This is a genomic window from Lactobacillus sp. Sy-1 (assembly GCF_019303535.1).
In the GTDB taxonomy this organism is placed as follows: domain Bacteria; phylum Bacillota; class Bacilli; order Lactobacillales; family Lactobacillaceae; genus Nicoliella.
In genome coordinates this window covers 346029-402870 of the sequence record NZ_JACCIU010000002.1, presented here as the reverse complement: position 1 = coordinate 402870, position 56842 = coordinate 346029, and the positions used below count along the sequence as shown (strand labels likewise).

63 protein-coding genes, 2 pseudogenes and 1 other annotated feature (2 of these 66 only partly in view) are annotated in these 56842 nt (G+C 40.5%); of the genes and pseudogenes, 43 read left to right on the top strand and 22 right to left on the bottom strand.

Features of this window, described 5'->3' with window-relative positions; translation table 11 throughout:
• The 6 genes from HZL42_RS08745 to HZL42_RS08720 all read left to right on the top strand — a co-directional run.
• On the top strand, window positions 1-1022 hold the 3' portion of the coding sequence (locus HZL42_RS08745) for an aminotransferase class I/II-fold pyridoxal phosphate-dependent enzyme (RefSeq protein ID WP_219283288.1). Its footprint begins 127 nt before the window's first position; the window shows 1022 of its 1149 coding nt (coding positions 128-1149); the start codon falls outside the window, past its left edge; it ends in the stop codon at window positions 1020-1022.
• Window positions 1012-2169, top strand: a complete 1158-nt coding sequence (locus HZL42_RS08740; RefSeq protein ID WP_219283287.1) for an aminotransferase class V-fold PLP-dependent enzyme — start codon at window positions 1012-1014, stop codon at window positions 2167-2169. Before HZL42_RS08745 ends, HZL42_RS08740 begins: the two co-directional genes overlap by 11 nt.
• 133 nt (window positions 2170-2302) lie before the next feature.
• Window positions 2303-2674 carry a cupredoxin domain-containing protein gene (locus HZL42_RS08735; RefSeq protein ID WP_219283286.1) on the top strand — a complete coding sequence of 124 codons (372 nt, stop codon included), beginning with the start codon at window positions 2303-2305 and terminating at the stop codon, window positions 2672-2674.
• 19 nt (window positions 2675-2693) lie between these two features.
• A complete protein-coding gene (locus tag HZL42_RS08730) occupies window positions 2694-2966 on the top strand; it encodes a cupredoxin domain-containing protein (protein ID WP_219283285.1) in 273 nt (90 codons plus the stop codon).
• Entirely contained in the window at window positions 2966-4879 is a 1914-nt protein-coding gene (locus HZL42_RS08725; RefSeq protein ID WP_219283284.1) for a copper-translocating P-type ATPase, read from the top strand. Before HZL42_RS08730 ends, HZL42_RS08725 begins: the two co-directional genes overlap by 1 nt.
• A gap of 133 nt (window positions 4880-5012) precedes the next feature.
• Window positions 5013-5780, top strand: a complete 768-nt coding sequence (locus HZL42_RS08720; protein WP_219283283.1) for a hypothetical protein — start codon at window positions 5013-5015, stop codon at window positions 5778-5780.
• A gap of 40 nt (window positions 5781-5820) precedes the next feature.
• Here HZL42_RS08720 and budA read toward each other — a convergent pair whose 3' ends face one another.
• Window positions 5821-6540 carry an acetolactate decarboxylase gene (gene budA, locus HZL42_RS08715; RefSeq protein WP_219283282.1) on the bottom strand — a complete coding sequence of 240 codons (720 nt, stop codon included), beginning with the start codon at window positions 6538-6540 and terminating at the stop codon, window positions 5821-5823.
• A 104-nt stretch (window positions 6541-6644) separates the two neighbouring features.
• Here budA and HZL42_RS08710 point away from each other — a divergent pair, with 104 nt between their 5' ends.
• Window positions 6645-7220, top strand: a complete 576-nt coding sequence (locus HZL42_RS08710) for a TetR/AcrR family transcriptional regulator (RefSeq protein ID WP_219283281.1) — start codon at window positions 6645-6647, stop codon at window positions 7218-7220.
• Window positions 7221-7258: 38 nt separating this feature from the next.
• On the opposite strand, the gene HZL42_RS08705 is transcribed toward HZL42_RS08710, so the two are convergent.
• A complete protein-coding gene (locus HZL42_RS08705) occupies window positions 7259-8209 on the bottom strand; it encodes an alpha/beta hydrolase (protein WP_219283280.1) in 951 nt (316 codons plus the stop codon).
• Between the two features lie 83 nt (window positions 8210-8292).
• Between HZL42_RS08705 and HZL42_RS08700 the strand changes: the two genes are divergently transcribed.
• Window positions 8293-8868, top strand: coding sequence for a TetR/AcrR family transcriptional regulator (locus HZL42_RS08700; RefSeq protein ID WP_219283279.1), 576 nt, complete (start codon window positions 8293-8295; stop codon window positions 8866-8868).
• A 42-nt stretch (window positions 8869-8910) separates the two neighbouring features.
• Here HZL42_RS08700 and HZL42_RS08695 read toward each other — a convergent pair whose 3' ends face one another.
• A complete protein-coding gene (locus tag HZL42_RS08695) occupies window positions 8911-10275 on the bottom strand; it encodes a glutamate--cysteine ligase (protein WP_219283278.1) in 1365 nt (454 codons plus the stop codon).
• Window positions 10276-10522: 247 nt separating this feature from the next.
• Between HZL42_RS08695 and hisJ the strand changes: the two genes are divergently transcribed.
• The 14 genes and pseudogenes from hisJ to HZL42_RS08625 all read left to right on the top strand — a co-directional run bounded on the left by hisJ (window position 10523) and on the right by HZL42_RS08625 (window position 22439).
• Entirely contained in the window at window positions 10523-11374 is an 852-nt protein-coding gene (gene hisJ / locus HZL42_RS08690; RefSeq protein WP_255552625.1) for a histidinol-phosphatase HisJ, read from the top strand.
• Window positions 11375-11419: 45 nt separating this feature from the next.
• Window positions 11420-11652: a binding site (T-box leader), on the top strand.
• Window positions 11653-11717: 65 nt separating this feature from the next.
• Window positions 11718-12869: an ATP phosphoribosyltransferase regulatory subunit gene (locus tag HZL42_RS08685; protein ID WP_219283277.1), complete on the top strand. Its 1152-nt coding sequence runs from the start codon at window positions 11718-11720 to the stop codon at window positions 12867-12869.
• The gene (gene hisG, locus HZL42_RS08680; RefSeq protein WP_219283276.1) at window positions 12863-13507 is read left to right on the top strand and encodes an ATP phosphoribosyltransferase; all 645 of its coding nucleotides are present in this window, start codon (window positions 12863-12865) and stop codon (window positions 13505-13507) included. The genes HZL42_RS08685 and hisG overlap by 7 nt, the downstream gene beginning before the upstream one ends.
• Entirely contained in the window at window positions 13494-14780 is a 1287-nt protein-coding gene (gene hisD, locus HZL42_RS08675) for a histidinol dehydrogenase (protein WP_219283275.1), read from the top strand. Before hisG ends, hisD begins: the two co-directional genes overlap by 14 nt.
• A gap of 2 nt (window positions 14781-14782) precedes the next feature.
• A pseudogene (hisB, locus tag HZL42_RS08670) lies at window positions 14783-15366 on the top strand (imidazoleglycerol-phosphate dehydratase HisB).
• Window positions 15366-15980: an imidazole glycerol phosphate synthase subunit HisH gene (gene hisH, locus HZL42_RS08665; protein WP_219283274.1), complete on the top strand. Its 615-nt coding sequence runs from the start codon at window positions 15366-15368 to the stop codon at window positions 15978-15980. The pseudogene hisB and the gene hisH overlap by 1 nt, the downstream one beginning before the upstream one ends.
• Window positions 15977-16696 carry a 1-(5-phosphoribosyl)-5-[(5-phosphoribosylamino)methylideneamino]imidazole-4-carboxamide isomerase gene (hisA, locus tag HZL42_RS08660; RefSeq protein ID WP_219283273.1) on the top strand — a complete coding sequence of 240 codons (720 nt, stop codon included), beginning with the start codon at window positions 15977-15979 and terminating at the stop codon, window positions 16694-16696. Before hisH ends, hisA begins: the two co-directional genes overlap by 4 nt.
• On the top strand, window positions 16690-17451 hold the full coding sequence (gene hisF, locus HZL42_RS08655; RefSeq protein ID WP_219283272.1) for an imidazole glycerol phosphate synthase subunit HisF: 762 nt from the start codon (window positions 16690-16692) through the stop codon (window positions 17449-17451). Before hisA ends, hisF begins: the two co-directional genes overlap by 7 nt.
• The gene (gene hisI, locus HZL42_RS08650) at window positions 17448-17777 is read left to right on the top strand and encodes a phosphoribosyl-AMP cyclohydrolase (protein ID WP_219283271.1); all 330 of its coding nucleotides are present in this window, start codon (window positions 17448-17450) and stop codon (window positions 17775-17777) included. The genes hisF and hisI overlap by 4 nt, the downstream gene beginning before the upstream one ends.
• Window positions 17778-17782: 5 nt before the next feature.
• Window positions 17783-18109 carry a phosphoribosyl-ATP diphosphatase gene (gene hisE / locus HZL42_RS08645; RefSeq protein ID WP_219283270.1) on the top strand — a complete coding sequence of 109 codons (327 nt, stop codon included), beginning with the start codon at window positions 17783-17785 and terminating at the stop codon, window positions 18107-18109.
• Window positions 18110-18124: 15 nt separating this feature from the next.
• Window positions 18125-19198, top strand: a complete 1074-nt coding sequence (gene hisC / locus HZL42_RS08640) for a histidinol-phosphate transaminase (protein WP_219283269.1) — start codon at window positions 18125-18127, stop codon at window positions 19196-19198.
• A 244-nt stretch (window positions 19199-19442) separates the two neighbouring features.
• Window positions 19443-20831: an amino acid permease gene (locus HZL42_RS08635; RefSeq protein WP_255552624.1), complete on the top strand. Its 1389-nt coding sequence runs from the start codon at window positions 19443-19445 to the stop codon at window positions 20829-20831.
• Between the two features lie 199 nt (window positions 20832-21030).
• Complete coding sequence (locus tag HZL42_RS08630) at window positions 21031-21510, top strand: TetR/AcrR family transcriptional regulator (protein WP_219283268.1); 480 nt, start codon at window positions 21031-21033, stop codon at window positions 21508-21510.
• A gap of 56 nt (window positions 21511-21566) precedes the next feature.
• Window positions 21567-22439, top strand: coding sequence for an SDR family NAD(P)-dependent oxidoreductase (locus HZL42_RS08625; RefSeq protein WP_219283267.1), 873 nt, complete (start codon window positions 21567-21569; stop codon window positions 22437-22439).
• 52 nt (window positions 22440-22491) lie between these two features.
• Here the strand turns inward: HZL42_RS08625 and HZL42_RS08620 are convergent, their stop codons facing one another.
• From HZL42_RS08620 to HZL42_RS08610, 3 genes are all read right to left on the bottom strand, one after another.
• Window positions 22492-22926 (bottom strand): GNAT family N-acetyltransferase, encoded by a 435-nt coding sequence (locus HZL42_RS08620; protein WP_219283266.1) that lies wholly within the window; start codon window positions 22924-22926, stop codon window positions 22492-22494.
• On the bottom strand, window positions 22923-23096 hold the full coding sequence (locus HZL42_RS08615; RefSeq protein WP_219283265.1) for a hypothetical protein: 174 nt from the start codon (window positions 23094-23096) through the stop codon (window positions 22923-22925). Before HZL42_RS08615 ends, HZL42_RS08620 begins: the two co-directional genes overlap by 4 nt.
• A gap of 162 nt (window positions 23097-23258) precedes the next feature.
• Window positions 23259-23897 carry a VTT domain-containing protein gene (locus HZL42_RS08610; protein WP_219283263.1) on the bottom strand — a complete coding sequence of 213 codons (639 nt, stop codon included), beginning with the start codon at window positions 23895-23897 and terminating at the stop codon, window positions 23259-23261.
• A gap of 352 nt (window positions 23898-24249) precedes the next feature.
• Here HZL42_RS08610 and HZL42_RS08605 point away from each other — a divergent pair, with 352 nt between their 5' ends.
• Window positions 24250-25932, top strand: a complete 1683-nt coding sequence (locus HZL42_RS08605) for an IS1182 family transposase (protein WP_219283261.1) — start codon at window positions 24250-24252, stop codon at window positions 25930-25932.
• 26 nt (window positions 25933-25958) lie between these two features.
• On the opposite strand, the gene HZL42_RS08600 is transcribed toward HZL42_RS08605, so the two are convergent.
• From HZL42_RS08600 to HZL42_RS08590, 3 genes are read right to left on the bottom strand one after another with little or no spacing between them, the layout of a single operon-like run.
• Window positions 25959-26825: a PhzF family phenazine biosynthesis protein gene (locus HZL42_RS08600; RefSeq protein ID WP_219283259.1), complete on the bottom strand. Its 867-nt coding sequence runs from the start codon at window positions 26823-26825 to the stop codon at window positions 25959-25961.
• Between the two features lie 22 nt (window positions 26826-26847).
• Window positions 26848-27177 carry a branched-chain amino acid transporter permease gene (locus HZL42_RS08595; protein WP_219283257.1) on the bottom strand — a complete coding sequence of 110 codons (330 nt, stop codon included), beginning with the start codon at window positions 27175-27177 and terminating at the stop codon, window positions 26848-26850.
• A complete protein-coding gene (locus HZL42_RS08590) occupies window positions 27174-27857 on the bottom strand; it encodes an AzlC family ABC transporter permease (RefSeq protein ID WP_255552623.1) in 684 nt (227 codons plus the stop codon). The genes HZL42_RS08595 and HZL42_RS08590 overlap by 4 nt, the downstream gene beginning before the upstream one ends.
• Before the next feature lie 108 nt (window positions 27858-27965).
• On the opposite strand from HZL42_RS08590, the gene HZL42_RS08585 reads away from it, so the two are divergent.
• From HZL42_RS08585 to HZL42_RS08550, 8 genes are all read left to right on the top strand, one after another.
• Window positions 27966-29366 (top strand): PLP-dependent aminotransferase family protein, encoded by a 1401-nt coding sequence (locus HZL42_RS08585; RefSeq protein WP_219283255.1) that lies wholly within the window; start codon window positions 27966-27968, stop codon window positions 29364-29366.
• An 84-nt stretch (window positions 29367-29450) separates the two neighbouring features.
• The gene (locus tag HZL42_RS08580) at window positions 29451-29654 is read left to right on the top strand and encodes a helix-turn-helix transcriptional regulator (RefSeq protein WP_255552622.1); all 204 of its coding nucleotides are present in this window, start codon (window positions 29451-29453) and stop codon (window positions 29652-29654) included.
• Window positions 29644-30207 carry a DUF3278 domain-containing protein gene (locus tag HZL42_RS08575; RefSeq protein WP_219283253.1) on the top strand — a complete coding sequence of 188 codons (564 nt, stop codon included), beginning with the start codon at window positions 29644-29646 and terminating at the stop codon, window positions 30205-30207. Before HZL42_RS08580 ends, HZL42_RS08575 begins: the two co-directional genes overlap by 11 nt.
• Before the next feature lie 71 nt (window positions 30208-30278).
• On the top strand, window positions 30279-31175 hold the full coding sequence (locus tag HZL42_RS08570) for an ABC transporter ATP-binding protein (RefSeq protein WP_219283319.1): 897 nt from the start codon (window positions 30279-30281) through the stop codon (window positions 31173-31175).
• Window positions 31168-32394 (top strand): ABC transporter permease, encoded by a 1227-nt coding sequence (locus HZL42_RS08565; protein ID WP_219283252.1) that lies wholly within the window; start codon window positions 31168-31170, stop codon window positions 32392-32394. Before HZL42_RS08570 ends, HZL42_RS08565 begins: the two co-directional genes overlap by 8 nt.
• A gap of 56 nt (window positions 32395-32450) precedes the next feature.
• On the top strand, window positions 32451-33416 hold the full coding sequence (locus tag HZL42_RS08560) for an alpha/beta hydrolase fold domain-containing protein (RefSeq protein ID WP_219283250.1): 966 nt from the start codon (window positions 32451-32453) through the stop codon (window positions 33414-33416).
• Window positions 33417-33448: 32 nt separating this feature from the next.
• A complete protein-coding gene (locus tag HZL42_RS08555; protein ID WP_219283249.1) occupies window positions 33449-35410 on the top strand; it encodes a protease pro-enzyme activation domain-containing protein in 1962 nt (653 codons plus the stop codon).
• A gap of 142 nt (window positions 35411-35552) precedes the next feature.
• Entirely contained in the window at window positions 35553-36707 is a 1155-nt protein-coding gene (locus tag HZL42_RS08550; RefSeq protein WP_219283248.1) for a YdcF family protein, read from the top strand.
• Window positions 36708-36778: 71 nt separating this feature from the next.
• Here the strand turns inward: HZL42_RS08550 and HZL42_RS08545 are convergent, their stop codons facing one another.
• Complete coding sequence (locus tag HZL42_RS08545) at window positions 36779-37654, bottom strand: DMT family transporter (protein ID WP_219283247.1); 876 nt, start codon at window positions 37652-37654, stop codon at window positions 36779-36781.
• 120 nt (window positions 37655-37774) lie between these two features.
• On the opposite strand from HZL42_RS08545, the gene HZL42_RS08540 reads away from it, so the two are divergent.
• Entirely contained in the window at window positions 37775-38323 is a 549-nt protein-coding gene (locus tag HZL42_RS08540) for a TetR/AcrR family transcriptional regulator (protein ID WP_219283245.1), read from the top strand.
• A gap of 49 nt (window positions 38324-38372) precedes the next feature.
• On the opposite strand, the gene HZL42_RS08535 is transcribed toward HZL42_RS08540, so the two are convergent.
• Together HZL42_RS08535 and HZL42_RS08530 are read right to left on the bottom strand one after the other, a co-directional pair.
• On the bottom strand, window positions 38373-38573 hold the full coding sequence (locus HZL42_RS08535) for a hypothetical protein (RefSeq protein ID WP_219283244.1): 201 nt from the start codon (window positions 38571-38573) through the stop codon (window positions 38373-38375).
• Window positions 38574-38683: 110 nt separating this feature from the next.
• The gene (locus HZL42_RS08530; protein ID WP_219283243.1) at window positions 38684-39007 is read right to left on the bottom strand and encodes a hypothetical protein; all 324 of its coding nucleotides are present in this window, start codon (window positions 39005-39007) and stop codon (window positions 38684-38686) included.
• Between the two features lie 88 nt (window positions 39008-39095).
• On the opposite strand from HZL42_RS08530, the gene HZL42_RS08525 reads away from it, so the two are divergent.
• Together HZL42_RS08525 and HZL42_RS08520 are read left to right on the top strand one after the other, a co-directional pair.
• Entirely contained in the window at window positions 39096-39554 is a 459-nt protein-coding gene (locus HZL42_RS08525; RefSeq protein ID WP_219283241.1) for a hypothetical protein, read from the top strand.
• Window positions 39555-39624: 70 nt separating this feature from the next.
• Window positions 39625-40467 (top strand): hypothetical protein, encoded by an 843-nt coding sequence (locus tag HZL42_RS08520; protein ID WP_219283240.1) that lies wholly within the window; start codon window positions 39625-39627, stop codon window positions 40465-40467.
• Between the two features lie 202 nt (window positions 40468-40669).
• Here the strand turns inward: HZL42_RS08520 and HZL42_RS08515 are convergent, their stop codons facing one another.
• From HZL42_RS08515 to HZL42_RS08490, 6 genes are all read right to left on the bottom strand, one after another.
• Window positions 40670-40822, bottom strand: a complete 153-nt coding sequence (locus HZL42_RS08515) for a DUF2798 domain-containing protein (RefSeq protein ID WP_219283239.1) — start codon at window positions 40820-40822, stop codon at window positions 40670-40672.
• Between the two features lie 189 nt (window positions 40823-41011).
• Window positions 41012-41254 carry a hypothetical protein gene (locus HZL42_RS08510; RefSeq protein WP_219283238.1) on the bottom strand — a complete coding sequence of 81 codons (243 nt, stop codon included), beginning with the start codon at window positions 41252-41254 and terminating at the stop codon, window positions 41012-41014.
• Window positions 41255-41257: 3 nt separating this feature from the next.
• Entirely contained in the window at window positions 41258-41476 is a 219-nt protein-coding gene (locus HZL42_RS08505; RefSeq protein ID WP_219283237.1) for a hypothetical protein, read from the bottom strand.
• Window positions 41477-41487: 11 nt separating this feature from the next.
• Complete coding sequence (locus tag HZL42_RS08500) at window positions 41488-41730, bottom strand: hypothetical protein (RefSeq protein WP_219283235.1); 243 nt, start codon at window positions 41728-41730, stop codon at window positions 41488-41490.
• A 9-nt stretch (window positions 41731-41739) separates the two neighbouring features.
• A complete protein-coding gene (locus HZL42_RS08495; protein WP_219283234.1) occupies window positions 41740-41997 on the bottom strand; it encodes a hypothetical protein in 258 nt (85 codons plus the stop codon).
• Window positions 41998-42011: 14 nt separating this feature from the next.
• The gene (locus HZL42_RS08490; RefSeq protein ID WP_219283233.1) at window positions 42012-42953 is read right to left on the bottom strand and encodes an NAD(P)-dependent oxidoreductase; all 942 of its coding nucleotides are present in this window, start codon (window positions 42951-42953) and stop codon (window positions 42012-42014) included.
• Window positions 42954-43098: 145 nt separating this feature from the next.
• On the opposite strand from HZL42_RS08490, the gene HZL42_RS08485 reads away from it, so the two are divergent.
• The 5 genes and pseudogenes from HZL42_RS08485 to HZL42_RS09035 form a co-directional block, all read left to right on the top strand.
• The gene (locus HZL42_RS08485; protein WP_219283232.1) at window positions 43099-43779 is read left to right on the top strand and encodes a hypothetical protein; all 681 of its coding nucleotides are present in this window, start codon (window positions 43099-43101) and stop codon (window positions 43777-43779) included.
• A 359-nt stretch (window positions 43780-44138) separates the two neighbouring features.
• Window positions 44139-44843: an ABC transporter ATP-binding protein gene (locus HZL42_RS08480; protein ID WP_219283230.1), complete on the top strand. Its 705-nt coding sequence runs from the start codon at window positions 44139-44141 to the stop codon at window positions 44841-44843.
• Window positions 44844-44846: 3 nt separating this feature from the next.
• On the top strand, window positions 44847-47513 hold the full coding sequence (locus HZL42_RS08475; RefSeq protein ID WP_255552620.1) for an FtsX-like permease family protein: 2667 nt from the start codon (window positions 44847-44849) through the stop codon (window positions 47511-47513).
• Between the two features lie 96 nt (window positions 47514-47609).
• On the top strand, window positions 47610-47810 hold the full coding sequence (locus HZL42_RS08470; protein ID WP_219283229.1) for a CsbD family protein: 201 nt from the start codon (window positions 47610-47612) through the stop codon (window positions 47808-47810).
• Window positions 47811-47885: 75 nt separating this feature from the next.
• Window positions 47886-48251 (top strand): annotated as a pseudogene (locus HZL42_RS09035) (DUF488 domain-containing protein); the annotation flags it as partial.
• A gap of 265 nt (window positions 48252-48516) precedes the next feature.
• Here the strand turns inward: HZL42_RS09035 and HZL42_RS08460 are convergent.
• The 3 genes from HZL42_RS08460 to HZL42_RS08450 form a co-directional block, all read right to left on the bottom strand.
• The gene (locus HZL42_RS08460; protein WP_219283227.1) at window positions 48517-49131 is read right to left on the bottom strand and encodes a cadmium resistance transporter; all 615 of its coding nucleotides are present in this window, start codon (window positions 49129-49131) and stop codon (window positions 48517-48519) included.
• A gap of 154 nt (window positions 49132-49285) precedes the next feature.
• Window positions 49286-50602: a cell wall metabolism sensor histidine kinase WalK gene (locus tag HZL42_RS08455; RefSeq protein ID WP_219283226.1), complete on the bottom strand. Its 1317-nt coding sequence runs from the start codon at window positions 50600-50602 to the stop codon at window positions 49286-49288.
• 3 nt (window positions 50603-50605) lie between these two features.
• Window positions 50606-51292, bottom strand: coding sequence for a response regulator transcription factor (locus HZL42_RS08450; protein WP_219283225.1), 687 nt, complete (start codon window positions 51290-51292; stop codon window positions 50606-50608).
• Window positions 51293-51424: 132 nt separating this feature from the next.
• Here HZL42_RS08450 and HZL42_RS08445 point away from each other — a divergent pair, with 132 nt between their 5' ends.
• From HZL42_RS08445 to HZL42_RS08435, 3 genes are all read left to right on the top strand, one after another.
• Complete coding sequence (locus HZL42_RS08445) at window positions 51425-53713, top strand: glycosyltransferase family 39 protein (RefSeq protein WP_219283224.1); 2289 nt, start codon at window positions 51425-51427, stop codon at window positions 53711-53713.
• 19 nt (window positions 53714-53732) lie between these two features.
• Entirely contained in the window at window positions 53733-54704 is a 972-nt protein-coding gene (locus tag HZL42_RS08440) for a glycosyltransferase family 2 protein (protein ID WP_219283223.1), read from the top strand.
• A 139-nt stretch (window positions 54705-54843) separates the two neighbouring features.
• A complete protein-coding gene (locus HZL42_RS08435; RefSeq protein ID WP_255552619.1) occupies window positions 54844-55830 on the top strand; it encodes a YdcF family protein in 987 nt (328 codons plus the stop codon).
• 61 nt (window positions 55831-55891) lie between these two features.
• Here HZL42_RS08435 and HZL42_RS08430 read toward each other — a convergent pair whose 3' ends face one another.
• Complete coding sequence (locus HZL42_RS08430; protein WP_219283221.1) at window positions 55892-56200, bottom strand: hypothetical protein; 309 nt, start codon at window positions 56198-56200, stop codon at window positions 55892-55894.
• A gap of 139 nt (window positions 56201-56339) precedes the next feature.
• On the opposite strand from HZL42_RS08430, the gene HZL42_RS08425 reads away from it, so the two are divergent.
• Window positions 56340-56842 carry the 5' end (the start) of a CAP domain-containing protein gene (locus HZL42_RS08425; RefSeq protein ID WP_219283220.1) on the top strand. Its footprint extends 1237 nt past the window's final position, so only the first 503 of its 1740 coding nucleotides appear in the window; the start codon lies at window positions 56340-56342; the stop codon falls past the right edge of the window.

The window sequence follows — 56842 nt, the reverse complement described above, 5'->3', positions numbered from 1 at the left end:
GATTAGGAAAATCCACTGGGTATGACTATTCTAGAATGACCGAACCAACGCGTGACGTGTTGGAAGACGTGTTAGCAAAGCTAGAAAATGGTTGTAAGGCCTACGCGGTTTCATCAGGCATGGCCGCAATTCAACTGGTTTTTACCCAGTTCAATACTGGTGATCACATTGTGGTTTCTGACGATCTATATGGTGGTTCATTTAGATTTTTTGACCTGCTGACTAAGCATTACCACCTCCGGTTTAGTAAGTGGAATGGGAATGACTACCAAGAATTAGACCAGCTCTTAAAGGACGATGCAAAGGCGGTTTGGATTGAAACGCCTTCAAATCCTACCATGAAGGTAATCGACATTGCGGCCGTTGCCACCCACGCCCACGAAGTAAACGCACAGTTAATCGTTGATAATACATTCTACACTCCATTGATTCAGCAACCATTGAACCTTGGAGCTGACATTGTCGTTCACAGTGCTACTAAATACCTATCTGGACATAATGATTTACTTGCCGGAGTAGTAATTTGTAAGTCAGAAGCAACTGCAGAAGAAATTGGGAACAACCTAATTACGATTGGATCGAACCTCAGTCCGTTCGATTCCTGGTTATTGATTCGAAGCTTAAAGACATTGCCATTACGTCTACACAAGCAGGAAGAAAACGCTCAGGCAATTGTTAAGGATTTAAAGAATTCCGACCTAGTCGAATCAGTGTTATACCCTGGACGGGGTGGGATGATTAGTATCTACGTTAAGCCCGCCGTGAATGTTGACCGCTTTTTACAACACCTTCAAGTTCTCTCATTTGCAGAAAGCCTGGGTGGCACCGAAAGCTTGGTCACCGTTCCAGCAATCCAAACCCACGCTAATTTAAGTAGGGAAGTTCGTGAAGCGGCTGGAATTACTGACAACCTTTTGCGGATTTCCTGCGGAATTGAAGCCAGTGAAGATTTAATTCATGACTTAAATCAATCGTTAACGATTGCTAGTGATAAGGTGGAGGTGAATGAAAATGGCAAGTAACCAATTTTCCGATTGGACCAAGGTGATTAAAAGCACTACGAAGCCCGATAAAGAAACTGGCGCAATTAATCCCCCAATTCAACTTTCATCCACCTTTGAACAACGTGATTTTGATCACTTTGGGAAGTGGGATTATTCTAGAAGCGGCAATCCTACCCGCGACGTGCTTGAAGATAGCATTGCTAGCCTTGAGCATGGAACCCGTGGTTTTGCATTTGCCACTGGGATGGCTGCGATTTCAACAGCCCTTTTAACCCTGACCCAGGGTGATCACATTATTTTAACCAAAAACGTTTATGGTGGGACCTTTCGACTGGTAACCCAAGTGTTAGTAAAGTATGGAATTGAGTATACATTTGTAGACCTTGGCGATGAAGACGCCCTTAGAAACGCCTTTCAAAAAAATACGAAGGTCGTCTACATTGAAACCCCGTCTAACCCCACCTTACAAGTCACAAACATTGCCGATGTTGCAAAAATTGCTCACGAACACGATGCATTGGCATTTGTTGACAACACATTCATGACCCCGATTTTACAAAAACCATTAGACTTAGGTGCTGACTTGGTTTTGCATAGTGGAACCAAGTTCTTAGCCGGGCATAGTGATATCCTAGCCGGCTTAATCGTTACCAAGGATCCATCCCTTGGCGATCAGGTGTACTTCTTGCAAAATGCAATGGGGGCTACCCTGGGCGTCTCTGACTGTTGGCTGTTATTACGTGGAATCAAGACACTCGCAGTAAGAATGGAAAAGGAATCAGCAAACGCATTGGAATTGGCAACCTGGTTGGAACAACAACCACTAGTAACTAAGGTGAACTATCCGGGCCTCCCTTCATCCCCTGAACACCAAGTTCAAGCCTCCCAAGCAGCATCTGGTGGTGCCGTACTTTCCTTTGATATTGGTAGCGAAGATAATGTCCGCAAGCTAGTCGAGTTGGTTAAGATTCCGGTCTTCTCAGTTTCATTAGGTGCGGTAGAATCCATCATTTCATACCCACCTAAGATGTCCCATGCCGAAATGAGTCCGGCTGAACGGCATGTCCGGGGCATCACGGATGGTTTGCTAAGATATTCAGTTGGACTGGAATCGGTTGAAGACCTCAAGGCAGACCTGAAGCAAGCTTTTGATCAAATTAAATAGGAGCATCAAACTGTTAAAACGATTTGTTTTAGCAGTTTTTTTAGTTTTGATGTTGACAAATGTAGACAACCGGAATAGGATTAAATTATAAAGTTTACATATGTAAACACAACTGGAAAGGAGCAGTTCGATAATGATAAAAATAATGGTGCTGATCGTGGGATTAGCATTGATTACCTTCATCGCGTGGTGGTTCTTTGGGAAGCATGCGACAGCTAGTGAGGCATCTGAAGTCGTCGGCAACCACCAAACGGTAGCTGTTGAAGTTAACGGTGGCTACGCTCCAGAAACGGTCGAGTTGACTGCGGGCGTCCCAGCAACGCTTAATTTTACTAGGCGGGATGCGTCGGGCTGTTTGGATCACGTGGTTTTTAATGATTTTGGTATTAATCAAGCGTTGCCAAAGGATCAAACGGAAGCGATTGATATTGATACCAGTAAACCGGGCACATATCAATGGGCTTGTGGGATGGATATGTTTCATGGAAAACTAATTATTAAATAGGAATATGGAGGAATTTGATATGAGTGAAAAAGAACAAGTTGTAACCGTTACTGTTGATGGTGGATATGAACCCAACGTGGTTAATTTTAAACAGGGGGTTCCCGCTAAAATTAACTTTGTTAGACGCAGTGACCAGGGTTGTTTGGGAACGGTCCAATCCGCTGACTTAGGATTCAAGAGTGAGCTACCATTGGGAGAAGTAAAAACGTTCGATGTTAATACTAGCCAATCCGGTGAATTTGACTTTAGCTGTGGAATGGACATGGTTCATGGAAAGGTAGTGGTTCAGTAATGACAATTACACGGCGCTTTTGGATTTCATTGGCGTTGTCGTTTCCAATGCTATTACAAATGGGATTGATGCCACTGACTGGGTGGATGTTGCCGGGGGGCGATTGGACGGCCCTTACGTTGACGACGATTATAATGGTTATTTCAGCACGCCCCTTTTTACAGAGTGCAATTGCATCCTTTAAAAAGCACCACTCCAATATGGATACCCTGGTGGCAATTGGAACCACCACTGCCTATGGGTTTAGCATTTATGCAATGGCTAACCAGCAACCAGTGTTTTTTGAAACGGCGGCTTTTGTTACCACCTTCATTCTTTTGGGCCAGGTGTTAGAAACTAAAATGCGCCGGGGGGCTTCCAGTGCAATTGAGAAATTACTGGGATTGCAAGCGAAACAAGCGAACGTTTTGCGAAATGGGCACTTTCAATTATTGCCGGTTGCAGATATTGTAGTTGGTGACACGATTAAAGTGAAACCCGGTGCTAAGATTGCGGTGGACGGAATCGTGGTGAAGGGAAGTTCTTCAATTGATGAATCCATGGTAACTGGCGAAAGCATTCCCGTTGAAAAGCACGCGGGGGATTACGTGATTGGAGCAACGATTAATGGCTCCTCCACACTAGAGTACCAGGCGCACCGGGTTGGCAATGACACCATGTTAGCTCAAATTGTAGAATTGGTTAAGCGGGCTCAGAATAGTCATGCTCCAATTCAAAACCTGACCGATCGGGTAGCTGATATTTTCGTCCCAGTCGTTTTGATCTTAGCCATTTTAACCTTCTTGATTTGGTACGTTTTCCTAGGAGTTTCCGTTGCGCATGCACTGGTGTTTGCGGTTTCAGTGGTGGTAATTGCCTGTCCATGTGCCCTCGGGTTAGCGACGCCAACTGCGTTAATGGTTGGCACTGGTCGTGGGGCTAAAATGGGGATTCTAATCAAAAATGGTGAAGTGTTAGAGGCTGTTGATGGAATCGAAACGGTGGTATTTGATAAAACCGGCACGATTACGGAAGGAACGCCCCGTGTCGTCCAAGTTGTAGGCAATAAGTCGAAGGTAATTCAAATTGCCGCTAGTCTGGAAGCTGATTCTGAACATCCGCTAGCTAGTGCAATTGGTAAGGAAGCTGCCGACCGGTCAATTGCACTGCTGCCGGTGCAAAACTTTCGCACCCAAAGTGGGGTCGGAGTGACCGGACAAGTAAGTGGCGCAGCATTTAGCGTTGGTAAAATTGGCGATTTAAAGATTAGTTCAGCCTTTCAGGTAAATGCCAAGGCGATGCAAGCTGATGCACAGACCGTTGTTTACGTTGGGAATCAGGAACGAGTAATCGGATTGATCGGGATTCAAGACGCTCCCAAGCCAACTTCGCAAGCAGCAATCGCTGATTTAAGGGCGCAGGGACTGAAAACGGTGATGCTAACCGGTGATAATCAACAGGTGGCGGATGCAATTGCTAGTCAGGTGGGCATCGATACCGTAATCGCAAACGTTCTACCAGACCAAAAAGCTGATTACGTAAGTCGGATTCAACGCTCCCAGCGGGTTGTTTTCGTCGGGGATGGGATCAACGATGCGCCGGCACTGTCAACTGCTACCGTAGGGATTGCGATGGGATCTGGAACCGACATTGCAATTGAAGCTGGTGGGATTGTGTTAATGCGTAATGACCTTAGGGATGTTAGTCGGGCGCTAACGCTAAGTCGGAAGACGTTTCGGCGAATCAAACTGAACCTCTTTTGGGCGTTTGTTTATAACGTGGTTGGCATTCCAGTTGCAGCCGGATTGTTTTACTTTATCGGCCTAACGTTAAGTCCAGAAATTGCCGGCTTGGCGATGGCATTGAGTTCGGTTTCAGTTGTTGCTAGTTCATTATTACTTAATTCCACTAAAATTACGCCAGCGCTAGGTTAATAACTAAATTAACAAAAGACCTCTACATTGATCAGAATGATAAATGCGGGGGTCTTTTTGATGTTATAAATTGTTTAATGGCTCAAATTCGGTTAGAATAATGGCACATTCTAATAAAGGTGGTAGTAAGATTATGACTAGTGTGACTAACCGGGTGAAAAGCGTTCCCCAACCACGGGGCGGCTACTTAAGTTCTAAATTGTTTGTGAAACAACAATTAGATTCCAAACGGGAGTTGGTTGACGAACCCAACATGAGAGGGGGCAGTGCCCTGGGCATTACCGTGGACTACTTTTCACGGTTTATGTTGGGGGAAAATCCCCGCCAGGCCTGGCAAATTTCGCTTGCCGGAGCAGAAATGATTGACCAATCTGAAACTGCGGATAAGCTATTGGCTCAAATTACCGGGTTGAACGACCAGTCACTGCAAGCAGCGTACCGCCTAGCTGGTTTTGACGTGGTTAGACGGAGCGGTCTAGCACATTTTCAAAATGTAATGGGGCCTGATTTTGAGTTATCAACGGCTGATTTGACCAACCTAACGATTTTAGTGGAACGGGTAATGGCCTTTTTTGACCAGTTTGGAAAGCCAATTCATTCGGGAATGGTGTTTGCGGGTGGTTATACCAACGTAATTAGCACTGGGGACGCTGATTTTATGGCTAGTGAAACCCTATGGGATTTAAAAGTGGTGAAGAGTAACGTCTTGAATAAAAACAATAAGTTACAAATTCTAGTTTATTATTTAATGGGGTTACACTCAATTGACGAAGCTGATTACCTTCAATTAGATTCGATTGGCTTTTTTAACCCACGTGAAAACGCCGTCTATCGTTGTAAAATTAGCACCATTCCAGATGAAGTAATTGATGAGGTAACCACCAAGGTAATTGGATACTAAAAAAAACGAGCACCCAGGCTCGTTTTAATCGTGCTTAATTTTATGACTCCCGTTCGGCTTGGTTAATTGCGGATTCAATGTCATCCTTTGAAAAATCATGGTTAAGGTATTCATCATTATCATTTGGCAATTCTAGGGTTAAGCTTTGGAATGATTGGATTCCGAGGTCACCCTTGAATCCGGTAAAGTTCATCAGGTGTCCACCAATTCTTTGATTGTCAGAGATAAAGTGTGAATGAAAGCCACCTACCGCAATTTTACTGAATATATCTGGATAGTAATATGAAATTAGGGTTCCAGAAATATGGTTGGCTTCAAATCGCTTTTCGGATTTAGCCGTTTCCACTAGTGATGGATAGGGTTTACTTTGTTTAAAAACAGATCTAACTTTTACTGATTCGAACTGGCCATGCAGTTTAACCGAGAATAAGATATTTTTGAACCTGTGGGTTGTAAAAACAGCATTACCTAATGATTGATAGTTATTAATATTAGTATTATGGGTAATGGAGTAATCGGCAAAGTGGGCATTGGCGAATGGGACCGTGAAATTATTATCGAGGGTCTTAACCATTCCATCACCCTGAATTAAAAAGGGAGTCCCGTTGTTAATGATTAATTCGCCATCTAGACCCTCACCACTTCCAATGCCGGTGTCACCATGCGCTAGTAAATCATTAATTTTTAGTGTGCCGTTGAATATCCCGGGAACGATTAATGCTCCGGTTCCATGTTGAAAAAGTGTATTTTGATTTCCCATGTTAAAAACCTCCTAAGTTATTGTCATCTAATATATTAGTCCTCAGAAACTAATATAAAATAAACAATATTAGGAAAGTGTTCAATTTTAAGGGGGGTGGTTAGATGGCTACTAAGCGAACTCAGACAATTAATAAAATTATTGATGCGACCATTAAACTATCTCAAGCGAACGGCTTTAATCGAATCACCGTTAGCCAAATTATAAGGGAAGTCGGCATTAACCGTGGAACTTTCTATCGGTATTTTAGGGATAAGAATGATATTTTTGATACGATTGAAAACCAAATTCTGGATCAAATTACTGAATATCAAGAACAACTAATTAATCTGGATATTCATTCCATTCGGAATCAACTAATTTCGGGGGCCTTTATTAACCAAATTGTGAACCTTTTTGACACGCACCGAGCAGTTTTGATTTTACTACTTAGTGATAATGGTGATATTAATTTTAGCAATAAACTAGAGCGATTTTTTACTAAGATGAACCAAAAAACAATTGCGAAGTTAAATTTTACCGTTAGTGATAAACAAAAACACATTATTACGGTGTTCTTGACTGGGGCCGTGCTAAGTTTACTGAAGTTACACCTTTTATCTCCAGCAAAATATACCGAAGCCGATATTTCAAAAGCTAGTTATGAGTTAATCCGGGATAACTTAATCCATAAACTATAAGAAATGGGGGTGGTTTTTAGACCATCCCCATTCTCTAATTATTTAACATATCGATTTAAAAATTGCTTTACGGTTTTTTCATAGAGCTGCTTACGATGCTGATATGAATCCGCATGGGTGGCGCCCTTCACAATGAGTAGTTGCTTGGGTCCCTTACTGGCATCATAGAGTGGCTTTACCATTTTAGTGGGCACGAAATGATCATCGCTACCGTGAATGAAGAGCGTCGGCCGGTGATTTTTTGCAACTTGCTTGAGTGCATTCCCATCTCCATAGAAAAACCCGTTTTTAACTTTATTGATCAAACTGACCATTGGCTCGATTGGATAAAATGGAATGGTTGGCATGTGGTAGAGCTGTTTTGCTTCATACCTTAACTCGTTAGTAATACTATCATACCCACAATCCTCAATAAACGCCTTAACTTGATGGGGGACGTCCTGTTCACCACTGGTCATTATCGTGGTGGCACCACCCATGCTCACCCCGAACATGATGAGCTTAGTGTTGGTTCCATTGTGGGCAATTACCTTATGCATCCACTTAATGTAGTCCCTTCGATCCGGCCATCCGTAACCAACGTAGTCCCCCTGACTATCACCTTGCCCCCGGTCATCTGGGATTAAAACGTTGTAACCTAGGCGGTGGAAGAGGGCGGCATACACCCCCATTTGATCTTTATTACCCATGTAACCATGGGCGATAATCGCTGTCCGGTTGGTTTTCTGGGCTGCTTGAATGTAGTATGCATCCAGCTTTAAATTTCCGGAGGCGGAAGTTTCGTACCACCGTTGTTTTTTGGCCTTTAGGAACCACTGTTGGTTACTATATAGAGGGTTATTACGGGTAATCTTATCATTGGATAAAAACGACTTATGATTTGGGACCGATACCACGGTGTACAAATAGGCACTAGCTGCGCACAGGGCCACCAGAATAACGCCGACAATACTGGCAATGGTAATCATAATTTTTCTTTTTGCAGACATTAAATAACAGCTTTCTTTAATTTTTAATTTTAATTTTAGCACACATCAAATATCGTTACATAAATTTAAAGGAGATTGACCCAATGAAAATTACGGGACATGAGGATTTACGGGTTCAAAGAACAATAAAGAATATTCAAACTGCGTTTAAACAACTAATTTGTGAAAAACGGTTTGAGCAAATCACCGTTAAAGAGTTATCCGAACGCGCCCAAATTAACAAAAAGACGTTTTATCGTTACTACCAGACGCTTTCTGACCTGCTGGCAGAAATTCAGGTTCAGTATTCAAGTGGGTATCTATCGATCACAAAGGGGCTACGCTACCCGCGGGACTTGGCTAAGAGTATTCAAACCTTCTTTGAATATTCAACAAGTCAGGATCGAGCTTACGAGCTGATTACAGTTAGCGCTAGTCAATCATACATGAACATCCGCCAGTCAATGATTGATGATGTAATGAATCAGACGTGGGGAAGTGATCCTGAATTTAAATTGCTTTCGAAATGGCAACAACAAATGGTCATTTCATTTGTTCAGCAGACGGGGTTAAACGTTTATTGCCAGTGGGTGTTGGACGGAAAACCAGTCCCAATTAGTGCGGCGATTGATACGGCAATCGACTTAGTTCACGGCGGGGTAAATCAATTTTTAAAATAACCAAAAAGCGTAAGTTGGGCAATCCAACTTACGCTTCTATGATTAAGATTTAAACGAGTCCCTAAAGAGATACTTTTTAAGATCGTCTGCGGAAGGTTGCTTAGTAGTGTCAAAACCATCAAATGGTCTTAGTGCTACCAACGCACTTTCCTGATATTTTTTACCAACTTCAACAGCATAGTCGACTAATGAACCATTTTTCATCTTACCTAGTAGTTGGGCACTCGGGGTTAGTTCAGGATAACGGATTCTCATTTCCATTTCTTGAATTACTTCCGTATATTCAGGACCAGCTTGGAGTTGATCTACAAAGAGTTTCAAACGGTTAATGAATGAGATCGCTTGGACTTGGTGTGCAAAGTGGGTTGGTTCCTCACTCGCAACTTCGTCGTTTAACTGATTAGCATGATCCAATGCTTCGTTAACTGAAGACTGTTTCAACGGTGGATTCATGATAAAGTAACTAGCTAACAGTCGCATAAATCGAATGGTGTTAGTCTTGATTCCGATGGCACTGGTTGGATCAAGATCCAACATTCGTAACTCTAGATATTGAATTCCGGTATTCTTCAAGTCATCTAAGTCTTTACCACCGCGGAAACGGATTGGCCCTTGACCTTCTGAAGCGCGAATCAATAGCTTCTTCTTAACAGCATCATGAATTGATTTGATATATTTATCAATACTAGTGTAGTCCACCAGGAACTTAGCACCGTATCCATACCGATGACTTTGTCTAAGACTTCTAATTGGGTGGTTAGGACCCTTATCTTCATCGTAATAGTTTTTTTCAGCAATGGGACTAGCGCCGAATAAGTATGTAATTAACCATCTGTATCTTACAAAACCTTGCCCTAAACGCATATATAGGTAATCCTTGACCTCTTGATCTGTTTTGAACGTATCGCTCATTTGAGATTGAATCAATTTGATAACGTGGTCATGGATACTTAAATTAATGTGAGCGCCACATGGGAGGGCTTCTGCCATCCCGTGGTGCAACTTAACCCAATTCACTAGAAAATCACGTTTTTCAGTGGTGGAATCGTTTAATAAATCAAAGTCGCTGCTCTTATCCTTTGGCATGATCGGTGGCATGGATAGTGGCCATAAGATTTCACCCGGGGCTAACGCATTCCGCAAGGCATTGTTGATGCGATATAAATAGTGCATTGCATCTAATGGACTGTTTGCTGGTGGGGTAACCACCTCAGACATTGCGACTAGAAAGTCCTCTGTAATCCATGGATTACTATGGGCATCTCCAATTGTATCTGGATAGGGCTCGGTACTTAAATGACCGGTTTCATCGGCACGGTCCATTTCAATTTCTAATCCCATTCGGAAATCAGAAGTTCTGGCAACCGCTTCATTTTCAAAAATAACATTACCAATTTTACTAAACATAGGCATTCCTCCTCGTTAGATTGCACAAAATGCTTTGATTAAAATTCAGTTAGATTATTATAATATTTTTATTTTAATATGTAAAGATAAATTTAGATATCAAATTATAATTTATAGTCTTATAATTACTAATTAAATTTATTTGATTATAAGTCTTTTATAAATATATGTAAAGTTCAGTTTAAAATAAGTTAATTTACTTTAATTCAATTAACTAGTATTATTAAATCAAATTGGAGGGATGCTAATGATAAAAGTTGATGGACACACTCACACCGAACTATGCCCTCACGGAAGCGGTGACGACACCCGTAAGATGATTGAACGGTCAATTGAGCTTGGCTTTGATGAGTATCACATTACGGAGCACGCACCAATGCCTGATGATTTTGCCAATGCGTTTGCGGGTTTTGAAGAAAACATCGATACTGAAGGTATAAAAAAATCGCAGATTGATGAGTACTTAAAGTTAGCTACGAGTCTCCAAACTGAATATCAAAATCAAATTAAAATTAGTGTCGGTTTTGAAATTGAATACCTCAGTGGGTTTGAGGATGAGACCCAAAAATTCCTTGAGGAATATGAACCGGCAACTCAAAATAATATTTTATCAGTTCACTACTTAAGGGATCGTGATGGTAAATATTGGGGAATTGATTACTCACCAGCTGAATTAGCTAACGGCTTTCGCTTTGACATTAAGGACCCTCAAAAGCTATACCAAAGATATTTACAGACCGTTTTAGCCAGTGCTAGTTTTAACTGGGAACACCAAAAGCCACTTGAACTAGGGCATATTAGTTTGATCAAAAAATATCAGGATTATTTTCACTTGCCAGAGTTATTTGATGCCGATAATTTAAAAATAATTGATCAAATTATTAATAAAATGAAGCGCAATCACCTTAGCTTAGATTTCAATTCAGCCGGGCTGTATAAAAAATTTTGCAATGATTTTTACCCCGGTGATCAAATCATCAAGCGGGCTGTAAAAAACGGGATTCCAGTGGTTTTTGGCTCTGACGCTCATAGTATTGATGAAGTTGGGCATGGCTGGCACCTGATGAATAATTTATTAAAAGGGTTGACATGTGATTAAGATTAGAATATGATTGCATCAACATCATTGAAATATAATTTAAATCTAATGGTAATGAATCGGAGAGTAATGTTTGAGCACTTTTGAGAGAGTCCCGCTGAAGTTGTGAAGGGATGGGTAATCATTCATGAACCACACCGAAGAACCGATTAACTGAAAAATAAGTAGGCTAGTCCGGGACCACTCGTTAACAGGGTTGAAGAACTATTCTTCAACATGAGGGATACTTCGTGAGAAGTACCTAAAATGAGGTGGAACCACGCGCAGGCGTCCTCTTTGTCCTTTTTGGACAGGGAGGACGCCTTTTTTGTTTAATTCAATGATGTGAGAGGAGGAACCCCAGATGGACCAGATTAAATTACCCACTGGATTAAGGGATGAATTTGGTGAAGTTGCTGAACGAAAGGATATTGTTAGTGCTTGGATTTTAGAATTATTTAGAAACCAGGGCTACACCAGAATTAACACCCCAATCGTAGAGCAACGCGACCTATTCAATGATTTTACAAGTGCCAATCCGCCGTACAGGGTGTTTGACCCTGCCGGAGACGACTTAGTCTTACGACCGGATCTAACGCTACCAATTGCTAGGTTCTTATCGAACACGAACCTATCGTTACCACGGAAACTATATTACTTAGGAACTAAATTTGAAATCTCTCCGGAACTATCCGGAGGTCAAAATCAACAAACCCAGTTAGGAATCGAATTAATTGGTTATTCAACTATTAAAGCAGAAATGGAGGAGGTGATCATTATGCATCAATTAAACAAGCATTTTCTACAAAATAAACTAACAATTGAAATTGGGCATGCTAAGTTGGTGGACCAAATCTTGGATTCACTCCATATTAGTCCCCAACTACATGAACAATTGGCAGAAGCACTATACCATAAGAATTTTCCAGCTTACAAAGCACTATTGGAAAAAGTTGGTGCATGTGATGAACTTCCGTTTCTTAAAAAGTGGCCCCGGTTATTTGGAACCATTGCTGAAATCAATCAAATATTGAAATCAGTCCAGGTTCCCAAATCCGCACAGCCGTTGATTAAAGAACTAATTACAATTTCTAGTTTTGCAAGTAGTTTTACTGATCAGCAGGTAATTATTGATTTAAGCAGTGCGGTCCCCCAAAAATACTATACTGGGATTATTTTTAAAGGATATACAGCTCGTTCAAGTACTTATGTTATTAGTGGCGGTCGTTACGACAAGCTACTGGCTAACTTAAATGCAAAAACCGAACCGGCCGTTGGATTAGGAATTAACATCGATGCATTAGCAGCAATCACAGATGTTGAACCACTAACTCAGCGACCGGTTTTTGTGTACGCAAAATTAGCAGAAATGAGTGAAATTGCACCAATTATTGAAGCTAATTCGAACTATTCATTGGCGCTTGCGGATAGCCAATCCGAAGCGAAAGCACAGGCAGATGCAGCAGGAGCAACGTTAAAGGTTTGGAAACCAGGAGAGGGGTTAATTGAATGCTGAAGATTGCATTAACTAAGGGCCGAGTAGAAGAGAAGTTGATTCCACTACTAGAGGCGTGTGGGATTGATTGTACTCCGTTAGTGAACAAGGAGCGCAAGCTAATCATCACGCTAGCTGACCAGTACCAATTCATATTGGTAAAGGGCGACGACGTCTGTACCTACCTGAGAACGGGGACGGCTGATTTAGGAGTGGTTGGCAGCGACGTTTTAGCTGAACAATCCAACCTGAGTCAAGTTGATGAATTATTGGATTTAGGCACCGGTCGTTGTCAATTCATCGTAGCCGCAAAGCGGGATTTTGATTGGAATCAATCCCACCGCAAGGTAATTGGGACCAAGTATCCTGAGGTGGCCCGCCGTTACTTTGACGGTAAGGGCGAAGACGTTGAAATTATTAAAATTGCTGGTTCGGTTGAATTAGCACCATTAACCGGGCTAGCGGATGCAATTGTTGATCTAACGGAAACTGGCACCACCCTACGAGTTAACCACCTGGTGGTCCATGATTGGTTAGACGTAATTACCAGCCGCTTGGTTGCCAACCCGGTAGCCTTAAAGCAAAAACGAAATGAAATTTTTAAACTAGTTGATAAATTGAGTGCAGTAATAGGAGCGAATGAATATGAAAATATATAGAGAATCACTACCAGCCATGAAAAAAATTGTTGAAAACTATACCAGCCAAACGGTCGATTTAAAGATTGAACAGACGGTGAACGAAATTATTCAAAACGTTGCCCAAAACGGTGACGACGCCTTACGGGACTACGAACGCAAGTTTGATAACGTGAACCTAGCGGACTTTTCGATTCCAGATTTTCAATTAGAACAAGCGTTATCTAACATTGATGACGATCTAAGGGCCGCTTTGGAGCTGGCTAAACGTAACATCACCAGCTTTCACAAACAGGAAATTGAAAATAGTTTTGTTGACGTTAGCACTCCCGGAATCATGAGGGGGGAAAAGATTACCCCGATCGAAAGTGTTGGATTATACGTTCCAGGTGGGACCGCTGCTTATCCCTCAACCATTATGATGTGTGGAATTCCCGCTAAACTAGCGGGGGTTAAAAGAGTGGTAATGGTTACCCCACCACAACCCAACGGGGTTAACCCAGCGGTGTTAGCTGCAGCCAAGCTTGCAGGGGTGGATGAAGTCTACCAAGTTGGTGGCGCCCAAGCAATTGCTGCCTTGGCGTATGGGACCGAAAGCATCCAACCAGTTGATAAGATTATGGGACCCGGAAACATCTTTGTTGCAACCGCTAAGAAACAGGTCTTTGGGAAGGTGGCAATCGACATGGTTGCCGGACCCTCAGAAATTGGAATCTTAGCTGATGACACCGCCGATGCTGCAGAAGTGGCAGCTGATTTATTATCCCAAGCGGAACACGATAAGCGGGCACGACCAATGTTAATTACCGATAGTGAACAGTTAGCGGAGGCGGTATCAAAAGCCGTTGATCAACAATTAGGAACCCTTCCCCGGAGGGAAATTGCTTCTGCATCGGTTGAAGAACGGGGATTCATTGCGGTGATGAAGGACGTTAGCGACATGTTTGAATTAATGAACACGGTGGCGCCAGAACACTTGGAAGTGCAACTTAAGAACCCCACTCAATACCTCGGGTTGATTAAAAATGCTGGCTCAGTATTCTTAGGCCGCTATGCTAGTGAACCCCTTGGTGATTACGTTGCCGGACCTAATCACGTATTACCAACCGGTGGGACGGCGCGGTTTGCGTCTCCACTAGGTGTGTATGACTTTGTTAAGCGAACGCAATTTATTCAATTTGATAAGCCTAGTTTGCAAGCCGACGTAGCAGCGATTACTAAGTTAGCCCGGACGGAAGGGTTGGAAGCCCACGCCAGAGCCGTTGAAGCTAGATTTAATGGAAAGGATGAATAAAGATGCGAAGTGCGAAAGTTGCTAGAAAAACCAATGAGACCGATATTTTAGTGGAATTGAATCTGGATGAACAAACTGGCATTGATATTAATACGGGGGTCGGCTTCTTTGACCACATGTTAGAACTATTTGCTAAACACGGCCGGTTTGGGTTAACAGTGAAGGTGAATGGTGATCTCAACGTTGATTCCCACCACTCCGTTGAAGACGCTGGGATTGCAATCGGCGAGTGCCTAAAAGAAGCATTAGGGGATAAGATGCAAATCGAGCGGTATGGAGATGCCTTCGTACCAATGGATGAGACGTTGGCACAGGTGGTGGTCGACTTAAGCGGCCGCGCCTACCTAGTCTTCGATGCCGAATTAGATAATCCACGGCTGGGGACCTTTGAGACGGAAGTGACTGAGGACTTCTTTCAAGCGTTGGCGTTCAACGGTTTAATGAACCTCCATGCGCGGGTTCTCTATGGAAGAAATACCACCACAAGATTGAAGCGTTGTTTAAGGCAACGGGGCGGGCATTACGCAAGGCGGTTACGATTAATCCTGAAATTAAGGGAGTTAACTCTACGAAGGGGGTCATTTAATGATTTCGATTATTGATTACAATGCTGGGAACGTTTACAACGTTTTGAAGGCCTGTCAACGAGTGGGGGTCGACGCTCAGTTAACTGCTGATCCTGAGCAAATCAAGAACTCATCTGCGGTCCTATTTCCCGGCGTGGGGGCGTTCAAGGATGCAATGGATACGCTAGCAGACCGCGGATTAGTATCGGTAATTCAAGAAACCGTTAATCAGGGGACGCCCTTCTTGGGAATCTGTTTGGGAATGCAGATGCTATTTGATTCCTCAACTGAATTTGGCAACACCAAGGGATTAGGGTTAATTCCCGGACGCATTGAAAAGATTCCGGATGATAACGGGCAGCGAATCGTTCCCCAAGCAGGTTGGAACGAAAATCAACTAATGAATCAGCAGACGGTGTTTAAGGGCATTCAAAATCAATATACTTATTTCACCCACTCATACTACGCAGTATGCAATCCGCAATACATTGTTTCTAGTGTTGACTATGGATTACAAATTCCAGCGATTGTAAATCGGGATAATATCTACGGATTCCAATTCCATCCTGAAAAAAGTGGTCAAGTCGGCTTATATTTATTGAAAACGTTTTTTGAACAGGTGGTGGCGAAATGATTTATCCAGCGATTGATTTAAAATCAGGCAATAGTATTCGCCTCTATCAGGGCGATTATGACCAGTCAACGTTAATAAATGCGGATCCACTTGATCAAGCGCGCTCAATATCTGCTTCTGGAATTAACGCCCTTCACGTTGTTGATCTAGACGGTGCCAAGGATGGCCAACCGGTTAATGCTGAGTTAGTAACCAAAATTGCGGAAATTATTAACGGAACCACCGAAATTGGGGGTGGCATTAGGACCGAAGCAACGATCGAATCGTACCTAACCGGTGGGGTGCAAAGGGTGATTCTGGGTTCGGTGGCGCTTAAAGATCCAGAATTCACCACTGCCATGCTAACCAAATATGGCAGTGACCGCATCACGATTGGGATTGATGGTTTGAACGGGCTGGTTGCAACTGATGGTTGGTTGAACCAGTCTTCAGTCAAAATGGCTGAATTGATTAATGCAATGGCTGCTGCCGGAGCGAATCGCTTTATCGTCACGGATACCGCGACCGATGGCACCCTTGCTGGTCCTAATTTTAAGTTGTTAGGCGGCTTGCACCAGCAATTTCCAGATTTAACAATCGTTGCGTCAGGCGGCGTACGAGACGTGGCAGACGTGTTAAAACTGCAATCGCTTGGGTTGAATGATGTAATTGTCGGGAAGGCACTAGCAGCAAAGCAGCTGACCTTAAAACAGGTGGCGGAGGTGAACCAATGTTAGCAAAACGAATTATTCCATGTCTAGATATTGCCAACGGACGGGTCAAAAAGGGAGTTAATTTTGTTAACCTTCAAGACGTCGGTGATCCAGTTGAAATTGCGGCGGTCTACGAGCAACAAGGAGCGGATGAACTGGTGTTCTTGGACATTACCGCAACGAATGAGCACCGCAAAACGATGGCCGACGTAGTTGAACAGGTTTCCCAACAGGTCTTTATGCCACTAACCGTTGGTGGGGGCATTAGTTCATTGGCTGATATGGACCGCCTTTTACATGCCGGAGCGGACAAGGTTGCAATCAATTCAGCAGCAATTGCTAACCCCGCTTTGATTACCGCTGGTGCCAAGCGGTTTGGCAGTCAAGCAATTGTGGTCGCAATTGACGTTAAATGGGATGCGCCTAGCAAACAGTTTTTGGTTTATACCCATGGTGGAACCAAGAATACGGGAATTAACGCGCTTAAATGGGCGCAACAAGCGGTTGCAAATGGCGCTGGGGAACTATTAGTAACCAGCATGGATCGTGATGGAACTAAGCAGGGATTTGATACCCAACTATACACTGAATTAGGTAAGTTAGTGACGGTGCCAATCATTGCTTCAGGCGGGGCTGGCAAAACCGCGGACTTTATCACCCTGTTTCAAAATCCATCCGTTACCGGAGCGTTGGCCGCCTCTATTTTTCACTACCGAGAACTATCGATTCCAGATGTTAAACGTTCGTTACAGGCAAATGGAGTGGTGGTGAGACGATGAAACCTAATTTTGATAAGCAAACCGGGTTGTTAACCACCGTGGTGGTGGATGCTAATACCGGCCAAGTATTGATGGTGGCTTGGATGAATGCTGATAGTTACCAACGCACGCTTGCAAGTGGTGAAACTTGGTTTTGGTCGCGATCTAGAAAAGAATTGTGGCATAAGGGTGCCACCAGTGGCAATACACAACGGGTGGTTAACATGACCCTAGATTGTGATGCAGATACATTATTAGTGACGGTGGTGCCCAACGGACCAGCATGCCACACCGGAAAACAAAGTTGCTTTTTTAATCCAGTTAAAATGAATCCAAAAAAGGGGTAATTAATATGGCTAAACAAACACTAGAAGAACTATATGAAATGGTTAAACAACGGAAAGCAGAACCAGTGAAGGGGTCTTATACCGACTATTTATTCACCAAGGGAATGGACAAGATTTTGAAAAAGGTGGGTGAAGAGACCACCGAAGTAATTGTAGCTGCTAAAAATAATGATCCAAAGGAACTGCAATATGAAACTGCCGACATGCTATACCACTTAATGGTATTACTAGTGGAATCAGGCGTCTCCTTTAATCAAATCAAATCTGAATTGGGTTCACGAGTTGGCAAAATGAGCCAATACAAGGACCGGGCGCCAATCGAAAAGCTATAGAAGGGGTTGTTGATAATGAAAAATACGGTCAAAGAATTAGCGAGCTACGTTCCCCCGGTTCCAGAAAGTCAACTTAAGGCAAAGTACGGGTTAAAACAGGTCGTTCGACTTTCGGCTAATGAAAATCCATACGGGACTTCTCCGGCGGTCGCAAAAGCGGTGATCGAAGCGGTTCCAAAGGTCCAAAATTACTATCCTGATAGCAACTGTACGGCACTCCGCAATTTAATTGCAAAGCGGCTCTCAGTGCCCGCTGCAAACATTGTTTTTGGGTGTGGGCTAGACGAAATCATTGCCATGGTTTCACGGGTGTTTTTAACCCCTGGGGATGAAGTGCTAGTTTCTGAACCAACATTCTCAGAATACCAGTTAAACGCCGAATTAGAAGGTGCCAATGTCAAAATGATTCCCGTTAATGACCAGGGGCAAAATGATCTGCCCGCATTCTTGGAACAGATTAATGAAAACGTGAACTTAATTTGGCTCTGTAACCCCAATAACCCCACCGGTGGGCTAAATTCGCTAGCTGCAATTCAGGACTTTTTAGATCAAGTCCCTGAGGATATTTTGGTTATTATTGACGAAGCATACATTGAATACGCAGAAGCGAACGAGGCGGTTTCTGCAGTGCCGTTGCTAAGCAAATACGATAACGTTGCCATTATGCGGACTTTTTCAAAGGCCTATGGATTGGCTAGTTATCGGGTTGGATACATTATAATGGATTCGAACCGGGCGAAATATATGCAGTCAGTCAGACTGCCATATAACTTAAATACGCTCTCACAAGTAGCAGCGATTGCTGCATTGAATGATTCTAAATTTGTAGAGCAGACTGTTGAACGGAATCAAGTTGAGCGGGAAAAGTGGGTGCAATTTTTAAGTCAAATTAATTTTAAATTTTATCCCAGCGCGGCTAATTTTATCTACTTTAAAGTTCCTGATGCTGAATTAATTACCAGTGTTTTAATGCAAAATGGTTACCAAGTTCGTTCAGGCCAACAGCCGAATTGGATTCGGGTCACAATTGGCAAACCAGTTGATAATCAGGTGATTCAAAATCTAATTAAATCCACATTTAAGTGTTAACACTTATAACATGAATAAATACGTTCTTTTAATGCATAAATAACCTTTTTAATCGTACAATTCCGAATAAAAAATGTTTTTTTGGAAAAAAAGTTTTGCATTTGCAAAAAAGTATGCTAAAATAAATTAAAATTAAATGAGAAACAACTAATTTATTTTTAATTAATTACAATGTGATTAGAACCATGTAAATTCTTATTACATTAAGCTGCTAACGCAAGATTAAAAAAGGGAAGTGTTAATTATGGCGAACTCAAATATTAAGGAAAATCCAGATGGAACCTACCGTTCATTAAGCAACCGTCATGTTCAAATGATCGCGATTGGTGGAACGATCGGGACTGGTTTGTTTTTAGGGTCAGGGAGTACGATTTCTAAAACGGGACCATCCATCCTGATTGTATATTTAATTCTAGGGCTGTTCTTCTTCTTGATGATGCGGGCCATTGGTGAAATGTTTTACTCGGATCCATCCCACCACACGTTTGTTTCATTTATTTCTAAGTACCTGGGCCCAGCGGCGGGGCGGTTTACAGGATGGACCTATTGGATTGGCCTGGTCTTTGTTTGTATGGCTGAAGTAACCGCCGTTGCAACCTATGTCCAGTTCTGGTTCCCTAATATTCCAGCCTGGATTATTGAAATCGTCTTCTTAGTAGTCCTTTGTGGCTTGAACTTAGTTGCAGCTCGGCTGTTCGGTGAAACTGAATTCTGGTTTGCAATGATTAAGATTATCGCAATCTTAGCATTGATCGCTACGGGGGTCTTCATGATCTTTAAACAAAGTCCCACTCCATTAGGACACGCATCAGTAGCTAATATTACTAAGGACTACACATTATTCCCACACGGTTCATTTAACTTCATTTCTGCCTTCCCGATGGTATTCTTCGCATTCCAAGGAATTGAATTCGTAAGTATTACAATTGGTGAATCTAAGAACCCGCGTCACGTTATTAAGAAGGCCGTTAACGAAACACTACTTAGAATCTTACTATTCTACATTGGAGCATTGGTTGTAATCATGGGAATCATTCCATGGACTTCACTTTCACCAGATAAGAGTCCATTTGTTCAAGTGTTTGAACTAGCTGGCATCCCAGCTGCCGCAGCAGTAATCAACTTTGTTGTTTTAACTTCTGCCGCTTCAGCATTAAATAGTTGTATCTTCTCCGCTGGTCGTCACTTCTATCAATTAGCTACCGAAGCTAAGGAAGGCGGCTTCATGAAAGAAAAGTTTGGTAAAATTTCTAAATCTGGAGTTCCAGCTGCGTCAATCGTTCTATCAGCAGGATTAGCATTGATTACTCCGTTAATGAGTTTGAGTGCTGCGACTGGATCAGTGTTTACCATCGTAACTGGGGCTTCCAGTGATATGTACATTCTAGTATACGCATTAACGATGCTTGCTCACCGTAAGTACCGTCAATCAAGCGACTACCTTGAAAATGGATTTAAGATGCCACTATACAACATCACTAGTCCACTAACGATTTTATTCTTCCTGGTTATCTTCATTAGCCTATTCTTCATTCCTGATGATATTGTCGGAGCCGTTGCCGCAATTGTATGGGCAGTTGGTTTTGGAGGATACGTATTGATTAGTCAAAGAAGATTAGAAGCAAGGTCATAATTAATCTATTGAATAACTTAAAAACTTTATTCCTTTTTATTGATGGGAATAAAGTTTTTTTATTGAAATTTTTAATTAGTTATTGATAATAAGTGACTAATCAGTTATTATTGAATTCATGAGAAAACCAGATAATGAAAAAATTAATGCAATTAAGCGGTCTGTTATTGATTCATGTAAATATTATGGATTGATGGATATGACGACTGCAAAAATCGCTAAAAACGCTAATGTAAGTCCTGCTACGATTTATATTCACTATAGGGATAAAACCGATTTAATTAGCCGTGTATATGAGGAGGTTAAGGCTAGTATTCAAAGCGGGTTATCAGAAGTGATTAACGATCAAGATTCAATTGATGAACAGGTAGAGGCACTTTTAAAGTTTATTGTTCGGGGATTTTATAAGCATCCTGATGAATATAATTTTATTAAGGTGGTTTGGAACAACCAAGAACTACTTGATGACCATGCAATTAAGTTTGAAACGGAGTTAAATAAGACCCTTAGTAAGCTATTTAAACGAATTAACGATGATGATGAATATGTGACGGTTTCACAGCCAGTTTTTGATATTTTTTTCTCAGTTCCAACTTTAATTTTAGATCGAGACGCTAAGATTGAACAGAATCAAATTGATACCATTATTGGCATGGTAAAAAAAGCGATTAAAAAGTAATTGGATTTATTTTTTAATCATAAAAAACTAACTAGTCACTTATTAAAGGAGAAATAATGAACAAAATAATTTTAATTACAGGTGCTACTGATGGAATCGGTAAAGAAACAGCCTTAGAGTTAGCTAGAATGGGCAATCAAATTATTATCCATGGTCGAAATGAGCAAAAAGCTAGAAATACCGTTGCTGAATTAAAAAAGCGTACAAATAATCCGCAAATTAGTTATTTAATTGCTGACCTATTCTCATTGCAATCAGTAATGAAATTAGCAGATCTGTTTAAAGCTAGCTTTGATCATTTGGACGTTCTAATTAATAATGCAGGGGCGGTTTTAGATGATAATAGGAGCCAAACAGAAAATGGGATTGAAGCCACAATGCAATTAAATGTAATATCACCCTTATTATTAAGTGAATTACTAATGCCAAGGCTAAGGAGTAGTAATGATGGGCGGATTATTAACATGTCTTCTGGAACTGCTATAATTGCTAAGCCTAGAATGAATGATCTGAATATGGACAGGATTAATTCAGGACAGACACGCTATGGAATTAGCAAGTTATTTGTGATTTGGAACACTCAACACATGGCAAAACGCTTAAAAGATGAAGGGATTAATAACGTTTCGGTAAATGTTTCTCATCCTGGTTCAGTTGCAACTAATTTTGGTCAGGATAGTAATAATGGTTTTATTAATAACTTAATTTATAAGGTTGCTTTAAAATCACATTTAATGGCAGCCCCTAGCAGTGGTGCTGCTACCAATGTATATTTAGCTACATCAAATGATGTTAAGGGATTTTCAGGTAAATTTTTTAACAATAAATGCAAGATGATTAAAGCGCCAACTCGTTATTATAATATAGAGAACGAAGAAAAATTATGGAATTACTGTTTTAATAAGATTAAACCATTTTTAAACCGTTAGAATCAAAAACTATCCGAACCGACTAGTGTAAATGCATTTTTTAATTTTGTAATTAATGATTTAGCCAACTCATTTGACACTTAGACTCATTAGTATTTTCATCAACGGTTTGCTGTTTAATTACAAATCCATTTTGCTCAGAGAATAAAATGGCGCTGGGGTTCTTTAGGTATACTGACAAAATCAGCATCGCGTGATTATCCTTAGCGGCGTTGACAAGTTGAGTCCCAATTCCTTGATGTCTGAATGGACTGGTAACGAAGATTCCCCAAATGGAATGATCAACTAAGCCTAAAAAGGCGCTGATTTGTTGATCATTTATAGCTACATAAATTTCGGCTGTTGATAATAATTTTTTGACGGCGGAGTAGTTATTCATCCAGTAGTAATTCGGGATAAATTGATGGGCTTCTAGATTACCAGTTAACCAGATTGCCATGATTCGTTTTAGTTGTTGGTCTGATGGATGCGTTAACTTAGTAATCATTTTTCCCGCTGCTTTCGCTTCCAGCCGTTAGTGATGTTTATCAATGCTAATAATAATAGTGCCACTAAAATCAACCAGTTGGGGGCTAGTGCAAAACTGAACAGGCTGCATAATAAAAGACTGATTCCAAAGATGATTTGGCCATTTGCAGAAAACATTCGATTATTCATTGTTAATATCACTCCATTTTTGAGATTAAACTTATTTTAATTGATGGGGATTAGAATCGCAAAGGGTCGTTAATAAATTAAATTAACGTATATGATAGCGTTTCAGCACAAAAAAACGGTAATCAAATTGTCCATCCAATTGATTACCGTTTTAAATTAATTCTATTTACTTACTTTACTGCGGACCAGTCCGATTACCGCTGGTAATAGAGAAACCACAATGATTCCTAGCACGACTGCTGAGAAGTGTTCTTGAATGAATGGGATATTACCAAAGAAGTAGCCAGCTCCACAACACAGGAGCACCCATGCGAATCCAGAGGTAACGTTATAGAAGATAAACTTCTTATAGTTCATCTTTCCAGTAGCTGCAATAAACGGAACCAGCGTTCTTAAGATTGGAATGAACCGGGCTAAGAAGACGGCTGCTGCACCATGCTTATCAAAAAATTCACGGGTGCTCTTGAGGTGGGCGGGTTTAATTACTTTTTGCACCAAACGATGTTCCAGTAATTTTAAGCCTACCTTTTCACCGACCCAGAAATTAATCGAGTCACCGACAATTGCGGCAATTAAGAATAGGGCAATGAATATCCAGATGTTAAGTGAATAACTAGCGTTAGCGGATAACGCCGCTGCAGCAAATAGCAGGGAGTCACCCGGTAGAAATGGCATGATGACGGCACCAGTTTCTAGCAAAATAATGATAAACAGGATTAGGTAAGTCCAGTTACCGAATGTATTAACAATATTGATGATATGTTGATCAATATTTAATATAAAGTCGATTAAATTTCCCAAATTAATTCTCCTCGCAAAATTAGTAATTTTATTTTAGCAGAATTGGAATTAACGATACTTAGTTTGACTTTTAATTTATGAAAAAATAAATAAATGGACTGAAAATATAGTCTTGAAATGAAGGACTGGTATTAATTATAGCTATCCGATAGATAAAGTTAACTATAATGTTGCTGAGTTAATTATGATTAAAGAGTTCAAAAAGGAACTGTGACATAAGTCCCAAAAAATAAACAGGCAACGATAAGAAATTTTTTCTTATCGTTGCCTATTTTTATGTATAATAATAGAAAAGAACGTTGGGTCGCACCCCAACGTTCTTCAAATCATTCCCCGAAAGGAACAACACAACATGACTAATTATAACATAAATCAAATGAATTTAAGTATCTCTACCGATTGGAAACCACAAAAAAATAGTCCAGCTATTTTAATCAACCAAGTAGTTGAAAAATTAGAAATCAATGATCCATACATAACCGGTCGGCCTCGTGAATATGACCTGCGGTCGTTACTTAAGCTAATCTTATTTGCTTATACCAAGGGAATCTTTAGTAGTCGCAGAATCAATGAACTTGCAGAAGATAGTCTATCTGCTCGATGGCTGACTCAAGAACAAGCTCCATCATACCGCACGATTTGTCGGTTTAGAATTTCAGATGATGCTGAAAAACTAATTCAACAAAGTATCATCAACCTAAATCAATACCTAAGAACCAACAATTATATTGATGAAATTACCTTTATTGATGGCACTAAAATTCTAGCTGACGCTAATAAATATTCCTTTGTGTGGCTTAAAAATACCATTCGTTTCGATAAAATGAACCGCGCTGCAATTATTGATATTTTAGCTGAAATGAAACATGCCAGGTTGCAACGACAGATTCCGAAAGGAAGCGATATTAATTTAGAAATGCTTGATGAAATCATCATCAGACTGGAAAACCAATTAACTGAATTAAATACCCAAATTAAAAATGAAAAACCAATTTCACCAAATCCTAAAAAGCGAAAACGAAGAAAAATAAAGGCCCTTAAAAATCACTTAAAACAGAGAAGAGCCAAAATGGCTAATTATGATAAACAGAATCAAATTTTTAAACAACGGAATAGTTATTCTAAAACCGATCATGACGCCACTTTTATGCGTTGTAAAGAAGACCCAATGCGCAATGGCCAATTGAAACCGGCTTATAATCTACAAATTGCAACCAGTAATCAATTCGTTACCGGATTTGGTATCTATCAAAATCCAACTGATACTAGAACGTTGTCGTCATTTCTAGAGCAACAAAGTACCGATGGTACTTTAGGTAAATACATTGTGGCTGATGCTGGCTATGGTTCAGAAAATAACTATCGTTTTATTGAAGATAATCTACCTAACCACATCGCCATCATTCCTTATTCGACCATGTTAAGAGAACAAAGTCGAAAATGGCGTAGTGATGATCGAAAAGTAATGAATTGGGAATATCATGAACAAGATGATTATTATATTGATCCAAATGGAGTGCGTTTTAACTTTAATGCGTATCGAAAACGAACCGATAAATATGGCTTGACCAGAGATTTCAAAGAATACAAAGCTGAAGTGAAAAATCAAAATTGGAACTTCGTTTCAAAAGCATTAACTAAAAGGGGCCATCTTAGACGAATCAATGTTAATCCAGCTTGGGAATATTATAAAGCTAAACAACGTAAGTTGCTTTCAGAATCAGAAACTAGTTCAATCTATGCACGAAGAAAAATAGATGTCGAATCGGTTTTTGGACACTTGAAAGGTTATTTGAAGTTCACTCGATTTTCAGTTCGAGGCATTAGTAAAGTCAAAAGAGAGGCTGGAATCGTATTAATGGCAATGAACATCAGAAAATTAGCTTCATTAGTGGCTAATTTTCTTTTATTAAATGTAAAAATGGTTCTTGTTGGAAGAAATTATTATTTCTTCCAACAAGAACCATTTATTTTAAGGAGTTATGTCACAGCCCCTTTTGCATCTGAACTTACTATGAGTATGAATTTCGCTTAATGATTGTTCCGGAAATAATTTTTCAACTATGGCCTTTTAATTTGACCTTCAATACATACAACTGCATTTCCACCAACCAAGATTGGTTGACCATCAGTAATTCTAACTTTAACCTTTCCGTTCCGACCTAGGCACTGGCCCTGACCAGCGGTGTATTGGTCGCCATCAACCAAATGCTCAGCTTTTACCAACGCTGCTACACACCCATTTCCACTTCCACAGACCGGATCCTCATCGGCTCCCTCAGCAGGGGCAAAGGAACGGACTTCAAATTTAACATCACTACCGGCGCTGGTTGCTCCAAAGATGGTTACCCCACTCACTCCTGGTTCTGAAAGCTCTGCCAGGAGCTTCATATCGGGACTAGTCGTCACTACTTGGTGGGCATCCTTAACTTGAATTGTGTACCAAACCGCACCAACATCCACTTTTTCACTAATTTTAAAGTCAGTAACTGGAATGTCTAAAGCAGCACTAATTAATTGATTCTTTTCGGCACTGAGGACGGTTCTTTCCGGTTCTGGAAGCGTAAACGAGAGCTCCTCACCATGCTTATAAATTTTAACGAGTCCCTTTTTACATTCTTGAACTAAGAACCCATCATGCTTAGGTTTTAACCCCCCTTGTAAAACAGCATGGGCAGAGCCAATCGTGGGGTGCCCAGCAAATGGTAATTCGTTGTTAGGGGTGAAAATTCGGAGTTGATAGTCGGCTTCCGGATCGGTGGGCTGGCATACAAAAGTGGTTTCCGATAGGTGAATCCAGTTGGCAATTTGATGCATCTGTTGATCAGTTAATCCATCACCGTTCATTACCACCGCGACTGGATTCCCTTGATATGGAACGTTCGTGAAAACGTCTACTTCTTTAAAATCAACTTGTTTATTCGTCATGCTAATAACCTCCAATTAAGATCTAAAAATGGACAAAATTAAGTAACAAAATGTATGAAGCGGTTCCTGCTAAAATTGATAGCATCATATTTTGCTTCCAAAAGTGAATTCCCAGTGTAATTGTACCGGCGATGATGCCCCAAAGGGTCTCACGGTTAATGGTTAAAATTTGATCCTTATAACAATACACCACCAGAATTCCTAAAATGGCTGGTGGTAAATAGTCGCCAAGGTACTTTACGAAGCGGGGAGTGGGCTTATGTTCCGGGAAAACAAAAAACGGGACGAACCGAGTGGCCATGGTAGTCACCGAAGCAATGGCAATTGTAATGATTTGTTCAGTTAGGGTCATTTTGCCACCTCCCGATGATATCTAATTCTTAAAATGATAACCATTAAAATTAGGCTGACTAATAGGAACCATTGGGTCCCAACGACAAACAAAGTAATGAACGTTAGAAGCAGTCCGGTAATGGTACTGAAATGGCTCTTTTCATTTATAAATTGATTAGCGAATAAAACTAAGAAGAGTGCGGTCATCACGAAGTCTAATCCCGGGAGCTTGATGGTGATTAATCCGCCGAGAACGCCACCTAAAAACGCACCTGAAACCCAATAGGCATAGTCTAGTAGTGTCACGTAGAACATAAACTCCTTATGATCGATATTACTTGGAACCTTAGTTGAGTAATTAATCGCAAAGGTTTCATCACACATTCCAAACACCATGAAAATTTGTTTTCTACCGGTTCCACGATACTTGCTCAGCATTGAAATCGCATAGAACAGGTGACGAGAGTTAATGATGAACGTTAAGAAGAAAACGAGCCAGGGGTTGAACTTACCTAATAATAGATTTGCAATCACAAATTCTACGGATCCCCCAAATATAGTTGCCGCCATTAGGGTTGGGTATAGGAAATTAAAACCACTTTGATGCATGTAAATTCCATATGTAGCACCTAAAAAGATGAATCCAGCCATGATTGGAATCGTCTTTTGAAACGCAAACTTAAATGTTTGACTTTTCAAAGCAATCACATCCTTATTTACTAATTATATTCGATTATAAGAACAATTATGAGTACAATCAATGATATAATTGTACTCATTACAATTATATTGAAAGGGTGAAAAAGCATGCCAATTAATATTTTTACTGACTACCCATTAAGTTGGCGGCCCGACCGTTCCAGATTAAAGCGCCCCTACTACCAATCGCTGGTGGAACAAATGAAGGGCGCAATTGAATCTGGTCACTTGTTACCGGATACCAAGTTACCGCCCCAACGAGAACTAGCAGATTTTTTGGATATTGGATTTGCAACGGTAACGAGGGCGTATAAGCTAAGTCAGCAACGGGGCTTGACCTACGGAGTGGTTGGGAGGGGGACCTACGTTGCTAAGAACTTGAAGTTTATGCAAACCATCTCTAGAAATAACGCGCATAACATCAGAGAATTAGGCTTTAATGCCTCCTTTGAAGCCAATAACTATCTTATTAGATCAACGGTGGAAGAGGTTAGTAGTCAAACTAACTTAGTTGAGCTATTGAATTATGATGAACCGATTGGGTTAGCGAAACACCGGTTAATTGCCAGTCGGTATATGGATCAAATTGGGATGACGATGAATAAGGAAAACACAATGATCGTTTCCGGTGGTCAAAATGCATTGTCAATTATCTTGTTAAGCCTCTTTAATAGTGGTGATAAAATCGCGGTCGATAAGTTTACTTACGCTAATTTTATTGAACTAGCACGGCTGCGGGGAATTGAACTGATTCCAATCAATGATGATAGTGAAGGGATGAGTGCAGTTGATTTGGAACAACAGTGTCGGCTTAAAAATATCAAAGGAATTTACTTAATGCCTGACTACGGGAACCCCACCACCATTACCATTTCCGAACAGCGCAGGCAACTACTGGCCCAGTTGATTCAACGTTATAAATTAATTTTAATTGAGGATGACTATTTAAACTTTTTAAATCTATATCGGCAAACGCCACTTACTAAAATGAGTAATTTAGTGCCAGAGCAAAGTATTTACGTATGCAGCATGTCGAAATCACTTATTTCGGGACTACGGGTGGGGTTCATTAGAACGGCCAACCAGTTTAGGCATTCAATTGAAAATGCAATTTTTAACGTGAATGTGAAAACATCTGCTTTAGATGCAGCAATCGTAACGAGAGCGTTACAAAACGGTGTTGCTAGTAAAATTATGCAACAAAAGTTAAACGCAGTTACAAAAGTGAATGCAATTTTTGATCAGATATTCGATAATCAACCAACTGTGAACGACTACCATTTCTTTCGGGCGGTGCCGGTCAATTCCCAATTTTCTGGGAATCAGATTGAACAAACCTTGTTGCAAAATGGCATTCGTGTGTTTCATTCTGATAAATTTTTAGTTGGTTCGGCAGATCGAACAGCATTTTTGCGGGTGTCGTTAACGTCGCTGGATAATGGGGATGAGCTAGCGGATACGCTTATTGATTTAAAAGCGATTTTAATTCAAAATCAGTTTTTAATTTAAATTATAAATTGACATTTAAAAATTTTAATGTAATATATAAATTACATTAAGGAATATATATATTACCTGAATGGAGATTGGATGATGCAAAATAAGGTTAGAATAATGCGAATGACCAGGGGCCTGAAGCAAAATGAACTGGCCAAAATGGTGGGGATTTCCCGTCAGACATTAAGCCTAATTGAAAAGGATCAGTATAATCCGTCCCTAAAGCTCTGTATTAACATTGCAAGGGCGTTGCAGACTGACTTAAATAGTTTATTTTGGGAGGGCAGTGATGAAGAATAATAGGGAATCACTTTATGTTCGTTACTTAAGGTTTTTCTATGGAATTGAAGGACCACTGGATGAGTATCGCGAGGAAGCGATTAATAAGTTAGCTGGTAAATTATTTTTAGTAATTTGGAACTACTTTACTTTATCCACTACCGCTGTTTGGATTGCTTTACTTGTAACTTACTTTACCAGCAAAGCAGCGCAGCTGATTGTATTATGGTGGTTTGGAGCCAATGCGTTAGCAATTATGACCATTGGAACTTACATTAGTTTGAAGATTCACAAATTAAAAATTGACCGAATTGATGTAAGTAACCAAATGGAGTATCATGCTGCTTTAAAAAAGATGAAAAGAGCGGTGTTGATTCAGGGAATTTTCCTTTTATTGGCTACCAGAATTTCACAAATTATTTATGAGTTCCTTAGCTATGGTAATGATAAATCGATTGTTGAGTTGATCTTATCGCCAGTTAATAATTTAATATTCCTGGGCGTTACCGCTCTGGTTACAATTGGTAATTACATTACGAAGCGGCGCAAAATCGATCGGGAGTATCATGAATAATTCACACAATCAATTAATTCTATTTACCGTTGCCACAGATAATCCTAATCAAAAAAATGGAGATGATTAAAATTTTAGCAATTCAGAACCTCAGTAAACAATTCAGCAATGTTAAAGCATTACATAACGTTTCGTTCAACGCCCATTCCGGCCGCATTTTAGGATTGATTGGGCAAAACGGAGCGGGTAAATCCACGACTTTCCACAGCATTCTCAAATTTATTGAATACAATGGCGTGATTGAATGGAATGGAGAACCAATCGCTAGCAGTACGTTTGACCAAATCGGCTACCTACCAGAAGAACGCAGCTTGATGACTGATTTAACGGTCCAAAAACAAATTACCTACTTTGCGCAGTTAAAAAGCCGCCCTGTAAAATGGACGACGGCTAGAATTGACCAGTGGATGCGGAAGTTTGAGGTCAAGGGCACAAGGCGTGATAAGATCAAGTCGTTATCGAAGGGAAATCAGCAGAAGGTTCAGTTAATTTGTACGTTGATTCACGAACCGCAATTAATTATTTTAGATGAACCATTTAGCGGGCTTGATCCAGTGAACGCCGACCTCTTGAAGCAAGCGATTTTAGATGCAAAACAGGGGGGCGCCACCATCATTTTCTCTAGTCACAATATGGCTAACGTAGAGGATATTTGTGACGACTTAGTAATGTTACGTAACGGTGAGGTCGTCTTGAACGGTCCGGTGCAAGATGTCCGTAACCAGTTCGGCAAGAACGAACTCTTTGTTACCACCCCGATGGCTCCAGATGAGCTCAGCACACTTCCCGGGGTACTAGCAGTAACTCAACGCGGGAATAATCGTTATAAACTGAAGCTCAACACCCCCGCAGCTGGTCCAGAGTTATTTAAACTGATCAGTCACGGTGAATACATTGAAGAATTTAGTCAGCAGCCGCCATCGTTAGATGAAATTTTCCGGGAAAAGGTTGGTGAAATCCATGCATAAATTAATGGCGATTACTGCAGAAACGTACGTGAGTCAGGTAAAGACGAAGAGTTTTATCATAATGTTATTGCTGCCATTTATCATTATAATCATTGGTGGCGGGGCTGGATTCCTCGCTGGTAATAGCGCTAGTAATGCGGACAGCCAGTTTGCAATCATTGGTAATCAACAGGTGAAACAGGCAGTGGTGAAACAGGATGGCGATTCGATTGACGCCGCGATTAATACAGAACAACAGGCAACTAGCAAGCTCAAGCGTGGTGATATTGATGGTTATGCGAAGCTTTCGGAAACAAACGGGCGAATCAACGTTCATTACGTAGGGAACGAAGCGTTAGATAGCGACGTTAAGACTGATTTAATGAAAACAGTTACGCTTGCGCAGAATCAATTGAATATTCAACGCAGTAAGTTGAACCCGCAACAGTTAAAGGCCCTTGCCGTTGAACCCGCGTTTAGTAGCCAGGTTAAAAAAACGGGTGATAATTATGCAGATACTGCTAAGCTGATATCGTTAGAGGCATTAATCTTTATTCTGTATATCTTCCTATTGATGTATTCAGGAATCACCGCCAGTGTAATTGCCAAGGAAAAGGGGTCCAAGATTACCGAAATTATCTTCAGTAGTACCTCATCCACAAATTATTTTATTGGAAAGGTTTTTGGCATTATTCTGATGATGTTGACCCAAATGGTCGTTTACGTGATTACAATTGGTGGTAGCTATCAAGCTTTAAAGCATGCCTCGTTTTTAAAGAACTTCATGCAAAATGGTGGAAAGGAAGTAATTGGTAGTGTTCTCAAGAACTTAGTTAACATTAATTCGGTGTTTGTGATTCTTGGATTAATTATTGGAATCATCCTCTCAGCAACTTGTGGAGCGCTGGTTTCTAAAGCTGAAGATGCGAATAAGGCTGCCCAACCGGTGATGTATTTGATTATGGGACTATTTTTTGCATCACTTATATTACAAAATAATAGTGATGCAATGATTGCAAAAGTCCTATCGTACGTGCCAGTTTCGTCGACGTTCTTCATGCCGATTCGCATTATTAACCATCAAGCAAATGGAGTTGAAGTAGCGCTCTCCCTATTAATCCTAATTGGCTTCACAGTGTTGCTGACCTATGGAATTGCGAAAAAGTATAAGGGATTAATGTTGCAAAGTGATGACCAGGGATGGTTCAAAAACTTGCGAAGCGGCTTAAAATACCGTTAATGAAGTAGCAAAATGGGGAACCGTTTTGCTTACATAATACAAAGTGAGTGAAGTGGATGAAAGCTATTAAATTATTAGCTAGTGGATTGATTTTATCACTATCATTGGAGGAATTGATTGCTAAGCGGATGCACCGGAGCTTAAGTGGCCAGTTGGTTAACCAAATATTACCGGCAGTAAGAGCAGTACCGTCAATTGATACCACTGTAGAATATGAACAAGCAGCGCGGAAGAGTATGAATCAGTATCGGGTTCCCAGGATTATAAAGCATCGTTATCGGATCCATCAGTACCGCGGACACGAAGATATTTTAGAGGTCATCCCCCGTCAAATCGAATTTTCCCACCGGGTGGTCTTTTACATCCACGGGGGTGGTTATTGGGGCCAGCCGTTTCCACAGCATTATCAAATCGTTGCCAACCTTGCTAACCAACTCGGGCGTCGGGTCATAATGCCAATTTATCCGAAGGCACCAGCTTATGATGCTAATGATGCATTTACAATGGTCCTTAAAAGTTATCAGATGGTTGTTAACAGTGATGCTAATGATATTGTCCTAATGGGCGATTCAGCTGGTGGGGGGCTTGTTCTATCATTAATGCAACACCTAAAGCGCAATCAAGGGATTCAACCTAGTTGTGCTGTTCTATTGTCACCATGGCTGGATATTTCCAATACGAACCCGCAAATGCGCTTGATTCAACCAAAAGATCCAGTTTTAGATTTGGATAATTTAACCCGGCTAGGGGCAATTTATGCTAACCGATTAAGTGTAAAGGATCCGTTAGTCAGCCCGCTTTATGGCGATTCCAGTTCATTACCACCAATTTTAGTGATTACTGGAACTGATGATATTTTGTATCCAGATGCAATGAAATTTCAACAGCTAGCCGTTCGCAAACGTTGGGACGTTACCACTACCGTTTATCGGGCAATGAATCATGATTTTGCAATCTTTCCAATTACGGAAGCGCAAAAGGCATTGAATGAAACAATTGAGTTTATTAAGAATAATGATTAAATCGATTGAATGATTGAGAGGATGAAGATGCAATGAAATTTAGTCATAGCAGTTTATTATTGGTGATTACAGCTTCGATTATGGGTTCCACCGTGCTTAGTGGGGTAACGACCTCCGTTAATGCCAGTCAAACCAAGTATCGGCGGGTAAATGAAAATCAGCAGCAGACAATTACGTTAGGATTAAAATCACGCAATGATAAGCGGTTGGACCAGTTCATCTATCAAACGGTCAACCCCAAAAGTAAAAATTACCGCAGGTACTTAACCCCCACTCAGTTTGGTAATCAATATGGGTTATCAAATCAACGGGTGGCAGTAGTTAAAAAGTTCATCAAGAAGCAGGGACTTAAATCGAACGTTTATCCTGGCAACATCGTTATGACGGTGAGTGGCAAAACCAAAAACATTGAAAAGACGTTCCAAATTAAAATTTTTAAGACAACGAATAAAAAGCACAACTACCAGATTGCACGGGGCAAAGCCCGGTTGGCTAGTTCAGTGGCAAACGACGTTAGTTTTATTGATCAACTAGGGTTAAAGGTCCATCTAACTAATGATAAAACCAATCCTAGTCAACAAGAAATCAGCGCTTTAAATAAGATCAAGGACCCTAACATTAATGATCGATCCTATCGTAAATTTGGGCGGAGTTATCACACCGGTTCGCTATCCCAAAATGGTCATAACGGCCAGGGACAAACGATTGGGATTTTAGGTAGCAATGATTTTAAGATGAGTGATATTAATGCGTACTTAAAGGACCAAGGCGTTAAATCGGGAAACCGGCGCATTAAAAAGGTCTATGTAAGCAAGCCGCTCTCCAAAGATTATGGTGATCAAGCTGAAGTAACAATGGATACTGAACAGGCCAGTGCAATTGCGCCCGCTGCTAACATTAATGTCTACCTAGGTGATGATTATGATGCGGATTACTTCATTCCTTCATATGCAACTGCGATTGGGCGGGATAACGTCGATGTTATTTCTAGTAGTTTTGGGGCTTCTGAAGTTAATTTAAAGCAGGGGCGCCCGGTTGATAAGGGGGAAACGAACCTCTTGAACCGCTTGCTTAAACAGGCAGCGGCACAGGGAATTACGGTTTTTAATGCTTCTGGTGATACAGGGGCCTATGACTTTTCGGATGGGACTAAGGAAAAGTCAGTTGGGCTACCAGCTGCATCCCCTTACATTACTGCCGTTGGGGGCACAACCCTACCATTTAAGAACGTATCATTTGCAGATGTTTCTGGATTTACGCCATCTACTGGGGATAAGACCGTTTCGCTAAATAAGGAAGCACCCTGGAGTAATTCCACTAGCCTAACTGAATTATTCGGGAGTAAGTTTGTTAAGGACGAGGAGATTAAATACCTGCTTTCCAAGGCAAAGACAGACGCACAAAAGGCAGCAATCGAAAAACAAATTCAAACTGCTAACAAGAATGCCAATAAGACCGTAAGTGCTACTACATTGGGAAATATATTTGCTTCAGGTGGGGGTGGCTTTAGCCGCTACTTCACCATACCGGATTACCAAAAGGGAATTAGTGGTGTTGGCACCTTTAATGCAAAGCAATTCATTGATTTAAGAACCGGGAAGGTGAATGCTAATCCGAAATTGATAACGGGACGGGCAAGTGGTCGAAACGTCCCTGATATTTCTGGGAATGCAGATTTTCTGACGGGATACAATATTTATGTTGATGGTAAATATGATCCGTCTGGGGATGGGACCAGTGTGATTACCCCACAAATGGCTGCAATGGCAGCGGTCATTAATAGTGCACAAAAAAAGCGGACTGGCTTTTGGAATCCGCAAATTTATCGGTTTGCAAAGACTGCTCACTCGCCATTTACGCCTCTGAACAGTTTAGATGATAATAACCTCTACTATGTTGGACAACCGGGGAAGATATATAACCAAGCAAGCGGCTTGGGAACTGTTAATTTCACGAAATTGAATGCAGCATTTACTAAGGATGCTAAAAAATAAAATAAGCCCCGTTCGTAATTGTTGATTGCAAACGGGGCTTTTTGGATGATTAATAAACAATACAATTTATTTACATTCTTTTTACTCAAAATCTAAATCCAATTGGTATGATAAATGTGAAATAAATTATTTGGAGGACGCTATGCAAGGTAAAAAGAAAGCAGCATCACTATTAACATTACTTCTACTATCAATTCCAGTGGCGGTAGCCAACCAAAGTCATGTGGTTGCATTTGCAAGTAATCAATATCAAGTTCAAGAATACCAGGATAAATACTCTTATGATTCCATTTTAACCAAGCTGAAGAGCGAGAAACAAAAGGCAGCAAAGTTAAAAACCATTGATCAAGCGATTGAATATAACTATTGGCATAAGCCAAACTTTGCTTCGACTCAAAAAGTAGGGGTTACATCCTCATATAATAATGCAGCACTAGTTTCTTTATACCAAGAAGCGTTAAAGATTGCTCCAAATACCCCTAAGTATATGATGGGATTAGCTGCCATTGATCAAATGAATGGTGATTACGATAAGGCGCAGGCTCAGTACAAGCAGATTCTTAAAATTGACAAGAAGAATTACCAAGCCCTAGTCAATATTGCAGTTTACCAAAAGTTTAATAACCAAACGGCTGATTACCAAAAGACAATTAAAAAATTAACCAGTATTAATAAGTCTAAAACACAGCAATTTAGTAAAATCGTTGGTTTAATTGAGAATGCCCACGACATGGACCTAAATACTGACGCTTCAAAGGTTAACGGCCAAAATAATGCGAACCACTACATTGTCATTTTAGGTTTTGTTCTAGATAGTAAGGGAGATATTCAACCAACGCTAGAACAACGGTTAAATGCTGGATTAGCCTTAGCAAAGGCACAACCGAAAGCTAAGATTGTTGTTAGTGGTGGGGAGTTACCTCAAGAACCAAAGGTAGAATCAGAGGTAATGAAGGACTGGTTAGTTAAAAATGGGGTAGCTAAGGATCGGATTATTACCGAAACTGAATCAAAGGATACCACTCAAAACGCTAGAAATACCACTAAAATTCTTAAAAGTAATGGTGCAAAATCAGTTACCTTGGTATCCAGTGCATCCCACATGAGAAGAGCATATACTTTATTTAAAGCATCTGAGTTGGTAAATGGTGCTAACTATAGCTTAAATCAGTTTGTATCAGTAGATACAAATGATGCTTTGAAGGCAACTGCCAATGACTACAAAACAATGAACAAGATCATTAATGATACACTACGGGTTAGTGGATATTCCTTACTCCCAGGAATTCAAAAGTAAAATTGCAATAGTTAAATTAAAAATGTGGTGCCCAATCTATCAGGGCGCCACATTTTTTAGATGTTTTAATATTAATTTGCCTTAGTCAACAACACACTGCCGATTATCATCAGGAACAGTGCGGCTAGGAAACCCATCGTTAGTTGTTCACCAAACAGAACGAACGAAATTCCCACTGATATGAACGGTGCGATGGCATAGTATGCACTAGTTCTGGCTGCGCCAATGTAACGTTGGGCCAAAATATACAGGACAATACTGACTCCGTATGCCACAAACCCCAACAATAACGCCCAAAAGATGGTTGCTACTGGCGGACGGTTTTCATGCATGATTGGGACGAAAATTAAGCTACCGATTCCGACCCCAAGTCCCTTTACAATCACGACTTGCAGGGGATTACGATCCGAAAGAACCCGCGTAAAGTTATTTTCCAATCCCCAACAAATGGTGGCAATAATTGCTAATAGTGAGCCTAGTGAGATGCTAAAGTGTGAGATGTCATTCACGCTTAGTAGGAGGCTGGCAGTGGTAATAATGATAATTGCAGCTGCGGTAACTTTACTAATGTGTTCATGAAATAGCCAATATGCGATTATCGAAGTAGCAACGATTTCAAAATTACCTAATAGGGCAATGTTTGATGACGATGTTAGTTGAACCCCTAAGTTCATTAGGATACTGGCAGCAATGTTGAACCCAATTACCGCTATGAGACTCTTGGTATCGGAACGCTTTAGGTTAGGACCAAATTTGGCTTGCTTAGAACGAAGAATCATTGTAATAATCGCCATTCCAATTCCGGTCCCCAGGTATAAGAATGCTGATAAGTAAGCTGGTGGACAATTACGAACCAATAATTTGGCAATGGGCGGGTATAGTGCGTATAAGGCAGCGGAGCCCACTGCGTATGTAATTGCTTTAGATGAATGCTGATTTGATTTCATATTTTAGCCCCCTTGGTTTAAAATTAATTTATGGTTCATTGTAGTAGATGAAATTAATCAACACCAGAACACTTATCCAAAAATGTTCGGGATCTAAAAAATTTTAAGTAGGGATTGAAAATGGATATAAGACACAAAAAGTCCACCGATGCCATTATTCATGCGTTCGGAGAACTATTAACTAAACAAGAATACCAATCAATCACCGTTAGTGAAATCATTTCAGTAGCCGGGATTAGCCGTAGTACTTTTTATGCTCATTTTGATACTAAGGACTCATTGCTAGAAGAAACATGCCATATACTATTTGAGCATGTGGTTTTAAAATTGGATAATTTACCGTTAACGAAGGGCAAACGGGTTCGTTTTGAGTCGATGATTACCCATGTATTGACCCATATTCGCAAAAATGTGAATAACATATTGGATTTGCTCAGGGGCGAAAGTAGTGAAATCTTTTTGCTGTTTTTTAAGCGGCATTTAAAAGTAGTGATTGGGAATCAATTGGATAACAAATTTAAGCAACGGGATTTACCAAAGGAATACGTATTGGACTTTGTCGTTAGTAGTTTTGTAGATACCGTTAACTGGTGGATTAAGAGTGGGTTGCACCAGTCGCCAGAACTTATTGAAAGCTACTACTATGCGGTTACGTCTGCAGTCATTTAGGAATATGCACAAAAAAAGCTGTTGGAATCATGTTCCAACAACTTAATTATCAGATTAGATTGATCGCCCCGTATCCGAGCATTACAATGCCAATAATAAGAAATCCGATCCAAATTACACGATCCAATTTGCTATTATTTTTTTTAGCAAGCCGAAGGCCGAACAATGCGATTAAAATTGCAAGTGCACCACAGACAACCTTTATCCACATCGAACCGGTTAATTGGCTGACCATTACAAACGTTCCCATTGGAATCCCTCCGTTAATCAATATCGATTGTAGTAATATTTCTATTATACTATTTTATAATTAATCTTATCAGTTTTATTGCTTAGGTTTGGGATGGGAGCATCAGCAGGTTAATCTGCCTTAACAACCTTTGGATTGTTCATGACTTTGGCAAGAGTGTAACTATTACCCTTTACGATCAATAGACCATTGGAAATGTGAGCACTTTTACCAACCCGTTTAACATTATAATAACCATAGCTATTGGTAGTTCCAATTCTAACAACGACCCTAGTGGTGTTACCGCTCTTTTTATTATATTTGGAATTAGTGAGTGCATCTACATCATAGGCCTGTTTAACGTACTTACTAGCCTGAGTGTATGTAAATGGTTTGGCCTTAGCAGCATTGACAGCATTTGCGCTAGAACTGAGCGTTAATAACGCAGTTGCCATAACAAAGATTATTTGCTTAATTTTCATATTTATCACCACTTTATATATTTGATATCCTAATTATATTATTTTAATAGGGGGAATACTAGTGAATTTAAATGTTCAACCAACGAATTCTAAAAATAAAAAAATGCGTACTGACTACCATGAAACGTCAATTTTAGAGTATAAACGTTCATTGGGGCTCAGTAACACGATCGACAATGTTTTAATTGTTAGCAAATTACCAGGGGAAGTAATGGGGCTAATGTTGGGGAGCTGGGTTCAAATGATTTTTGCTGAAAGATTCATCCTATCATTTGAAGATGCCGGAATCGTGATGTTGGGGCTTGATTTACGACAAAATTTTAGTGGTAACAATCAACTAATCAATCGTGAATCGATTCAGTCAATTCATCTTAAAAATAGAAATATGGTTTCTAAATTGGTGGTTGAAATGCAAGATCATAGTTTTAAGTTTAATGCTGATCAGTTCATTGATGAGGCTCCATTTCAGTATGATAATTTGAAGGGTTTGGCTAGGTTTGAGGATAAGTATCGGGGTTAATAATTTGACAAATATATAATAATAGTATAATTTTATTTCTATATAAATAAAATCTTGGAGTGATTTACATATGACAAATTATAGCACCGCTAAAATTTTTAAATTGATTACTAAGGCTACTTTATCGATGCTTTTGGCAATTGGGTTGAACACCGCATTGAATTATAATCATGAACCGAACTTGGTTGCTAATGCTGCTTCCAGTAGTAAGCATAAGGATAATAAGCAAAAGAACACTAAGAAGCATTCCAAAGTTAGTACAAAAAAGAAGACCACTGCTAAGAAGACCACCGTTAAAAAGACGAATGCAAATTCATCGACAGAGAATAATAGTCCAATTACGGTGTCGGCGAGTCAATTAAAATCTGATATTGATTCCTTTAATAGTAACGTTGCGTTAAAGCCTATTTATGCTAAGTACAGCGTTAGCGAGTTTGGTCCAATTGCTGAAAATAACGTTGGGGAATCCGGAAATGGTTTATCAGGAATTTTTGCAAACCGTTATCAACTGCCAGATAACGCCACCTATGCTGACTTTAGTAAGCTGTTAAATCAAATGGCTGATGACATGGCTACTAATCAAGATGCTTATGATCAATATGTTCATTCACATTACCAAATTTCTGGGAGTTTTGCACTAGCTGCTGCTTGGCAAACTGCTGGTAACTTGAGTTCAGCATTTTATAATCGGTTTCCGAATAATGCTCAGCTTAAGCAAGCCGCTATCAATGCTTCATTTGATGGAACGTCAATTAAAGCAGCAACCGCAAATAGTAATAACTTAAATCAAAAAATGCTACTTTCCTTTACCACTTCTGGTGATAAGTACTCATCAATCAATGATGCTTGGAACGCCTTTATTAATTATTTTAGAGTTTTAGCTAAACAATTTGACCAAATGAAAGTTAAATAGGGGATTATTGGTATCTAAATAGAAAACAGGACACGGTTTGAAACCATGTCCTGTTTTTTTACTTTAGTTTTGCAAAGATTGTTGGTAGTTCTGTAAATAAGTCTTACTTAATTTCCAGTCATGGGTAATAATTGCGTACCCCTTTTTACTAGGTTCATCTGAATAGTTTAATGTCAGATTGAGATCCCCCTGGCGAATTTAATTACCGTTTACCTTGGATCTTACTTAATAATGATCTACAAATGGGTCCCACGATAATTAATTGGAGTGGTAACGCCAAGCAAAGGTTTATGATCCAAGCATGAAGGTACATTCCTAACGAAACTCCAGATAGGCCGTTGGAAGGGAATGACATTCATGAAAAGGTCCGATAAACGAATCCTTTTAGTGCTAGCAGTGCTGTTTAACATTATAACGATTTTTTGGAAAAACATTTTAATAGGTCCATTAATGACTGGGGCACAACTATTATCACAGGTAATGATATTAGTTTCTGTTTATATGATCGTTAAAGAGCAGTAGATTGGAATGATTAGTACAAGATTCATCGTTCGTCTAAAACATATTCGTTAGCACTTACTTGCTTTACTACAACGTTCCAAATTGGTTTAAAAATAACCTCATCCCCATTAAATTCAACGATTAATTGAGGATCATCATATGCAATGATTTCGTCATCCGTTTCAATCGTGGCTATAAAAAGAATTTGTTCAATTTGTCGGTCATAGAAATAAATCGTTAAATCTGGATAGTGAAAGGTCCGGTTATTTATTGTGACTGTTTGCATTAGTTAATCCACCGTTTTAATTTGATAATTATTTTCTGATTCTTCAATGATATCGATAAGCTGTTCGGGATGAAAAGTTAAATTACAATCAATGAAATCAATAACTAACGTGGTTTCATCATTACAAATAAATGCAATCCGATCGTTATTCGTGTCTGCAAAGCACATCAGCTTATCCTCAGGGTACTGAAAAGAGTAGTTTTTAATCCGCACTGTTTTCATGATTATCTCCCTTATTCAGTCGCGATTCGATATTCAACGTCAGAAACTCTTAAAATTTGAACTGCATCCTGAACTGGTGATGCATTTGGAATGGTGAACGATAGTTGTTCATCAACCAATTTAATTTTTAAAACCACGCTGGAATATGCGTAATCCAAAAAGATCACTTCCATTTGATCATGGTTTAAGACTAGTGGTGTATCTTCGTTATCGTAGGTGATTTTGAAATTACCAATTGAATGTGTTTTTTCCATTTATTACTCCTATCGATTCTTAATAATTTGATACTTACGCGTGCCGGTTTTTTGGAACGAAACGCCATTTCGTGGTCGCAAAATCAATTGACCATCTTCGATACTAATGTAGATCAGAACTTCCACATCATTATTGAAGAAAACGAGGCAGTCGTCGTTGACAACAGATTGATTAATATCCGAATCAAAATCAAACTGGTGGTCCTTAAATAAAATTGAGTTCATGTTAATTCCTTTAATGTTATTTTTAGTAATTTCGCTAAGCATTTGTAACCCACTAGTTACCTGATTTTGTTAACCGGTGTAACGGGGTCCTTACCATCCAAAACGTTTAGAATATTATCTAAAGCTCGATTGGCCATGTAATCCCAAGCTTCTTCAGTGTGGCCAGCGTAGTGGGGAGTGATAAAAACATTCTTGAAGTTTCGCAGGGGGCTATTCATCGGCAGCGGTTCAGTTTCGTAGACATCGAGTGCAGCACCAGCAATTTCGTGGTCCTGTAAAGCTGTGACCAAATCGTCCTGATTAACCAGTGCGCCCCTGCTGAGGTTTAATAAGTATGCTGACTTTTTCATCATTTTAAGTTGTTCCATTGCCACCGTATTAATGGTTTGTTTCGTAGCTGGCAGGTGCAGGGATACGTAGTCGGCTTTTTGAAAGATTTCTTCCTTAGTCGCCATGCTGCCGTAAGGACTATCACGAGGAGTACGGTTGTAAATCAGGATATCCATGTCAAAGGCAGCTGCCATTTTAGCAACTAACTGGCCAATGCTCCCATAGCCAATGATGCCAAGTGTCTTGTGACTGATTTCAGTGACTAGTTCGCCGCGTCCATACGCACTGTTGCCCTCACGCATTTCTTTAGAAACGTTGTAGGAATCCTTAGCTAGGGTCAACATATCGTTGATTACCCCCTCGGCCACGGCCCGCGCATTCCCCCCGGGAACGTTGGATACCCACACCCCGTGGTTAGCAGCAACGTCTAAATCAATATTGTTATAGCCAATTCCCTGCCGAGCAATGATTTTAAGGTTATGGAGGTGGTCAAACATGGCGTTGGGAAATGCTCCTGACATTAAAATAATTGCATCTACGTCATTTGCTAGTTTTAAGATGTCTTCTGGTTTTTGACTGGCAATTACGACCGGTTCAATTCCATGCTCCTTCATTCGTTCGTTAATAAACCGGTTGATGCCAGGAGTTAATAACACTTTTTTAACCATGTAAATCATTCCTTCCGTGTAATAATTATTATCAATTATAAGTTACTCGTGTTTTTAATTACAATCAATTGCTCCTTACAAATATTAGTTATTTGATAATTTGGTATACTAGAGATGAATATAACAATAAATCAAGGGTGTTTTCATGAAAAACAAATTGGATCAACTATTGATAAAATTAAAAATTAAGCGCCACTTTATTAATAAAGCGGATCGGATAGCACTGTTTAGCCTATTTAATACCTTTACCAGTGCGATCATTGCCATTTTTAAGATTGGATTAGGGATTTTCTACTTATCGAATTGGTTTTTGATCTTTGGCTTTTACTATTTAATCCTATTTTTTACTAGGGTGTATTTTTTGCGCCGGTATACCCAAATTCGGCTGCAGAACCTAACCGCTGCGAAACGAATTGCGAAGGAAGACTTATACCTTCGGGAAGGCGGCCTATTGTATAGTCTTTTAGGCTTTGCCCTGGCTGGGATTTCTGGGTACATGTATACATATGGCAGTAACCAATCCTATAGTGAACTTGTAATTGAAATGATTGCCTTGATGGGGTTCATAAAAATTATCTCATCAGTCGTTGGCTGGTTTAAAACTCGGAAGTTCAATAGTCCCATCCTGTTGTTCTTAAAGGCTTTGAACATTGCAGATGGCTTGGTTGCCATCGTGATGACCCAATACGTGATTTTATCCTACGAGCACTCCCCAAGTGCCTCTTCTTCAACCGGGTTGTTCGGTATGGGCATCGGGAGCTGTTTGGTGGTAATTGGAATCGTGATTTTGATTCGGAGTCATTTTTTCAGAAAAGATGGATTTTAATATTTCAGCAACATTTGATTAACATTTTACCAATACTCGTTCGCTATAATTTCAGTTATAAATTAATTGACGAGGGAGCGATTGAATAATAACGAATTAGCTACCTTAATTAAAATGGGTAGCTAATTTTAATATGAAGGGAAGAATTATGATGGTTAATGTTTTAGTGTTAGAAGATGATGAACAATTTAACCGAACCATCTGCCAGTATTTGCGTACCAACCAGTTAATATCGATTGGTAGCTTAAATGCCCAATTTTTGTTGTTTGTAAAAATTACTCTTTTGAACTTAACATTTTTATTTTTAATGTGATATCATTAAAATTGTTAGACATATGTTACATATTGAGGAGGGATTAATGTTGGCATATATTGATGTAAAGCATAGCTATAAAATTTACGGGAGTGGTGAAAATGAGACCCGGGCAAATGATGATATTTCCTTTTCACTGGCAAAGGGTGAACTAACGATTATTGTCGGGGCCTCAGGTGCAGGAAAATCAACCCTACTTAATATCCTAGGTGGAATGGATACTAACACCAAGGGAGATGTGATTATTAATGGAAAGAATATTTCTAAGTATGATCAAAGGCAGTTAACGACTTACCGGCGGCATTCAATCGGATTTGTTTTCCAATTTTATAATCTAATTCCAAACCTCACATCGCTAGAAAACGTCCAGTTAGCTTCAGAAATTGCACCAGATGCATTAGATGGTGAACAAGTTCTAAATGACGTTGGACTTGCTAAGCGGATGGATAATTTTCCATCAGAACTATCTGGTGGGGAACAGCAACGGGTGTCAATTGCGCGTGCAATTGCTAAAAATCCAGAGATTTTACTGTGTGATGAACCAACCGGAGCGCTGGATTACCACACTGGTAAGAAGGTATTAAAGTTATTGCAGGATTTTTGCCATAATTCTAATAAAAATGTGATTATCGTTACCCATAATGCAGCAATTAAGCCCATGGGCGACCACGTGATTGAAATCGGTGATGGAAAGGTAAGGGAAGATAAAGTCGTCAAAAAGCCGGTTTCCGTTGAAAAAATTGAGTGGTAGGGGATGGCAGCAATGAAGAAGACTTTGAATCAAAATATCTTTCGCGAGTTTAAATTCTCGTTTGCCCGCTTCATTTCCATTGTCATTTTAATCAGCCTCGGGGTTTACGTTTTAGTGGGGTTGAAGGTCACGGGACATGATATGCGGATAACGGGAAATAATTACTACACCGCCCATAAAATGGCTGATGCCTACGTTGAAGGAAACACCAGCTTTACGAGGGCGGATCAAAAATATATTAAACAACTGCCGCATGTTTCAAAAGCAGAATTTAGTACTTATCGGGATGCAGTGATAAAAAATACGCACACCACTGTACGTTTATTATCGAATACTTCCCAAATTTCCACTAATAACGTTACGAAGGGTCGGCTACCTAAGGCGGCAAATGAAATTGCCCTTAATAATAGCGAACGGGGAAAATATCAAATTGGTGATTCGATTACGTTCGCCAATAATAAGAACCAAAGCAAGGTCAGCGGGTTAAAGCAGACCACCTTTAAAATTGTTGGGTTTGTAACCTCTAGCGACTATATTAACAAACAAAATCTAGGCACGACCACCGCTGGAACTGGTGAATTAAATTCCTTTGGTGTAATTACCAAGGCGGCATTTAAGAACTATCAGCCAACGGTTGCTAAACTTGACTATAATAACCTGCGCGGCAGTAGTTACGACAACGAATTTGAAAATCAAATTCAGCAAAACGTTAATGATAGTCAAAGGGGTTTGAATCATCGTGCTAACTTACGGCAAGCAGCATTGGTTAATCGTGCTAAGCATAAAATTAATCAACAAGCTACTGAATTAAAACGTCAGCAAACTGCCTTGAATAAGCGGCGGACCCAACTATCCGCCAGCGCCAGTCGATTATCAGCGACGCAACGGCGGCAAGCGAACCGCCCAATTAAAGCAGCCCAAGCGCGAATTGATCAGGCGAAGCAAAAATTACAAACGACTAGCAACAAACTAAATAGCGGCAACCGGGTTACATACCAGATTCAAAGTCGAAACGACTATAACCTGGGGTACAATGAATATGGCGAAAATTCCAGAAAAATTGATTTATTATCAAACTCGTTCCCAATTATTTTCTTTGCCGTAGCAATCCTGGTCTGTGTAATTACGATGTCTCGAATGGGTGAGGAGAGTCGAATTCAATTAGGAACTTTACGGGCGCTGGGATACAGCAAGTTTGACACTATGAAGGTGTTTTTGAGTTATGGCTTTTTATCCGGATTGATTGGAACTGGACTGGGGGCGTGGATTGGGACCACGTTCTTGCCAACCCAAATTTTTAAGACCTATTCAGCGAACTTTTCGGTTCCTGACTTTCACGCATTGATATCAGTGAAGTGGATCTTGATTTCACTTTTAATCTCGCTAGTATGTACCACCGTTCCAGGTGCGTATGTTGCTGGGCGGTCATTGAAGGAATATCCAGCGACCTTAATGTTACCAAAGAAGCCAAAACGGGGAGCCAAGATTTTACTAGAGCGGGTCCCATTCATTTGGAAACGACTATCATTTAATTATAAGGTAACGTTTAGAAATATTTTTCGGTTTAAGCTGCGCATGATGATGACTATTCTAGGGGTGATGGGGTGTACGGCACTGTTGATTACTGGTTTTGGGATGCGCGATTCACTCAGTGGAGTGAACACCAAGCAGTACCATGAGATTGTCCATTACGATATCATTAGTATTTTCAATCCCAGTGCCACTACTAAGCAAAAGCAAGCTTACGAACGGGCAGTGAACAACACTTCAGGAATTAAGTATCAGACCCAGATTTATTATGAAGGACTGACTGCTAAACCTAGGGCTACTAATAACCAGAGCGTTTCGTTAATGGTTCCAAAGCAACCAACGAAACTAAATCAATTTATTACCTTACAAAATCCAGATTCCAACAAGGCAATTCGGCTAAGTAACAACGGAGCCATCATTACTGATAAGTTAGCCCACCTAACTAATACCAAGGTGGGCGGCCACATTACCTTGACCAATAGTACTGGTAAACATTACCGGATTAAAGTTAGTGGCATTACCCAGATGTACGTTGGGCATTCGGTTTACATGAACGCTAATTATTATCACCACCGATTTGGGAAACGAGTAGCATATAACGCCAACATGTTGAAACTTAATAACCGCTCTGACGGTAATATTAACCGGGTGGCGAGTGATCTGAATCAACAGCCAGCAGCATTGACGTCCATTCAATCGAATGGTGCTAAGAAGATGGTCGATAACCTCCTAGGGGGATTGAATAACATTGTTTTAATCATTACGATTGCAGCTTCAGCACTTGCCTTTGTAGTATTGTTTACCCTTACTAATATTAACGTTTCCGAGCGCGAACGGGAACTTGCTACCATTAAGGTATTAGGATTTTATCCGGGCGAAGTTATTATGTACGTGTTCCGTGAAACGTTTATTTTAACGTTTGTTGGGATCCTAGTCGGCTTCGTCGGCGGAGCCTGGTTGCACAACTTTATTATGCAAACCCTTCCGCCTGATAATGCTCACGTTGATTTAACGTTATTGTGGACTAACTTTGCAACATCAGCAGGTTTAACCATTATCTTTGCATTTATGGTAATGTTCTTAATGGCTAGCAAAATTAAAAATATTGATATGCTAGGGGCACTAAAGGGTGTTGATTAATTCATAAATCGATTTAGAATGGTGAGCACATATTGTTAACTTTTTGATGAAATGAATTATAATAGTGGTAGATTAAAGGTTAGAGGAGGAATTATTATGAGTTTAGAAAATGAAAAAGATAAATTAAAGGGTAAGTTCGACGAAGCTAAGGGTAAGGTTTCTGGCGATAAGCTAGACGAAGCCAAAGGCAAAGCCGAAGGATTTTTAGGTAAGGCTAAGGATTTCGTTGACGAAAAGGTTGATGAAGCTAAGGATAAATTCGATAAAAAAGATAATCAAGACGATAGTCAAGATTAATTTGAATTTAAAATGGCTAGTCCAGTTTATAGGACTAGCCATTTTTTGTTGATCAGATTGGGGGCTGAACGGTAATTGTTAAAAATTGAGCGAATTTATACGAAACCACTGGATTTAACCGGGTACCGAATTTTAGTTGATCGAAAGTGGGCCCGCGGCATATCGAAGACCGCCGCTAAGCTAGATAACTGGGCGAAACAAATCGCACCATCAACACAACTACGGGAGTGGTTTGAACACGTGGATGCCAAATTCCCAGAATTTCAGGTCCGTTACTTTCAAGAACTGGATCAAAACCCCGCTACCACTGAATTTGTAAAGCTGGTTGCCGGACACCTTAAAACTGGTGATGTAATTTTACTCTACGGGGCAAAGAATACGCAACATAATAACGCCGTGGCATTGCATGCATACTTATCAAATCGCCTCTCACTTCCTTCGGAATCGGAAAACGAACTACTAACGTTACTCTACAACGATGGCAACACTAATCGTGATCAAAAGGTTTCGATAGCGTTTGAGTGGCTATCACACCATCCCCACGTGGTCAGCCGATTGGGGGTTAGGTTGTCGGACAACAACAAGGTTTATTTAGGTCCGGCAATGAAGCCCCTTAACCACCAGGAGTTACTGGAGTTAGTTGAGGCAAAGCTGGTTTGATTATGGATAATTAAGGACCGTTGAATTTTTCAACGGCCCTTTTAAATTAGGCAATCAATTGAATTAACTTCGTAACGGTACCAGACTCAACCATGATAAATAGCCCGATTCCAATGTATACGACCGCCGTAAAAATATCGCCGTACCTTTGGAGTAGCGTTTCAACTACCGGGAGCTTCAGAAATAAGATGGCCAATGCGAAAAAGAGGTTTAACATGCCAAAGAAAGTAATTAGAATGACTAATAACTCGCTCCAGTGGTTCACCTGCGCAAAAATGGGGATGTAAATGCCGATATTATCAGCTCCACAAGTCGTAATCGTGATAATCGTTACGCTTAAAATTAGGTTTTGCTTCGAAAGGCGCTTGGTTACCTGTTCTTGCTCGTCGTTCGTACCGAGCTTAAATAGAATGTATGAACCAATAATGATAGGGACAATTCCTAAAAGACCCAGGATCCACTCTTCTGGAATCAAGCGCGCGCTAAGGGAGAAGATGAGGCTAACGCCCACGAGGAAGATGGTGCCCAAAACATCGCCTAGATAGACCTTGGTGCGTTCTTTAGTAGTGTGGTAGAAAGTCAAGACGGTCATTAAAATTAGAATGTAGTCAATTCCAGTGGAAGTATAAGCGGTAATTCCAGTTAAAATTGCATTAATCATATTCAATCTCCTTTATATGTTATTTATTTCATATGTATATATTAACATATCTAAATATGAACGCAAGCGATTTTGTGATTAATAGATTGTCACATTAACTAAAAATCTCAAAACAAAATAAAAAGAGAATTGAATCTGTGATTCAATCCTCCCGTTATGCTAATGGAATTTGAATTTCAAAAATGGTGCCCTTGGGTTGTTGATCGCGGACCGCTATTTTTCCGTGGTGTTCGGTTACAATCCACTGGGCAATCGCTAATCCCAGGCCGTGGCCACCGGTGGCAGAGTTTCTGGATTTATCGGTACGATAGAACCGTTCAAAAATGTGTTTTTTATCGCGGTCTGGAATTTTTTCACCGGTGTTGCTAATTCGAATGGTAAAGTTCCTATCATCATTTAAAACGGTGATGCCGATACTATCACCAGACTTGGTGTACTTGAACGCGTTGTCGAAAATAATGGTGACCAACTGGCGAATTAAATCGGAATCGATGTCTGCCGTTGCATCGGTTTCAATCCAAGAGGTAAAGGCCTTATTTTGACTGGTGGCAATTTCCAAGTAGGGTGGCAGAATGGATTCAAACCACGGCTTTAAATCGACCGAATGCTTTCTAATTTGAATAATGTCTGAATCAGATCTGGCCAGGGTCAAGAGGCGATCCGTTAAAATTTTTAAGTGCCGGGTTTCATCTAACGTGGTTGAAACAGCGTCGATTTCGCTCATTATGGTCGCCCTCGGTTTAGTGAGCATTGATTCCATTTGATTTTGGATGACCGTCAATGGGGTTCTTAACTCATGCGCAGCGTTAGAACTAAATTCACGTTGTCGTTGCCAAGACTTAATAATGGGCTTCATGCTAGACTTCGAAAGCAGAAAGGCCACGGCAATTGCCAGGAGCCAGAAGACCAAAAGGGTTCCGATGAGGGCGTTCTTAAAACTATTAATTGCTAAGAGGTCGCTATCAACGTTTTCCAATATTAATACATATTTACCAGCAGTCCGCTTATCTGGATTGGAATTAGGGACCTTGATCAATAGCGAGCGGAAGTGGCTGGTAATATTATTGTAGGTGAGGGTCATGTCCTGAATTTTGTTCAAATTATTAGGATTTAACTTCGCCTTGCTAAATAGTTGATAAGTTCGGTTTCCTAAGGCAGCTGCGTTCTCAATTTTCCCCTTGGAATTAAAGATAATTTCATTCGTCCGAAACGGACTATTGACCGATGGGGGTTGAGAAAAGTCACGACCATTTTGGAACCGGGGCGGGGCCTTTTCAACACTGGCCCGGGGGTTCTTTTGCGTCAATTGATGTTTTTGCACCGTTAAACTATGGTCAATGTTTCGATAAACCGATTGACTGAAGAAGAGGTAAATAATTAGCCCGAGGCTTAAAAAGAGGAGCGCAAATGCAATCAGTTCCTTTATGAATAACCGCCATTGTTGTTGCTTTTGCGGATTGTTAGCCTTCATCAATCATTCCTCCGTTTCAAATAGGTACCCAACGCTCCGAATGGTTTTAATGGGTTGGAATCCTAAAACGGCTTTGATTTTCTTACGGACGTTGCTCATGTAGACTTCGACCACCGTTAACGTGGTTTCCGAATCGAATCCCCAGAGGCGATCAAAAATTTGATCCTTGGTAATTATGATATCTGGGTTTTGCAGAAAGTATACTAGCAAATCGTATTCTTTACCGTTTAGCTTAACCGGTTGGTCATTGATTTTAATCGTTCGGGTGCCCAGGTCGACTTGAAAGGCGCCAACGCTCAACTGGTTGTTATCGCCCAGGTGACCGGCGCGCTTTAATAGCGCTTTGACCCGGAGCAATAATTCCTCCCGATGAAATGGCTTAGTCAAGTAGTCATCCGCACCATTGGAAAAGCCCTGGACCTTATCGGCAATCGTATCCTTTGCGGTTAGGATCAAAACAGGGAGGCTGAGGTGATCCTCTGTCCGCCAATGTTTTAAAATATCGTAGCCGTTTTTTTCCGGTAGCATTAAGTCTAAAATGGCAATATCATAAATGTTGTCCTGGCCCATTTGTTGACCAGTAAGACCGTCAGTTGCAATGCTCACCTCACCAATTGGTGCTAAGAAACTAGCAACGCTTTTGGCGAGGGCTTCATCATCTTCCACGATTAATATCTGTAAATTTTGCATCCAAATCACTCCTAATATCCACTATTGTAAACGGAAATGAAATAAATATCATTTTAATTTGGGTTTTTAAGGTTAATTTATGGTTCGGGTTCTAAACTATGGTTATTCAATTCGAAAGGAGCATGATGTGAAATGCCAGATCAATCAGATCAATCAAATCAAGTTGAACAAACAAGAGCTGAACATCACAATGCAAAAATCCAACGCCAGCGATTCAGGCTGGACTGGTTCTTGGTGGCCACGCTGGTCGTTGCTGCCGTACTTTATTCATGGAAAATTTGGGAGGCCGGGAGTGCGAATGACTTCTATACGGCCGCCATCACTAGTATGACCCAGAGTCTTAAGAACTTCTGGTACGCTAGTTTTGACCCTGCTGGGTATATTACGGTTGATAAGCCGCCGGTAGCCCTTTGGTTTATGGCAATTAGTGCCAAAATTTTTGGGGTTCATCAATGGAGCGTGGTGCTTCCGTCAGTCCTCTTTGGACTTGGTTCTGTTTACCTGATGTATCGCTTAGTTAAACCTAAGTTTGGTCGGGTAGCAGGGAACTTAGCAGCATTTGCAATGGTGATTACACCGATTGCGGTTGCTGACTCACGGACTAATAATATGGATGCAACGTTAATTTACTTCCTATTGTTAGCAATCTACATGCTCCAAAAGGCTGTTGATAAACATAAACTCTGGTACTTAGTAACTAGTTTTGCAATCATTGGGGTTGCATTTAATGTTAAAATGTTACAAGCGTTTATGATTTTACCAGGGATGTTATTATTCTACTGGTTAGCTTCACACTATAACTGGAAGAAGAAGTTAGCCCATCTTTCGGTTGCTACGGTTGCGTTAGTCGTATTTACATTAATTTGGCCGGTATCGGTTGACATGACTTCCGCAAGTAAGCGTCCGTATGAAGGGGGTTCCGAACATAACTCAGTGCTTGAATTAGCATTTGGCTATAACGGAACTGAACGACTATTAGGACAAACGACCGGGACTGGTGGCGCCTTCCCAGGAATGGGCAGCTCCAGCAAGACTGGTTCCAAGTCCACTACTGGAATGCAACAAGGTGGTCAACCTGGTGGAACGACCACTGGTAAGAGATCCACTACTAACGGCCAACCAACTGGAACCCCTCCAGGTGGGACCCAACGTAACGGTAACCGCCGTGGCGGAGCCGGCGGTGGTATGGGTGGTGCCGGTGGTGCATTTAACATCGGAACTGCTGGACCACTGAGATTGTTCCAAGATCAATTAGGACCACAAATTAGTTGGTTGCTACCGTTCTCATTAGTCGGAATGATTAGTGCGTTTGCATACTTCTTAGACCGGAAACGGAAGTGGTATCAACTAACCGCGAACCAAAAACAAGTCGTAATGTGGGCTGGTTGGCTAGTACCAGTATACGGATTCTTCTCCGTTGCTAGTTTCTTCCATCCATACTATACAATTATGTTAGCTCCACCAATTGCCGCATTCTTTGGAATCGGGTTAGTAACAATGTTCAAACAACTCAAGGCTGCTGGTTGGAAAGACTGGAAACGGTACTTACTTCCATTTGCGGTCGTTGCAACTGCATTACTACAAGCTTGGTATGTAAGCAGCTACTATGTTTGGGCAACTTGGTTGCTCATCATCGCTGGAATCGGCTTTGGCTTGATTCTCCTGCTTAAGCCAGGCAAGCCATTGAAGTCACTGACCATCGGTGGATTAGTAACCATCATGTTAGCACCAGCATTCTGGTCAATGACACCAGCAATTGCCGGTGAATCAGCTGCAATTCCAACTGCAGGTCCAGACCTATTGAGTAGCAATGGTCAAGGAGGCGCTGGTGGCGGAATTGGAAACGGCTCCGTTAATAATAAGCTATTGAAGTACCTTGAAAAGAATCAAGGAAGTGCTAAGTACCTCTTTGCTACCGATGACTCTGGAACTGCTGCTCCTTACATCATTAAGACTGGTAAGGCAGTTATGGCAATGGGTGGATTTAACGGGACCGACCCGGCAATCACCCTAAGTCAATTTAAGAAGTTAGTTAAGAATGGTGAGATTAAGTACTATTACTCAGGCGGGAAGACCGGCTCTGCAAATAGTGCAATCGTGAACTGGATTAAGAAGAACGCTAAGAAGGTTAAAGCTAGTGAATACGGTGGTTCCACTACCACAACTAGCACCACAACTGGTGAAAATGCTAAATCCGCTGGTAAATCCACGGGTCAAATGCCTTCACAAGGTGGTAAAATGAATGGTGGCCCAGGCATGGGGAATGCAAAACCAAACGGTAAATTTAACGGTAAGCGTCCATCCATGAAGCCATCCAGTACGAAAGGCAAGAGTAGTAACAACCAACAAATGCCTACTGGTGGTGGAATGATGGGTGGTAATAATGGGACCCTTTACGACTTATCTTCAATTTACAAATAAAATAACAGGAGGTTAAGGCATGGCAAGAACTGAAAATCCTTTAATATCAATTGTTCTCCCGGTCTTTAACGAAGAGGCAGGAATTAAACACACGATTGAAATTTTAGAAAACTACGTTGCCAGCCAACCTGAAGAATACGAATTAATTTTTGTGGATGATGGTTGTGTGGACCGGAGTGCCACGATTATTCAGGAAGCTGAACAACAATATGACAATATTCGCCTAATTCAATTTTCGCGAAACTTCGGCCACCAATTAGCGATTACTGCGGGAATTCGCTACGCGTCTGGAGATGCTGTGGTGGTAATGGATGCAGATTTACAAGATCCACCTTCCGTAATCCCGGCAATGGTTAGTAAATGGCGGGATGGGTACGATGTTGTATATGGAAAACGGCTGCAACGGGATGGTGAAAGTTGGTTTAAGAAGTTTAGTGCTTCGGCTTTTTACCGGATCTTGCATAAGTTAGCGAACATCGACATTCCATTGGATACTGGTGACTTTAGATTAATGGATCGCAAGGTAGTTAAGGTGTTATCCAAGATGGATGAACCAGATCCTTTTGTCCGGGGGATGGTCAGCTGGGTTGGCTTTAAGCAAACCGCAGTTGAATACGAACGGGACGAAAGAACGGCGGGAACTACTAAGTATCCATTATCGAAGATGCTGCACCTTTCAATGAATGGAATCACTTCATTCTCCGACGTGCCACTTAAACTAGTGAACGTTGTAGGAGCATTAATGATTGCAATCGGGGTCATTTACGGTTTTGTATCCCTCTTTACCGGATTCGCAACGTTGCAATTTGCAATCTTTTCAATGTTCGAACTATTCGGGATCTCCTTGTTAATGCTAGGAATTGTGAGTGCCTACCTCTACCGGATCTTTGAAACGTCTCGGGAACGCCCATTATACGTGGTTGCCAAAACCTCGGGGTTTCAACAGGAACGCCGGCCGGAGATAAAACAAATCAATGAACACGTAATGTAATGAAGAAGAACTCCTCCTTTAAACGGGTGGGGTTCTTTTTTGTGCTAAAATAGATGTATCAAATTCATAAGTGAAGGGGGTGTTTTAGATCGCTGTTGATGTTATTTCAGCAATTATTACCGTTTTCTTTCTTGGATTATTGGCGTTAAGTTACCGGGGCAATCCGGCTCGTCTGATGAATGGCTTTTTAGCAACCATCTCTGCTGGTGGAATTTTTATGACGATTTCATTGCTCATTCTGAGCTTTAATAATTCCATTTTGGTTAAGGGCTACGTTATCTTCTTTTTAATTCTGGTATTGATAATGGTCTTAATCTATTTTTTTCAGGGCTTTTTCTGGTTATGGAATGCCCTTATTGTTTGGCGGCGGGAGAACCATACGTTAGCCAATATGCTGACGTTGTTTATTGGGATCATCACCCTGGCGTTTCCAATCGTTAACTTTGTTTTTGCTGATCGAAAGATGGGTCCACTGGGAACGTTCATAAACGCCTTTGTATCTCTAAGCATTTTATACATTTTATTCTGTGTGATTTCATTTATGGCGGCAGCAATGTTGTTTACGTTCAGAAAACCGCGTCCGGATAAACAATTTATCATCGTATTAGGGGCCGGCTTGCTGAATGGTGATCAGGTGTCGCCACTCTTGGCATCCCGCATTGATAAGGGAATTCAATTTTACCATCAGGTTGTGGCAAAGACCGGGAAGGCACCGCTTATGATTTGCTCTGGGGGCCAGGGTGGTGACGAAACCGTTCCTGAAGGACGCGCAATGCGGGAATATGCAATTCAACACGGAATTGCTGCGGAGCACGTGGTTGCAGAAGACCGGTCTAAAACGACGCTGCAGAACATGTTGTTCTCAAAGCAAATCGTTGCCGCGCATAACTTACCATTGAATAACGGAATTTATGTGTCCAATGATTACCATATCTTTAGAGCGGGAATCTATGCTCAACAAGCGGGGTTGAATATTCAAGGATTAGGTGCTAAAACCAGTCGGTTCTTCGTTCCAAACGCAACGATTCGCGAATACATTGCGTTGTTGATGAACCATAAGAAGTTTCACCTGGTAATGTTTACTTTGATCTTGGTGGTATCGGGATTAAGTATGGTGCTACGTTAGTCAAAATGAATCTAAAATTAAAAGGGAGTTTCTAGCGAACGTAGCTAGAGACTCCCTTTGATTATCTATGTAACTTGTAATAAGCATGCAAGTTGCTCCCGATATATAACTGACCGTGCTCGTAAACAACGGTAAAGTCTTGGTACTTACCATACGATTGGGTTTTCCAATTATTCACACCAATTCGTTTTAAATTGAAAAAGTGGCCATTTAATTGAATTTTTTTATCTTGGGCGCCGAAAATGGTGACGTCATAGCCGTCCGCATTCCAGGAACCATTTATGGATGCAGCCCTGGAATAAATTGGCTTTTGAATCGCAATCGTACTGTCCAATATAATTGTAACTAATGAAATTTTAGTTTTTCTCATGATGTTTATAACCCTCCAAAAATTTCCTCTATTATTATAACACCAATATGATGATTAAAATATAATCTTTTTTGACATTGTTGATTCTTTTCTATATATTAAAATTAGGTTTTTTTTAAATTGAATGGAGGGCTTAAATATGAAAAAGTCAGTTATGTATACATTGATTTGTGGATCGGTTCTTTCACTGGGGCTAAGTCAATTTACTGCGGAAGCAAAGACTAGCACCAAGGCTAAGACTGAAAAGGTGTATCATTTTGTGAAAAAGGGTCATCACTATAAGCTTAAAAGCGTAAAAAAAGTCAAACATGCTAGTAAATTGGTAAAGGGCAAGAAGTTTACATACAAGGGAGTTACTTACTACTATGTTAAAAAGCTTCACGGTTATTTGAAGAAATCTGCATTTACTACCGTTAAACTTAAGAAAAAGCACGTTAAAAGTAAGGTAACCCCATCGTCTAAAAAGAAAAATGCTGATTCCAGTGCTAGTAATAATAATGGTGGCAATGGTGTACAAAGTAGTTCAGATACTGGCACTACTGGGACCACTGCGGCTAACGCTACTACCAACGTGCCAGGCGTTAGTTCATCATCTACTAGTTCTGCGAACTCAAGTGCAGCTAGCTCTAAAACCACTAGTTC

Bases quoted from the DNA above. Each gene is read 5' to 3' on its own strand.
- HZL42_RS08740 (WP_219283287.1), top strand. From the start codon at position 1,012: ATGGCAAGTAACCAATTTTCCGATTGGACCAAGGTGATTAAAAGCACT.
- HZL42_RS08735 (WP_219283286.1), top strand. From the start codon at position 2,303: ATGATAAAAATAATGGTGCTGATCGTGGGATTAGCATTGATTACCTTC.
- HZL42_RS08730 (WP_219283285.1), top strand. From the start codon at position 2,694: ATGAGTGAAAAAGAACAAGTTGTAACCGTTACTGTTGATGGTGGATAT.
- HZL42_RS08725 (WP_219283284.1), top strand. From the start codon at position 2,966: ATGACAATTACACGGCGCTTTTGGATTTCATTGGCGTTGTCGTTTCCA.
- HZL42_RS08720 (WP_219283283.1), top strand. From the start codon at position 5,013: ATGACTAGTGTGACTAACCGGGTGAAAAGCGTTCCCCAACCACGGGGC.
- budA (WP_219283282.1), bottom strand. From the start codon at position 6,540: ATGGGAAATCAAAATACACTTTTTCAACATGGAACCGGAGCATTAATC.
- HZL42_RS08710 (WP_219283281.1), top strand. From the start codon at position 6,645: ATGGCTACTAAGCGAACTCAGACAATTAATAAAATTATTGATGCGACC.
- HZL42_RS08705 (WP_219283280.1), bottom strand. From the start codon at position 8,209: ATGTCTGCAAAAAGAAAAATTATGATTACCATTGCCAGTATTGTCGGC.
- HZL42_RS08700 (WP_219283279.1), top strand. From the start codon at position 8,293: ATGAAAATTACGGGACATGAGGATTTACGGGTTCAAAGAACAATAAAG.
- HZL42_RS08695 (WP_219283278.1), bottom strand. From the start codon at position 10,275: ATGTTTAGTAAAATTGGTAATGTTATTTTTGAAAATGAAGCGGTTGCC.
- hisJ (WP_255552625.1), top strand. From the start codon at position 10,523: ATGATAAAAGTTGATGGACACACTCACACCGAACTATGCCCTCACGGA.
- HZL42_RS08685 (WP_219283277.1), top strand. From the start codon at position 11,718: ATGGACCAGATTAAATTACCCACTGGATTAAGGGATGAATTTGGTGAA.
- hisG (WP_219283276.1), top strand. From the start codon at position 12,863: ATGCTGAAGATTGCATTAACTAAGGGCCGAGTAGAAGAGAAGTTGATT.
- hisD (WP_219283275.1), top strand. From the start codon at position 13,494: ATGAAAATATATAGAGAATCACTACCAGCCATGAAAAAAATTGTTGAA.
- hisH (WP_219283274.1), top strand. From the start codon at position 15,366: ATGATTTCGATTATTGATTACAATGCTGGGAACGTTTACAACGTTTTG.
- hisA (WP_219283273.1), top strand. From the start codon at position 15,977: ATGATTTATCCAGCGATTGATTTAAAATCAGGCAATAGTATTCGCCTC.
- hisF (WP_219283272.1), top strand. From the start codon at position 16,690: ATGTTAGCAAAACGAATTATTCCATGTCTAGATATTGCCAACGGACGG.
- hisI (WP_219283271.1), top strand. From the start codon at position 17,448: ATGAAACCTAATTTTGATAAGCAAACCGGGTTGTTAACCACCGTGGTG.
- hisE (WP_219283270.1), top strand. From the start codon at position 17,783: ATGGCTAAACAAACACTAGAAGAACTATATGAAATGGTTAAACAACGG.
- hisC (WP_219283269.1), top strand. From the start codon at position 18,125: ATGAAAAATACGGTCAAAGAATTAGCGAGCTACGTTCCCCCGGTTCCA.
- HZL42_RS08635 (WP_255552624.1), top strand. From the start codon at position 19,443: ATGGCGAACTCAAATATTAAGGAAAATCCAGATGGAACCTACCGTTCA.
- HZL42_RS08630 (WP_219283268.1), top strand. From the start codon at position 21,031: ATGACGACTGCAAAAATCGCTAAAAACGCTAATGTAAGTCCTGCTACG.
- HZL42_RS08625 (WP_219283267.1), top strand. From the start codon at position 21,567: ATGAACAAAATAATTTTAATTACAGGTGCTACTGATGGAATCGGTAAA.
- HZL42_RS08620 (WP_219283266.1), bottom strand. From the start codon at position 22,926: ATGATTACTAAGTTAACGCATCCATCAGACCAACAACTAAAACGAATC.
- HZL42_RS08615 (WP_219283265.1), bottom strand. From the start codon at position 23,096: ATGAATAATCGAATGTTTTCTGCAAATGGCCAAATCATCTTTGGAATC.
- HZL42_RS08605 (WP_219283261.1), top strand. From the start codon at position 24,250: ATGACTAATTATAACATAAATCAAATGAATTTAAGTATCTCTACCGAT.
- HZL42_RS08600 (WP_219283259.1), bottom strand. From the start codon at position 26,825: ATGACGAATAAACAAGTTGATTTTAAAGAAGTAGACGTTTTCACGAAC.
- HZL42_RS08595 (WP_219283257.1), bottom strand. From the start codon at position 27,177: ATGACCCTAACTGAACAAATCATTACAATTGCCATTGCTTCGGTGACT.
- HZL42_RS08585 (WP_219283255.1), top strand. From the start codon at position 27,966: ATGCCAATTAATATTTTTACTGACTACCCATTAAGTTGGCGGCCCGAC.
- HZL42_RS08580 (WP_255552622.1), top strand. From the start codon at position 29,451: ATGCAAAATAAGGTTAGAATAATGCGAATGACCAGGGGCCTGAAGCAA.
- HZL42_RS08575 (WP_219283253.1), top strand. From the start codon at position 29,644: ATGAAGAATAATAGGGAATCACTTTATGTTCGTTACTTAAGGTTTTTC.
- HZL42_RS08565 (WP_219283252.1), top strand. From the start codon at position 31,168: ATGCATAAATTAATGGCGATTACTGCAGAAACGTACGTGAGTCAGGTA.
- HZL42_RS08560 (WP_219283250.1), top strand. From the start codon at position 32,451: ATGAAAGCTATTAAATTATTAGCTAGTGGATTGATTTTATCACTATCA.
- HZL42_RS08555 (WP_219283249.1), top strand. From the start codon at position 33,449: ATGAAATTTAGTCATAGCAGTTTATTATTGGTGATTACAGCTTCGATT.
- HZL42_RS08550 (WP_219283248.1), top strand. From the start codon at position 35,553: ATGCAAGGTAAAAAGAAAGCAGCATCACTATTAACATTACTTCTACTA.
- HZL42_RS08545 (WP_219283247.1), bottom strand. From the start codon at position 37,654: ATGAAATCAAATCAGCATTCATCTAAAGCAATTACATACGCAGTGGGC.
- HZL42_RS08540 (WP_219283245.1), top strand. From the start codon at position 37,775: ATGGATATAAGACACAAAAAGTCCACCGATGCCATTATTCATGCGTTC.
- HZL42_RS08535 (WP_219283244.1), bottom strand. From the start codon at position 38,573: ATGGGAACGTTTGTAATGGTCAGCCAATTAACCGGTTCGATGTGGATA.
- HZL42_RS08530 (WP_219283243.1), bottom strand. From the start codon at position 39,007: ATGGCAACTGCGTTATTAACGCTCAGTTCTAGCGCAAATGCTGTCAAT.
- HZL42_RS08520 (WP_219283240.1), top strand. From the start codon at position 39,625: ATGACAAATTATAGCACCGCTAAAATTTTTAAATTGATTACTAAGGCT.
- HZL42_RS08515 (WP_219283239.1), bottom strand. From the start codon at position 40,822: ATGTCATTCCCTTCCAACGGCCTATCTGGAGTTTCGTTAGGAATGTAC.
- HZL42_RS08510 (WP_219283238.1), bottom strand. From the start codon at position 41,254: ATGCAAACAGTCACAATAAATAACCGGACCTTTCACTATCCAGATTTA.
- HZL42_RS08505 (WP_219283237.1), bottom strand. From the start codon at position 41,476: ATGAAAACAGTGCGGATTAAAAACTACTCTTTTCAGTACCCTGAGGAT.
- HZL42_RS08500 (WP_219283235.1), bottom strand. From the start codon at position 41,730: ATGGAAAAAACACATTCAATTGGTAATTTCAAAATCACCTACGATAAC.
- HZL42_RS08495 (WP_219283234.1), bottom strand. From the start codon at position 41,997: ATGCTTAGCGAAATTACTAAAAATAACATTAAAGGAATTAACATGAAC.
- HZL42_RS08490 (WP_219283233.1), bottom strand. From the start codon at position 42,953: ATGGTTAAAAAAGTGTTATTAACTCCTGGCATCAACCGGTTTATTAAC.
- HZL42_RS08485 (WP_219283232.1), top strand. From the start codon at position 43,099: ATGAAAAACAAATTGGATCAACTATTGATAAAATTAAAAATTAAGCGC.
- HZL42_RS08480 (WP_219283230.1), top strand. From the start codon at position 44,139: ATGTTGGCATATATTGATGTAAAGCATAGCTATAAAATTTACGGGAGT.
- HZL42_RS08475 (WP_255552620.1), top strand. From the start codon at position 44,847: ATGGCAGCAATGAAGAAGACTTTGAATCAAAATATCTTTCGCGAGTTT.
- HZL42_RS08470 (WP_219283229.1), top strand. From the start codon at position 47,610: ATGAGTTTAGAAAATGAAAAAGATAAATTAAAGGGTAAGTTCGACGAA.
- HZL42_RS08460 (WP_219283227.1), bottom strand. From the start codon at position 49,131: ATGATTAATGCAATTTTAACTGGAATTACCGCTTATACTTCCACTGGA.
- HZL42_RS08455 (WP_219283226.1), bottom strand. From the start codon at position 50,602: ATGAAGGCTAACAATCCGCAAAAGCAACAACAATGGCGGTTATTCATA.
- HZL42_RS08450 (WP_219283225.1), bottom strand. From the start codon at position 51,292: ATGCAAAATTTACAGATATTAATCGTGGAAGATGATGAAGCCCTCGCC.
- HZL42_RS08445 (WP_219283224.1), top strand. From the start codon at position 51,425: ATGCCAGATCAATCAGATCAATCAAATCAAGTTGAACAAACAAGAGCT.
- HZL42_RS08440 (WP_219283223.1), top strand. From the start codon at position 53,733: ATGGCAAGAACTGAAAATCCTTTAATATCAATTGTTCTCCCGGTCTTT.
- HZL42_RS08430 (WP_219283221.1), bottom strand. From the start codon at position 56,200: ATGAGAAAAACTAAAATTTCATTAGTTACAATTATATTGGACAGTACG.